Origin of the sequence: Chryseosolibacter histidinae, assembly GCF_018598225.1 — a bacterium.
GTDB lineage: Bacteria > Bacteroidota > Bacteroidia > Cytophagales > Cyclobacteriaceae > Chryseosolibacter > Chryseosolibacter histidini.
Genome location: NZ_JAHESF010000006.1, coordinates 115,344 through 173,014 on the forward strand (window position 1 = coordinate 115,344; position 57,671 = coordinate 173,014).

The 57,671-nt window shown below is 51.8% G+C and carries 41 protein-coding genes (2 of these 41 cut by a window edge); 6 read left to right on the forward strand and 35 right to left on the reverse strand.

What is annotated here, in order from left to right; translation table 11 throughout:
- From treS to KK083_RS08180, 15 genes are all read right to left on the reverse strand, one after another.
- Positions 1–158, reverse strand: partial view of a maltose alpha-D-glucosyltransferase gene (gene treS / locus KK083_RS08115; protein ID WP_254162313.1) — the 5' end (the start) only. The gene continues 3,193 nt to the left of window position 1, outside the view; the window shows 158 of its 3,351 coding nt (coding positions 1–158); it begins with the start codon at positions 156–158; its stop codon lies beyond the left edge, outside the window.
- Between the two features lies 1 nt (position 159).
- Positions 160–2,109, reverse strand: coding sequence for an alpha-1,4-glucan--maltose-1-phosphate maltosyltransferase (locus tag KK083_RS08120; RefSeq protein WP_254162315.1), 1,950 nt, complete (start codon positions 2,107–2,109; stop codon positions 160–162).
- A gap of 18 nt (positions 2,110–2,127) precedes the next feature.
- A complete protein-coding gene (locus KK083_RS08125; protein WP_254162317.1) occupies positions 2,128–3,723 on the reverse strand; it encodes an alpha-amylase family glycosyl hydrolase in 1,596 nt (531 codons plus the stop codon).
- Positions 3,724–3,736: 13 nt separating this feature from the next.
- Positions 3,737–5,536 carry an alpha-amylase family protein gene (locus KK083_RS08130; RefSeq protein WP_254162319.1) on the reverse strand — a complete coding sequence of 600 codons (1,800 nt, stop codon included), beginning with the start codon at positions 5,534–5,536 and terminating at the stop codon, positions 3,737–3,739.
- Between the two features lie 68 nt (positions 5,537–5,604).
- Positions 5,605–5,979 carry a transmembrane 220 family protein gene (locus KK083_RS08135; protein WP_254162321.1) on the reverse strand — a complete coding sequence of 125 codons (375 nt, stop codon included), beginning with the start codon at positions 5,977–5,979 and terminating at the stop codon, positions 5,605–5,607.
- 153 nt (positions 5,980–6,132) lie between these two features.
- Entirely contained in the window at positions 6,133–6,996 is an 864-nt protein-coding gene (locus KK083_RS08140) for a sugar phosphate isomerase/epimerase family protein (protein WP_254162323.1), read from the reverse strand.
- Positions 6,997–7,025: 29 nt separating this feature from the next.
- Positions 7,026–10,334 (reverse strand): ThuA domain-containing protein, encoded by a 3,309-nt coding sequence (locus tag KK083_RS08145; protein ID WP_254162325.1) that lies wholly within the window; start codon positions 10,332–10,334, stop codon positions 7,026–7,028.
- A gap of 22 nt (positions 10,335–10,356) precedes the next feature.
- Positions 10,357–11,076: a 3-keto-disaccharide hydrolase gene (locus KK083_RS08150; protein WP_254162327.1), complete on the reverse strand. Its 720-nt coding sequence runs from the start codon at positions 11,074–11,076 to the stop codon at positions 10,357–10,359.
- A 42-nt stretch (positions 11,077–11,118) separates the two neighbouring features.
- On the reverse strand, positions 11,119–11,544 hold the full coding sequence (locus KK083_RS08155; protein WP_254162330.1) for a c-type cytochrome: 426 nt from the start codon (positions 11,542–11,544) through the stop codon (positions 11,119–11,121).
- A 16-nt stretch (positions 11,545–11,560) separates the two neighbouring features.
- Positions 11,561–12,616: a sugar phosphate isomerase/epimerase family protein gene (locus KK083_RS08160; protein WP_254162332.1), complete on the reverse strand. Its 1,056-nt coding sequence runs from the start codon at positions 12,614–12,616 to the stop codon at positions 11,561–11,563.
- Between the two features lie 62 nt (positions 12,617–12,678).
- Positions 12,679–13,836, reverse strand: a complete 1,158-nt coding sequence (locus KK083_RS08165; protein WP_254162334.1) for a Gfo/Idh/MocA family protein — start codon at positions 13,834–13,836, stop codon at positions 12,679–12,681.
- A 307-nt stretch (positions 13,837–14,143) separates the two neighbouring features.
- Positions 14,144–15,472, reverse strand: coding sequence for a xylose isomerase (gene xylA, locus KK083_RS08170; protein ID WP_254162336.1), 1,329 nt, complete (start codon positions 15,470–15,472; stop codon positions 14,144–14,146).
- Positions 15,473–15,482: 10 nt separating this feature from the next.
- Positions 15,483–15,803, reverse strand: a complete 321-nt coding sequence (locus tag KK083_RS32750) for a type II toxin-antitoxin system RelE/ParE family toxin (protein WP_369074966.1) — start codon at positions 15,801–15,803, stop codon at positions 15,483–15,485.
- Positions 15,796–16,038: a hypothetical protein gene (locus tag KK083_RS08175; protein WP_254162338.1), complete on the reverse strand. Its 243-nt coding sequence runs from the start codon at positions 16,036–16,038 to the stop codon at positions 15,796–15,798. The genes KK083_RS32750 and KK083_RS08175 overlap by 8 nt, the downstream gene beginning before the upstream one ends.
- Positions 16,039–16,164: 126 nt before the next feature.
- Positions 16,165–17,661, reverse strand: coding sequence for a xylulokinase (locus KK083_RS08180; RefSeq protein ID WP_254162340.1), 1,497 nt, complete (start codon positions 17,659–17,661; stop codon positions 16,165–16,167).
- Between the two features lie 96 nt (positions 17,662–17,757).
- On the opposite strand from KK083_RS08180, the gene KK083_RS08185 reads away from it, so the two are divergent.
- Both KK083_RS08185 and KK083_RS08190 read left to right on the forward strand, forming a co-directional pair.
- Positions 17,758–18,453, forward strand: a complete 696-nt coding sequence (locus KK083_RS08185; RefSeq protein WP_254162342.1) for an NUDIX hydrolase — start codon at positions 17,758–17,760, stop codon at positions 18,451–18,453.
- A 155-nt stretch (positions 18,454–18,608) separates the two neighbouring features.
- A complete protein-coding gene (locus KK083_RS08190) occupies positions 18,609–19,832 on the forward strand; it encodes an MFS transporter (protein WP_254162344.1) in 1,224 nt (407 codons plus the stop codon).
- A gap of 86 nt (positions 19,833–19,918) precedes the next feature.
- Here the strand turns inward: KK083_RS08190 and KK083_RS08195 are convergent, their stop codons facing one another.
- Together KK083_RS08195 and KK083_RS08200 are read right to left on the reverse strand one after the other, a co-directional pair.
- Positions 19,919–23,065, reverse strand: a complete 3,147-nt coding sequence (locus KK083_RS08195; RefSeq protein ID WP_254162346.1) for a T9SS type A sorting domain-containing protein — start codon at positions 23,063–23,065, stop codon at positions 19,919–19,921.
- A gap of 339 nt (positions 23,066–23,404) precedes the next feature.
- Positions 23,405–23,758: a winged helix-turn-helix transcriptional regulator gene (locus tag KK083_RS08200; protein WP_254162348.1), complete on the reverse strand. Its 354-nt coding sequence runs from the start codon at positions 23,756–23,758 to the stop codon at positions 23,405–23,407.
- 117 nt (positions 23,759–23,875) lie between these two features.
- Between KK083_RS08200 and KK083_RS08205 the strand changes: the two genes are divergently transcribed.
- Complete coding sequence (locus tag KK083_RS08205; RefSeq protein ID WP_254162350.1) at positions 23,876–24,763, forward strand: NAD(P)H-binding protein; 888 nt, start codon at positions 23,876–23,878, stop codon at positions 24,761–24,763.
- 75 nt (positions 24,764–24,838) lie between these two features.
- Here the strand turns inward: KK083_RS08205 and KK083_RS08210 are convergent, their stop codons facing one another.
- Positions 24,839–25,546, reverse strand: a complete 708-nt coding sequence (locus KK083_RS08210) for a YiaD family glycine zipper/OmpA-like lipoprotein (RefSeq protein WP_254162352.1) — start codon at positions 25,544–25,546, stop codon at positions 24,839–24,841.
- 189 nt (positions 25,547–25,735) lie between these two features.
- On the opposite strand from KK083_RS08210, the gene KK083_RS08215 reads away from it, so the two are divergent.
- A complete protein-coding gene (locus KK083_RS08215) occupies positions 25,736–26,353 on the forward strand; it encodes an SGNH/GDSL hydrolase family protein (RefSeq protein WP_254162354.1) in 618 nt (205 codons plus the stop codon).
- Between the two features lie 333 nt (positions 26,354–26,686).
- On the forward strand, positions 26,687–31,483 hold the full coding sequence (locus KK083_RS08220) for a Kelch repeat-containing protein (RefSeq protein ID WP_254162356.1): 4,797 nt from the start codon (positions 26,687–26,689) through the stop codon (positions 31,481–31,483).
- 214 nt (positions 31,484–31,697) lie between these two features.
- Here KK083_RS08220 and KK083_RS08225 read toward each other — a convergent pair whose 3' ends face one another.
- The 9 genes from KK083_RS08225 to KK083_RS08265 all read right to left on the reverse strand — a co-directional run bounded on the left by KK083_RS08225 (position 31,698) and on the right by KK083_RS08265 (position 41,905).
- Complete coding sequence (locus KK083_RS08225) at positions 31,698–32,570, reverse strand: DUF808 domain-containing protein (RefSeq protein WP_254162358.1); 873 nt, start codon at positions 32,568–32,570, stop codon at positions 31,698–31,700.
- 158 nt (positions 32,571–32,728) lie between these two features.
- Positions 32,729–33,163 carry a hypothetical protein gene (locus tag KK083_RS08230; RefSeq protein ID WP_254162360.1) on the reverse strand — a complete coding sequence of 145 codons (435 nt, stop codon included), beginning with the start codon at positions 33,161–33,163 and terminating at the stop codon, positions 32,729–32,731.
- A gap of 65 nt (positions 33,164–33,228) precedes the next feature.
- A complete protein-coding gene (locus KK083_RS08235; protein ID WP_254162361.1) occupies positions 33,229–35,514 on the reverse strand; it encodes a glycoside hydrolase family 65 protein in 2,286 nt (761 codons plus the stop codon).
- A 42-nt stretch (positions 35,515–35,556) separates the two neighbouring features.
- On the reverse strand, positions 35,557–36,213 hold the full coding sequence (gene pgmB / locus KK083_RS08240; RefSeq protein WP_254162362.1) for a beta-phosphoglucomutase: 657 nt from the start codon (positions 36,211–36,213) through the stop codon (positions 35,557–35,559).
- 129 nt (positions 36,214–36,342) lie between these two features.
- The gene (locus KK083_RS08245) at positions 36,343–37,311 is read right to left on the reverse strand and encodes a carbohydrate kinase family protein (protein WP_254162363.1); all 969 of its coding nucleotides are present in this window, start codon (positions 37,309–37,311) and stop codon (positions 36,343–36,345) included.
- Between the two features lie 88 nt (positions 37,312–37,399).
- Positions 37,400–38,341 (reverse strand): ROK family protein, encoded by a 942-nt coding sequence (locus KK083_RS08250; protein ID WP_254162364.1) that lies wholly within the window; start codon positions 38,339–38,341, stop codon positions 37,400–37,402.
- A complete protein-coding gene (locus tag KK083_RS08255) occupies positions 38,319–39,512 on the reverse strand; it encodes a DUF3179 domain-containing (seleno)protein (protein ID WP_254162366.1) in 1,194 nt (397 codons plus the stop codon). The genes KK083_RS08250 and KK083_RS08255 overlap by 23 nt, the downstream gene beginning before the upstream one ends.
- Positions 39,513–40,263: 751 nt before the next feature.
- Entirely contained in the window at positions 40,264–40,665 is a 402-nt protein-coding gene (locus KK083_RS08260) for a TerB family tellurite resistance protein (RefSeq protein ID WP_254162367.1), read from the reverse strand.
- A gap of 130 nt (positions 40,666–40,795) precedes the next feature.
- A complete protein-coding gene (locus tag KK083_RS08265) occupies positions 40,796–41,905 on the reverse strand; it encodes a serine hydrolase domain-containing protein (RefSeq protein ID WP_254162369.1) in 1,110 nt (369 codons plus the stop codon).
- Between the two features lie 254 nt (positions 41,906–42,159).
- On the opposite strand from KK083_RS08265, the gene KK083_RS08270 reads away from it, so the two are divergent.
- Positions 42,160–43,272 carry a DUF2911 domain-containing protein gene (locus KK083_RS08270; protein WP_254162371.1) on the forward strand — a complete coding sequence of 371 codons (1,113 nt, stop codon included), beginning with the start codon at positions 42,160–42,162 and terminating at the stop codon, positions 43,270–43,272.
- Between the two features lie 152 nt (positions 43,273–43,424).
- On the opposite strand, the gene KK083_RS08275 is transcribed toward KK083_RS08270, so the two are convergent.
- The 8 genes from KK083_RS08275 to KK083_RS08310 form a co-directional block, all read right to left on the reverse strand.
- Positions 43,425–45,827 (reverse strand): ABC transporter permease, encoded by a 2,403-nt coding sequence (locus tag KK083_RS08275; protein WP_254162373.1) that lies wholly within the window; start codon positions 45,825–45,827, stop codon positions 43,425–43,427.
- Positions 45,828–46,167: 340 nt separating this feature from the next.
- Positions 46,168–47,052: an SPL family radical SAM protein gene (locus KK083_RS08280; protein ID WP_254162375.1), complete on the reverse strand. Its 885-nt coding sequence runs from the start codon at positions 47,050–47,052 to the stop codon at positions 46,168–46,170.
- Between the two features lie 180 nt (positions 47,053–47,232).
- The gene (gene glpK / locus KK083_RS08285) at positions 47,233–48,717 is read right to left on the reverse strand and encodes a glycerol kinase GlpK (RefSeq protein WP_254162377.1); all 1,485 of its coding nucleotides are present in this window, start codon (positions 48,715–48,717) and stop codon (positions 47,233–47,235) included.
- A 36-nt stretch (positions 48,718–48,753) separates the two neighbouring features.
- Positions 48,754–50,334 carry an alpha,alpha-trehalase TreF gene (treF, locus tag KK083_RS08290; RefSeq protein WP_254162379.1) on the reverse strand — a complete coding sequence of 527 codons (1,581 nt, stop codon included), beginning with the start codon at positions 50,332–50,334 and terminating at the stop codon, positions 48,754–48,756.
- Positions 50,324–51,670, reverse strand: a complete 1,347-nt coding sequence (locus KK083_RS08295) for a vanadium-dependent haloperoxidase (protein WP_254162381.1) — start codon at positions 51,668–51,670, stop codon at positions 50,324–50,326. The genes treF and KK083_RS08295 overlap by 11 nt, the downstream gene beginning before the upstream one ends.
- Positions 51,671–51,825: 155 nt before the next feature.
- A complete protein-coding gene (locus KK083_RS08300; RefSeq protein ID WP_254162383.1) occupies positions 51,826–53,862 on the reverse strand; it encodes a kojibiose hydrolase in 2,037 nt (678 codons plus the stop codon).
- A gap of 33 nt (positions 53,863–53,895) precedes the next feature.
- Entirely contained in the window at positions 53,896–57,279 is a 3,384-nt protein-coding gene (locus KK083_RS08305) for a VCBS repeat-containing protein (protein ID WP_254162385.1), read from the reverse strand.
- On the reverse strand, positions 57,276–57,671 hold the 3' portion of the coding sequence (locus KK083_RS08310; RefSeq protein WP_254162387.1) for a VCBS repeat-containing protein. Its footprint extends 2,937 nt past the window's final position; the window shows 396 of its 3,333 coding nt (coding positions 2,938–3,333); its start codon lies beyond the right edge, outside the window — the gene reads right to left on this strand; its stop codon occupies positions 57,276–57,278. Before KK083_RS08310 ends, KK083_RS08305 begins: the two co-directional genes overlap by 4 nt.

A 57,671-nucleotide genomic window follows, 5' to 3' on the forward strand; every position in this document is an offset into this window, starting at 1 on the left:
TTGATGCCCAGGTCTTCGAGGTAGTCAAGCTTCTGGATCAGCCCCGGAAAATCGCCGATGCCGTCGTTGTTGCTGTCGAAGAAGGCTCTTACATGTAGCTCGTAGATGATGGCGTCTTTAAACCAGAGCGGGTCTGTACTTTTTAATGGCACACTCATCTTACATGTTGGATTCGTGGATTTCTAATTTAAACAAATGGAAGGGCATTTTATAGGGGTCTATCTCGGTATAATTCCATTCCTGTGTCCACGTATAATGTTCGTCTGTCATCAGGTCGTGAAGCTTCACGTTGATCCTGTCTCCCAGCTTAAGCCGTTCTTTCGGCAGCTGCACATACCCCCACTGGCGGTTGTACGGATCGAGGTTCACCACGGTGAGTATGATACTGGAGAGATCGTCTGTAGCCTTGAGATACGCCAGCAGGTTAGGATTCTCCACATGACAGAACTGGATATTCCAGGTCGACTGCAGGGCCGCGTGTGCCTTTCTGGCCCTGTTCAGGATGCTGATGATATCCGTTAAGCGATTGGTGTGTTTCCAGTCGTATTTTTTGACTTCGTATTTTTCAGAATCGTGATATTCTTCCTTGCCCTGTACGGGAATGTTCTCGCAGAACTCATAAGCCGGTCCGTAGACGCCATAGTTCGAAGAAAGTGTTGCCGCCAGCGCCAGCCTCAGTATAAAGATGTTCTCCCCCTGGTGCTGCAGGTGAAACGGAAGAATGTCTGGTGTGTTGGGCCAGAAGTTGGGCCTGAAATAATTGCGCGACTGGCTGAACACCAGCTCGTTCATATACTCGACGATCTCCTGCTTGCTCACACGCCACGTGAAGTACGTGTATGATTGTGTGAAGCCCACTTTGGCCAGCGAGGCCATCACCTTCGGACGTGTAAAAGCTTCAGACAGGAAGATGATATCCTGGTGTTGTTTGTTGATCTCGGCGATCACCCATTGCCAGAACCGGATCGGTTTGGTGTGCGGGTTGTCGACCCGGAATACCTTTACACCCTGCTCGATCCAGAACAGGAACACAGACTTGAGTTCCTCCCACAGGTTCTGCCAGTCTTCCGATTCGAAGTTGAACGGATAGATGTCCTGGTATTTCTTCGGCGGATTCTCCGCATACTGGATGCTGCCATCGGGTCTTTGTTTGAACCAGTCGGGGTGCTCCTTCACATACGGATGATCTGGCGCGCACTGAAAAGCCACATCCATGGCAATGTCGATGTCCAGCTTCTTCGCTTCGGCGATCAGTTTTTTATAATCGTCCAGCGTGCCCAGCTCGGGATGGATGGCCTTGTGCCCACCTTCGTCACTGCCGATGGCCCAGGGTGACCCAGGTTCGCCGGCCACGGAGCGCACGTTGTTGTTCTTTCCCTTGCGGTTGATCTTGCCGATGGGATGAATGGGTGGCAGGTACAAAATATCGAAGCCCATGGAGGCAACACGCGGCAGCAGCTTCACCACGTCTTTGAAGGTGCCGTGTTTTCCTTCCAGCGATGCGGATCGTGGAAACAGCTCATACCATGCGCTGAAGTTCGCCTTCCGGTGCTCTACCGCTACCTTCAGCTCCTTCTCGTACTGCGTTTCAAACTCGATCAGCGGATGGTGGTGAACGATGTCATGGAATTCCTTGCTTAAAACAAACTCCACCGCATCGGCGTATTGCCCCTTGTTCTCCAGGGTTGCCGCGGCCGGGTTCAGGGCCGGATCTTTGGCCGCCAGCTTTCGCAGGATGATGGCACCCTCCATCAGCTCGATGTGCACATCCACTTTCGCAGCAGCTTTCTTTTTGAAACCATCATACCAGGTTTCGAAATGGTCTATCCAGGCATGGACCGTAAAAATGTAACCCACCTTCTCCTTTACTTCGAACGAAGCATACCAGTCGTCATTGTAACCGGCCTGCATCGGTGTTCGCTGCCAGTTCTTTTCGCCTTCTTTTTTATACAGCAGGTGTGCCCTGATGTGGTCATGCCCGTCGCCAAAAATATCGGCTGTTACGGTCACCAACTCCCCCACTGTACGCTTGGCAGGATAAAGGCCGCCGTCGACCTGTGGTTGTACATTTTCGATAACTACCCTGGATTGTCCTTTTATCTTGCTCATTAATACTGTTCTGTTATGTTAGTCATGCTTCAATATCGCGGTGCTGTAGGCCGGAAGTCTCAGCTCGCCTTCTTCTATGGCAATGCCACCTCCCGCGGTATCGAAGTCTATTTCGTTGAACCGGCTGATGTCGTCATTCAGGCGTACGGTGACCTCCACATCTGAGACATTGTGGAGCACCAGCAATTCACTGTTTTGGTGCTTGCGGATGAAGCTTACCACTTCACCGGGGCCGCGTCCCGAATAGTCGATATCGCCGTAAGTAAGTGCTGCGCTACTATTTCTGTACCGGATAAGCTTCCTGTAAAAGTTGTAGAGTGAAGCGGCGTCATCCTTTTGCCGGCTCAGGGGCACCACAGTTTGGTCTGTGCTGTAGCGCGATAGTTCCCAGGCGGTTTGCATGCTGTCGCCCTTGCCGGTATCCCACACAAATGGTTCGCGTACAAAAGCATCAGGACCAAACTGATCCTGGTACGTGCTGAGCTTGTCGCCGAGCATGCCGATCTCCTCTCCGTAATACACGTAGGGTGTGCCTGGCAGCGTGAAGAGCATGGCCGCGGTCATCTTCGCTTTATTCACGTCACCCTTGAGCTCCGTGAGGATGCGCGTCTGGTCGTGATTTTTAACAAACGTTGCATCGAGGTAATCGGTGGTAACGGACCGGTAGAAGTCGCGGATCTCCTTGTACTTTCTTACCAGGTCGATGGTGTCCCTTCCCGTGGCGGCTACACTGGTGATGGTGTAACCGAGGTCGAAATTAAAGAGCGATGGAAGCCCTTTCAGGTATGGCGCCACTTCTTTTGCGTTCGACCACACTTCACCCACAAGGTAAACATCGGGTTTGATCTTCTCCATCTCTTTTTTGAACCACACCCAGAACGCGTGGTTGTCTTCGGCACGTTCGTCGGGGAAGATGTGCCGCGCAGCATCCATCCTGAAACCGTCAACCTTCACATCGTTGAGCCAGAACCGGGCAATGTCGATGATCTCTTCTTTCACCTTCGGGTTGTCAAGGTTCAGGTCAGGACAAAGGCCGTTGAAATATCCATAGTACTGCTCGCTCAATGTGTCGCCGTTCACGGGGTGCCACTTGCGGATGTTGTCGGAATCGAACGTTTTCGTTTTTTTAAAGAGCTGACCTCGTATGGAGTCCTTTTTGGCCCATACATAATAATTGCGGTAGGGATTATCTTTACCCTTCTTTGCTTCCAGGAACCAGGGATGTTTGTTGCCGGTATGGTTGATCACGAAATCGGTGATCACACGAATGTGGCGCTTGTGTGCTTCGTCAACAAACTTCCTGAAATCTTCCAGCGTGCCGTAGTCGGGATCGATGTTCTTGTAATCGATCACATGGTATTTGTGATAGGTGTCAGACGGCATCACGGGCATGAGCCAGAGACCGTTCACGCCGAGGTCGCTGAAGTAGTCGAGCTTCGCCGTAAGGCCCTTGAAGTCACCTTTGCCATCGCCATCACCGTCGGCGAACGACATCACAAACACTTCGTACTTGACTCCATAAGGCCATTCAACGCCTTGCACACCCTCTCCCGGCCCACAGGCGTTCAGCACCAGCGCTGCGGCAAACAACAGTGAAAGGATTGGTCTTCTCATGGCGTTTGTTGTTCTACTTGATCTTGAATATAAAGCTGCTGTAGGGCTTGAGTCGTACGTCGAAGGTCAGGCTCTTATCGAATCCAACTTCTGCTTCGCGCCACAGCAGGTCGCGGGCAATGTACACCTGGCTCACGTCGAGCCCGATGGCCTCGGCAACGTCTGTGGGGATCTGGACCTTGGTTGTCCTTTCCTTATCGTTGAAGCTTGTAATAACCAGTAGCCTTTCCGTGTCGTGGTGCCTTACAAAAGCGTGTACTTTGTCATCGAAGTTCCCGGTGCTGATGTTGTATGCGGTGAGGTCATGGTAGTCGCCCTGGGTCAGCGCCGGATTTGTGGATGCCAGTGTGAGCACGTCGGTATAGAACTGCCTAAGCTGCCGCTGCTCGAGGCTCAGCAACGCGCCATCGAACCTGCCTCCGTTCACCCACTTCTGGTGTTCGGGCACGCCCCAGTAATCGAAGATGGTGGTGCGGCCATCATCGCCCTGAAAACCTTCCGAGCCTTTGCCGGGCTCTCCCACTTCCTGGCCGAAATAGATCATCACAGGTCCTCGGTCTATGGTGGCGCTGATCACCATGGCCGGTGCCGCTTTCCAGGGATCGCCGGCAAATGCCTTCGAGGCGATGCGCTGCTCGTCGTGGTTCTCCAGGAAATGCAGCATGTGGTGGTTTACCTGCTCAAGTCTCTTCTGCACGGCATGGATGTCCTGCGTCTGGCGTTGACCGTTCAGCAGCAGGCGCAGGGTGTCGTATAACAGAACCTTATCGTAGAGGTAGTCGAACCTGCCGGTCTGAATGTAGTTGGTGTACTGATCGGGATTGTAGATCTCAGCAATGAAGATGATCTCGCCGTTCACAGCCTTTACCTGCGGGATCACCCAGTTCCAGAACTCTACGGGCACCATCTCGGCCATGTCGCAGCGGAAGCCGTCTACTTTTTTGCCTGCCCAGAACAGGAGGATGTCGCGCATCTTATTCCAGGTATCAGGCACGGGGTCAAAATGGGTCTTGCGCCCGTTCTGAATGTCTACGCCATAGTTCAGCTTCACGGTCTCGAACCCCTCGTTGATGCCCGGGCTGGCGGTGAACTGATCGTTGCCCGTAACCTTGGCGGGAGTCTCTTCGAACTTCCGGTCTTTGGTGGGGAAGCCGTAATAAGCCAGGGCGTTGTAACCTTTGGGCACCTGGAACGATTCTCCGGGCAGATAGTAAAAGTTGTTGCTGGCCTTGAACGCCACGGTTTTATCGTCGTCCTCACCCAGGTCTTTGACACCGGCGGGTTTCACGTCAGAGTGATACGCCCGGGCCACGTGGTTGGGCACAAAGTCGATGATGGCTTTTAATCCTTGCTGGTGAGTGCGGTCTAGGAGGCGTTCAAACTCACGCATGCGGTCCGGAACACTCACGGCCAGATCGGGGTCAACATCGTAATAATCCTTGATGGCATAGGGTGAGCCTGCCCTTCCCTTCACAACGTCGGCATCGTCCAGCGGAATGCCAAAGGCCGTATAATCCGTCAGCACGGCATGCTCTATCACACCGGTATACCAGACGTGAGTGATGCCCATGTCCTTGATGGCCTTCAGTGCGGTTTGGTCTATGTCGTTGAATTTACCGACGCCGTTTTCTTCCAGCGTTCCATAGGGTTTGTTTACCGTCACTTTGTTGCCGAAGAGCCGGGTCATCATCTGGTAAATGGTGATCTTTCCTGACGATTGCTGCATGGTTTCAAGGGGTGGGATCTGTTCTTTGGGGGCGGTGCAACATAGGATTAAAAAAGCGGCAACAAGGTAAAGTAAAAAATATCTCATACGTCCTTAAGTTAAAAAAAGAAAAGACAGCTTTAAAGCTGCCTTCGAAAATCGTTTGCGGGAACAGTTTAAACCGCCTTTTTAAGAGTCCACACCCGGATCAGCTGCATCAGCAGCACCGCGATGCAGATCATCAGCCCCAGGAACTCGCGCGCTTCCTCTATGTAGAGGTGCTGCATCTTGGCGATATCATCGAAGAGCACGGAACGGTCAGGCTGGGCCATCCACTCGCGCATACCGGGTAACAGAATAACGGCATACACGACGAAAGCGGCCAGTAAAACGAGCATCACGATCCTGAAGAAGTAGCGGAATGCCGCCATGATGCAGATCACGGCCATGGAGCCATAGATAGCGATCCACAGCACCGGATCAGGATCGTTGATCTGAACAAACGCGAAGGCCAGGAACATGACAGCGAGGATGATGTTTACAATTTTCATCAGGAAGATTGGATGTTGTGCGTATTTTTAACCAGTGCAAATTAGAAATCAATTGCCGATGATCAATGGATGGCCCTAAAAAGATAATGATGCCGGATGATCTCCACCCGACATCATACATCCTGTAAACAAAAACAAAAGCGTTGAGTATTCTTAAAGAATGGTCTTCAAATATTTAATGCTGGCATCCGTGCTGTTGATCGGTTCGCCGGGATACGTCTCCTGCTCAACGTAGAAGTGTTTCATACCCGATTTATCCGCCTTGGCAAAAATACCTTTCCAGTCGATGGTACCGGTTCCGACGTCGGCATTGCGCATGCGGTCGGTCTTGTCCATATCCTTTACGTGCCACTGCTCGAAACGTCCCGGATGTTTTTCGAAATACTGGATAGGATCATAACCTGCGTTCACCACCCAGAAGATGTCCATCTCCATGCCCACCAGCTTGGGATCGAGCTCGGCCAGCATCACATCGTACGGGATCTGGTTATCGAACTTTTCGAACTCAAAAGCGTGATTATGGTAACCGAAGCGCAGGCCGTGCTTGTTACACACCTCACCTGCCTTGTTCAGACTTTCGCAGATGCGTTTGTAGTCGTCAATTGATTTTCGCTCCGTGTCCTGGATGTAGGGCACAACGAGGTACTCCTGCCCGATAGATTTGGCATCCGTCACCGCCTGCTCCCAGTTGTCGGCTTTGGCCAGGTCAAGACCGTAGTGTCCGCTGGTGACCCTCATGCCCAGGCTTTTCACAAAGTCTCCGAACTCGGAAAAAGGCATGCCGTAGATCTTGCCATCGCCATAAGCAAAGGTCTCGAGCTCTTTGTAGCCGAAGCTGGCTACTTTCTGAAGTACACCCTTCGGATCTTTCGTGATGGTATCGCGCAGGGTATACAACTGCAGGCCTACTGAATCTTTGCGTGACTGACATCCGCTGAGGGTTTGCATCAACGCGGGAATGGCCATGAGCCCTGCTGCCGCGGACGCCGATGATTGTATGAACGCTCTTCTTTTCATAAAATTGGTGGTTTAGGCACGTTTCCGATCTATTTGTTATCGAGCTTTGCGCTGCCGAAGAAGAACAGGTTCTTGTCTCCGGCCTGCGCATTCCTGAATACGATGTAAAGGTCGTGCATGCCTTCTGAACCGTCAAGCTTTGTAGCCACGGAAGACATTCCCGGTTTGCTGAACTTCACTTTGCCCAGCAGCTTACCGTCAGGCTGGTCGAGCCTTACTTCGGCTTCTCCACCCACCGTCTGGTCTTCCATAATGAACGCCGAAATGGTAGCGCTCTTCACACCTGTGAGGTCAATGCCCTTGTACGCTGCCCACGATCCGTTCTTCACGTTCTCCAGGCCTGTAGTGCCCTGGTATCGCAGTACCCTTGCAATGTGTAATGCACTGGCCTCCTCGGGCTTCAGCGCAGGACTGCGGAGAATGGCTGCGGCCGATGCAGGGATCGATGGCAGGTTGTTCGAACCTTTGTCGTAATACGTAGCGGTGAGCAGGTACGCGCCGTCGGTTTCTTTACCGGGTGTTACTGTTCCGGCAAGCGGCAGCGACTTGGCGCTCTTCTCCTGGCCCAGCGACATGATGTACTGTACCATTTTACGCGCCTCGTCAACGCTGATCTGCGGGTGTGCCGCCATCTCTGTGGTGCCCCATACACCGGCACCTCCCTTGATGATCTTCGCGGCAAGCTGGTCTACCGCTCCCTCCTGCTTGTCATATTTTTTGGCTATTTCCTTATAAGCGGGACCTGCCGAGCGCTGGTCAATGAGGTGACACGATTTACAATCGCTTCCGTCAATGAGACCTTTGCCAGGAAGCTCCGGTGAAGGAGCCTTCTGATGACCCTGCGCAATGCCGGTCATATCATATCCCTTCAGGTAATCGAAGCTGACCTTCACGTCACTGGCAGTGATCTTTCCGTCGCCGGTACTGCCATCTTCCTTGTCGGCGGCTTCCACGGTATATTTCACCGGAGCGCCCGGGAAGAAGAATGTTTTATTGCCACTGATGAACTGTGCCTTCACCGCAGGCTGCTCGTTGCCGGCAATGATCTGCAGCTGGGCCGAAGCAGTTGCACCATGCTTGTCAGTAACTTTCAGCTCGGGCTTATAAACACCCGGTTTATCGAACGTGACGGAGAAATTCCCATCGGCAGAGGTTTGTGTCTTACCGTCAACAAGCAGTTCATACTTCAGCTCGTCTCCGTCGGGGTCTTTCGTTCCCGCAGACTTGAAGGCTACCGTCAACGGTAATGCGCCATTGAACTTGTCAGCCGAGAGCGCTACAACGGGGGGCCTGTTGCCTCCGTTATAATCGATGCGCACAAGCCGGGCATCCAGGTTCTGGGCAAACCATTTGGTTCCATACTCGATCATGTACAGCTTACCATCGGGACCGAAAGCCATATCGATGATGTTGTTGAACTTCACATCCTCCATAAAGGGCTCGATGTCTTTGATGGCGCCTTCCTTGTCGAGAGTCAGCACAAACATCCAGTTGCGCATCCAGTCATAGATGATCAGCTTGCCATCGAAGTAGTCGGGGAACGCCCCCTCTTTGCCTTTGTAGTTCTCGCTGTAATAAACCGGTCCAGCCATGGCGTTGCGGCCACCCTGTTTCACCATCGGGAAATCCTCAGACTTGGCGTACGGATACCAGATAAAGGCCGGCGACACTGCGGGAAGCTCACGTTTGCCGGTGTTGTTAGGCGATTCGTTGATGGGCTTTTCAGGATCCCAGAGAGGCCCTACCTTCTGCGCCGCAAAATCGTATTTCGCATAAGGATAGTTATTGCCTACAAAGTACGGCCAGCCGAAGAAGCCCGCTTTTTTAGCCTGGTTCAGCTCGTCATATCCCCTGGGGCCACGCAATGAGTCGTTTTCACCGGCATCAGGTCCCACTTCACCCCAGTACAGAAACCCTGTTTTCTGATCGATGGAGATCCTGTATGGATTACGGCATCCCATCACGTAGATCTCGGGCCTGGTCTTGGCTTCACCTTTCGGGAAGAGATTGCCTTCCGGGATGGTGTAGCTGCCATCGGGCTCAACATGAATGCGCAGGATCTTGCCACGCAGGTCGTTGGTGTTGGCGGATGATTTCTGTGCGTCGAAGGGTGAGCGGCCCGGCCTTTCATCAGAAGGACTGAAGCCATTCGATTCAAAAGGACTGGTGTTATCGCCCGTTGAAATGTAAAGGTTGTTGTCAGGTCCGAAGGCCAGCGATCCACCGGTATGGCAGCACGTCTCGCGTTGGGTGGCTACTTCCAGGATCTCTTTTTCTGACGACCTATCAACGCTGTCGTTCTTGAATACAAATCGCGACAGCACGTTGGCAGACCTTTCGGGATGAGAATAGAAGATGTAAAGGAAGTTGTTCTCACTGAACTTCGGATCGGCGGTGAGACCGATCATACCATCTTCGAACTTCGTTCCCACCTTGAATTTATTGACGAGCTTCACTTTGCCATCGGCAGGTGTGTACAACTTCACTTCACCTTTGCGCTGCAGGAATACGATCTTGCCGTCGGGCAGGATGGTCATCTCTGTAGGCTCATCGAGGTTGAAGTCGAGCACAGTTTTATTGAAGCGGTTCTCCTCGGGAACAAGTTTGGAAACGGCCTTGCTGTAGTTCGGCTTGTCGTCGCCCATGGCATACTGGATACCTTGCAGCACGTGGTCGAGGAAAAGCGAGTCTTTGTAACTTTCTTTTGTGTGGCCAAGGCCGGTGTAAAATGAACGTCCGCCTTCAAAAGCGTGGTACCAGGCAATGGGATGGTTCTCACCGTTCTCGCCACCCTGGTAGGTGCTTTCGTCGAGGTTATAGATCACGTTGATATCGGGCGAGATCTTCTTGTAGTTGTACCACTCGTCTGTTCTCGTCCAGTTGTCGGGCAGTGTATTGGGACCGAAAGGCTTCACTTTCCGGACCGTGGCCTCCTGGATCTTGGGGTGGCTTTTAAAGTACGCGCCCACCAGCTTGCCGTACCAGGGCCACTCGTATTCGGTATCCGCGGCAGCGTGAATGCCTACATATCCCCCGCCGGCTTCAATAAACCTTTTGAAGGCTGCCTGCTGAACCGGGTCGAGCACGTTTTGCGTGGTGCTGAGGAAAACAACCGCGCGGTATTTCTTCAGGTTCTCTTCCGTGAACTGGCTGGCATCTTCGGTAGTGTCTGTTTCGAAGTCGTTCTTCTTTCCCAGCTCGATCAGGGCCAGCTTTCCATCTTCTATCGATTCGTGCCGGTAGCCGGCAGTTTTGGAAAATACCAGGATCTTTTTCTTCTCCTTGCTGCAGGAAAGAAGCAGGCAGAACAATATAACGATGGCAACGTAAGCTCTCATAGGTTTGGGTTAGTTAGGGTGATTATTTCAGCACCTTGATCTTGATATTGCGGTACCACACTTTGTCGCCGTGATCTTGCAGCGCGATGTGGCCTTTGGTAGCTTTGCCGAAGTCTGGCATGGTCTTGAACTTGCTGGCGGCTACCATGGCATCCCACTCGGGCGTGTGCATGGTGAACTCCACCACCTTGGTGCCATTGAGCCAGAACTCATATTTGGCTTTGTTAGAAACGATGCGGGCCTGGTTCCACTGGCCTGCGGGTTTTACAGTTTCCTTTTTGCATTTGATGAGATCGTAGAGGTCACCTGCGCGGTGTTTTTCGATCTTGGCATCCGGGTGACAGGTGTTGTCGAGCACCTGCATCTCAGGACCGGTGAAATACGTGGCGCGGTATTTCGGATCTTCCACCACGTTGAAGATGATGCCGCTGTTGCCGCAAGAATCGATCTTCCACTCCAGCGACAGCTCATAGTTCTCGTATTCTTCGTGCGTGATGATATCGCCGCGCTCTTCCCGCTGCGTTACACTTTTATCCAGCGACAGTGTGCCGTCTTCTACTTTCCAGCCTGCACCCAGGTCATTGCTGTTGAAATTTCTCCAGCCTTTGGTGGTCTTGCCGTCGAACAACAGCTTCCATCCATCCTTCTCTTCCTTTTTTGTCAGCGTATTCTGCGCCGTTGTGTCGATGCAACACGTTAAAAGCAGGCTGCAGGCGAGCAGCGAAATTGTCAGGTATCTCATTGGTCTAGATTGTTTAGGTATATTCTAAATGGTGTACGGAGATCAGTCTTTCGGTTTCTCTCCGTCGAGTGACAGCACATACATCGCCATTTTTTCGGCGTCGGCCTGCGACAGGTCGGGGTGCGCTGTCATGGGTATTTCGCCCCATACGCCGCTACCGCCTTTCATGATCTTGCCTGCGAGCAACGCTACGTTGGCCTTGGTGAACTCGTATTTTTTAGCAACGTCAGTGTGCGAAGGGCCTACGATCTTGTTGGTAGGATGATGGCAGGTCTTGCAGTCGCTGGCGTCAACCAAAGCCTGTCCTTGTTTGATCAGGTCATCGGATGAAGGTGTTCCTGAGTCGGCAGTTTCATAATCGTTGTAGCCGTCATCTTCTTTCTTCGTTTCTTCTTTCTTTCCACCGCAGGAGGTCATTGTGCAGGTCGCAAAACCGATAACCAGGATCAGTACAAATAGCTTTTTCATTTTCGTTTTTTAATAATTAAATTAATCCTAACACTCTCTTGTTGAACTTTTGGTCTTTACCGGAAGCAGCGAAATCGTCGAACGCCTTTTCCGTCACCCTGATGATATGGTCTTTAATGAACGGTGCGCCTTCTGCCGCGCCCTGCTCCGGATGTTTGATGCAGCACTCCCACTCCAGCACAGCCCAGCCTTCATAGCCGTATTGCGTCAGCTTGGAGAAGATGGATTGGAAATCAACCTGTCCATCACCCAAAGACCTGAATCTTCCGGGGCGGTCAACCCATCCCTGATAACCACCGTACACCCCTGACTTTCCTGTGGGATTGAACTCGGCATCCTTCACATGGAACATCTTGATGAACTGGTGATAGAAATCGATATACTGAAGATAGTCGAGCTGCTGCAGCACAAAGTGGCTGGGATCGTAGAGGATATTGCAACGTGTATGTTTGCCGGTAGCTTCCCAGAAACGCTCGAAGGTTATGCCATCGTGCAGGTCTTCACCCGGGTGGATCTCGTAACACACGTCCACACCAGCTTTGTCGAACGCGTTCAGGATCGGCAGCCAGCGTTTGGCGAGCTCGGCGAACCCGTCTTCCACCAACCCGGCAGGACGTTGGGGCCATGGGTATACTGTATGCCACATCAGCGCGCCTGAGAAAGTAGCGTGGGCGTTGAGGCCCAGGTTCTTGCTCGCCTTCGCTGCGTTCTTCAGCTGCTGCACCGCCCAGGCTGTTCTCTCCTTGGCATTGCCGCGTACTGATTTGGGAGCAAATCCATCGAACAATTCATTATAGGCAGGATGCACCGCCACAAGCTGCCCCTGTAAATGGGTTGACAGCTCTGTGATCTGAAGTCCTGCAGATTCTACGATGCCTTTCAGCTCGTCGCAGTAGTCTTTGCTTTCGGCGGCCTTTTCGAGGTCGATGCAGCGCGCATCCCAGGTAGGGATCTGCACGCCCACATAACCCAATGAAGCGGCCCATTTACAGATAGTCTTTAAATTATCGAACGGAGCCTGGTCTCCCATGAACTGGGCCAGAAATATCGCAGGACCTTTGATTGTTTTCATCGTCATTTAGATATGAGATTTGAGATATGAGACATGAGATGTGAGACGCTCAACTTTAAACTTTAAACTTTCAAAGGAGTCCACTTCTTGTTCGACGTAGCCGACTTAATGACAGCATCGACAAACGCCATTCCCCGCACGCCGTCCTGGGCATCGGGGAAGTCGTATTTGGCGGGGTCGATGGTTTTGCCGGCTTTATGATCGCGCACACCGCGGGCAAATGCCATGTAGATGTTGGCGAATGCTTCGAGGTATCCTTCGGGGTGACCTGAAGGCGTGCGGGTGTTCTTTTTGGCCGCGTCACACAGATAACCCCAACCGGCACGGATGATCTCCTTGGGCTTGTCGAGCCACTTCACCACCAGTGTGTTCGGCTCTTCCTGTCTCCATTCCAGTCCTCCCTTCTCACCGTAAACGCGGATGTTGAGATTGTTCTCGTCACCGGCGGCCACCTGTGTTGCCAGGAGCACGCCCGAGGCGCCGTTCTCAAACTTCACCAGCATGGAGCTATCGTCATCAAGCTGGCGTCCTTTCACCACGGTATTGAGCAGTGCATTGATCTCCACAATGTCGGAGCCCGAGATATATTCAGCGAGGTTGGCAGCGTGTGTACCGATGTCGCCGATCGCGCCACCTGCACCTGACTTCGAAGGGTCTGTGCGCCAGCTTGCCTGCTTGTTGCCGGTTCCTTCCACAAAAGTGGAAAGCCATCCCTGCGGATATTCCACATATACTTTTCTCACTTTGCCGATCTTGCCGGTCTTCACCATGTTGCGCGCTTCTTTCACCAGCGGATAGCCGGTATAGGTATGCGTCAGCGCCAGCACCAGGCCGGTCTTATCCACAATTTTCTTCAGGGCTTTTGCCTCCGCTACATTGAAAGCGATCGGCTTATCGATGATCACATGGAAACCGTTCTCGAGGGCCATCTTCGCGGGATCGAAATGCACGTGGTTGGGTGTTACGATCGACACAAAGTCCATGCGCTGATCTTCCGGAAGCTGCTTTTCCTTCTCGATCATTTCGGCATAGCTGCCATAGACACGGCTGGGGTCCAGGTACAGCGCTTTGCCAGTTGCTTTAGATTTTTTAGGATCACTGCTGAAAGCGCCGCAGACGAGTTCGATCTCGCCGTCAAGGGCTGCAGCTTTGCGATGAACGGCACCGATGAAAGCATCCAGGCTTCCACCGATCATTCCCATGCGTAGTTTTCTGCTCATGAAGTTTAAAATTAGGATTTGGTTCAGGTTTTAAAAGTTTCAGATTGAAAAATTACGAAATAAAATTACTGAAAACGATTGCGGTTTGGGTTGAATGGGGCTTATTTCATGCGTTAGCACCTCGGGCCTGAAATTCGTGCGAATAGAGCGGCAACGACCGGGTTTCTTAAGAGTCCACGGTCGACAGTCCACAGACCACAGCCAGGTGGTGTGTTAGTCAACGTTACTGCTTTGTCTCTCCTTGAAAGGCTGTATAGTGACGATCACACTGCACGTCCGTGGACCGTGGACTGTCGACTGTGGACTCTTAAATGAACTTGCTGATCAGATTTTCAATGTATTCCTGTTTGCCGCTGATCTGTTTGGGGTCGCCGTTCTTGTGTGCAAGGTTGCGTAAGTCTTCAAGACCGAGCTTGCCTTGCTCGAACTGTTTTCCTTTTCCAGAATCAAAAGAAGCATAACGATCTTTCCGGAGTTTGGTGTACTCACCATTGTCGATCACAGCCTGGGCTATGAGCAGGGCGCGGGCAAAGGTATCCATGCCGCCGATGTGTGCGTAAAAAATATCTTCCAGGTCGGTAGAGTTCCTTCTGGTCTTGGCATCGAAGTTCACGCCACCGGTTTTGAATCCGCCGGCCTCGAGGATCACCAGCATGGACTCGGTGAGCTCATACAGGTTGTTGGGGAACTGGTCTGTATCCCATCCGTTCTGGTAGTCGCCGCGGTTGGCATCGATGCTTCCCAGCATGCCCGCGTCGGCCGCAACCTGCAGCTCGTGCTGGAAGGTGTGGTGGGCCAGTGTGGCGTGGTTTACCTCGATGTTCAGCTTGAAGTCGTCCATGAGATCGAACTGGCGCAGGAACGAGATCACTGTGGCAGAATCGAAATCATATTGATGTTTGGAAGGCTCCATGGGCTTGGGCTCGATGAAGAACGTGCCTTTGAAACCTTGTGCTCTTGCATAATCTTTTGCCATGTGCAGGAACCGCGCCATGTGCTCCTGCTCACGTTTCATGTTGGTGTTGAGCAGCGACATATAACCTTCGCGACCGCCCCAGAAAACGTAATTGGCTCCGCCCAGCGCGATGGTAGCGTCGAGCGCATTCTTCACTTGCGCGCCGGCATAGCTCACCACTTCAAAGTCAGGGTTGGTGGCCGCGCCGTTCATGTAGCGCGGGTGCGAGAAGAGGTTCGCTGTTCCCCACAGCAGCTTCACGCCGGAAGCCTTTTGTTTTTTCTTCGCGTATTCCACAATCTTTTCGAGGCGTGCTTCTGATTCTTTCAGCGTAGGTCCTTCGTCGATCAGGTCGTAGTCGTGGAAGCAATAGAACGGTGCGCCGATCTTGGTGATGAACTCGAAGGCAGCATCCATTTTATCATAACCGCGTTGTACGGCATCGTCACTTTGCAACCAGGGAAAGCTTTTGGTACCAGGACCGAAGGGGTCACCGCCTGTGCCGCAGAACGTGTGCCAGTAAGCGATGGCAAAACGGAAGTGTTCTTCCATGGTCTTCTTCCCTACCTTCTTGGTGGCGTCGTAGAATTTGAAGGCCAACGGGTTGTCTGACTCTTTGCCTTCGTAACGGATCTGGCCTATGCCTTTGAAATACTCCTTATCTCCTAATGTGAGTTTCATGGTTGTGGTTTTATCGGTTTAAGATTTTCTGAGGATTCTGACGTGTGTGAAATACATCGATGATCACAATGATCATTTTACTTTCTATGTACTCGTATATGATTTTATAATTGCCTTCCACCAAATAGCGGCAGTGTAAGCCTCTTTCTGCGAGCAAAATATCCTGCTGTCCGGATTCCGGATGGGACTTGAGTTGATTAGTCCGTGCAAATATCTTTTCGACGAATCTATCTGCTGGATGGGGTGAACCAGCTTCTTCAGAAATGAAATAGTGTATTTCATCGAGGCATCGCAAAGCAAAAGGCGTCCATGTGATTACAATTTCAGCCATTCTTTCTTCTGAAATACTCTATGGCTTCTTCCTGCACGATTAATTTACCTTCACCAATTGCTTTTCTCGATTCCGAAATACGATCAAAATATTCATCTTCTGTCATTGGCTTATAGGGGCGACCTGACTTTGACCTGCCGTAATCCAAGATTTTTCGTATTGCTTCCAATAGGCGAGCGTCATTAACCTGATCGAGCTCTTTCTTTAGTATCTCTTTTTCCGCTTTCAAATCCATAATCAAATACTTATGTTGTAAAATACCATTTTTAGCATGCAATGACAAAGTGGAAATGCACTTGCCAGCTTCTTAGAAGCAGTTCACTTATAGTTGTTATAGTTTTACAAACTTTCATTAGCGGCTTTACAGATATTTCTGAAGCTGCGTCTTCCACTGCGTGTAGGCATGATGATACTGCGCTGCCTTGTTCGTATCGGGCTCTTCAGACTCGATGATCTGCAGGCCGCGGAAAGCTTCTTTAAAGTCCTTGAAGATTCCTGCGCCCACCCCTGCACCCAGCGCTGCGCCCTTCGCACCATCGGTATCGTAAAGCTCAAGCCTCGCGCCGATGGCATTCACGAACGCTTCGCGGAACAAAGGACTTAAAAACATATTGGCGTTGCCGGCCCTGATCACATTGGTCTTCAGTCCCATGCCTTGCAGAATGTCGAAACCATATTTCAGCGCGAACACGATCCCCTCCTGCGCAGCCCTGAAGATGTGGCCCTGGCTGTGGCGGTTGAAGTTCAATCCATGGAAAGATGCTTCTACCGATTTGTTCTCCAGGATACGTTCAGCGCCATTCCCGAAAGGCAGCACGGTAAGCCCTTCGGCCCCGATGGGAACCTTCGACGCCAGCCTGTTCATTTCGGTATAATCGTATGGATCGCTGTGCGATTTGGTGTTTCTGCGAAGCCAGCTGTTGAGAATGCCGGTGCCATTCACGCAAAGTAACACACCGTTGGAAGGCCGTTGTGCGCTGTTATTCACGTGAATAAAAGTGTTTACCCGCGATTTTACATCAAATGCATTTTGATCGGTAACGCTATAGATCACTCCCGATGTGCCTGCAGTGGCTGCTGTTTCTCCGGGGTTGAGCACATTAAGCGAGAACGCATTGTTGGGCTGATCGCCGGAACGGTACGCCACCCTGGTGCCGGCTTTAAGACCCAGCTCGACCGCCGCGTCTTTTTTCACTTCTCCCTGAACGGAGAACACGGGTTTAATAACAGGAACAAGCGCGGGATCGAAGCCGTAGTGCTCCAGCAATTTACCTGATACCGATCTGGATGGATAATCCCAGAACACTCCTTCAGACAACCCTGTATCCGTGGTCACGATCTCACCCGTAAGACGCATGGCAATGTAGTCACCCGGCAGCATGAACTTGTGAACCTTCGAGAATACGGCAGGCTCGTTCTCTTTTACCCAGCGCAGCTTCGATGCTGTGAAATTGCCCGGTGAGTTCAGAAAGTGGCTCAGCGCGTACTCCTCTCCTAACGCTTTCATAGCTTTGTCGCCGATGCTCACGGCGCGGCTGTCGCACCAGATAATGGAAGGCCTCAGCGGCTTGTGGTCCTTGTCCACCAGCACAAGCCCGTGCATTTGATAAGAGATACCGATGGCAGCAATGCGGTCGCCGGTGGTGCCGGCTTTCTGAAGACAGGTCTTGACGCTGATCAGCAGGTGCTTCCACCACAGTTCCGGATCTTGTTCGGCCCAGCCTGGCGCAACAGCGATCATCGCCATTTCTTCGGCGGGCGATTGTGCGGAAGCCGCGGTGAGGCCGGTTTCAGCATCGACCAGAGAAGCTTTGATAGAAGAACTGCCTATGTCTAATCCCAGCAGGAATTGGTTCATGGGTGAGTGAATTTCAAACAATATTATCTACAAATAGTCAATTTGACTATATTTTTTCTATTTTTTTTATATCTTCCATCGCAGAAAGAAACACCTATGCCGTCTGATCTCTTTTCAAGTAGTGTTATTGACGCGGTCTCCATTGACTGCCTGATCTTCGGTTTCCGCGGCAGCGGGCTCGACATTTTGCTGATTAAACATGGTGAAGGCATCAGTAAGGGCAAGTGGGCCCTGCCCGGCGGATGGATCCAGTACAATGAAGATGTGGACGAAGCCGCGGGGCGGTTGTTGAAGTCGCTTACAGGTGTGTCTAATATATATCTCGAGCAGCTCAGGGCGTTTGGCGATGTGAGCCGGTATCCCGAAAAACGTGTGATCACCATTGCGTACTATGCGCTGGTAAATACCGATCACTATGCGCTGAGCGCGGGCTTCACGGCCTCGGATGTGCAGTGGTTCAACGTGCATGAAGTTCCGAAGCTTCCGTATGATCACAACCGCATCCTCGATTTTGGCTTGCGTCAGCTGAAGCACAAGGTTCGGCACGAGCCCATTGGTTTTAACCTGCTGCCCAAGAAGTTTACCCTGCACCAGATCCAGCAACTTTACGAGGCCATCCTGGAGATGCAGCTCGATAAACCGAATTTCCGCCGGAAGTTATTGAATATGAATTTGTTGGTTCCCTGTCATGAGAAACAGAAAGATGTATCGCACCGGGCGGCGAGCCTTTACCGCTTCGATAAAAAGATCTATGATCAGCTGACGGAGAAAGGGCTTTCGTTCGAGCTCTAGAATTTAGAATGTAGAATTAGGAGTTAGCATGTTGAGGTTACGCGATTCTAATGCTAAATTCTAAATTCCATATTCTGCCTCCGAAGAGGCTTGCAGGAGAAAAAATTTAGGCTCATATTCACTTTGACAATAAGCAAATCAAAACCTGAACCACTATGAATGACGCAAACAGTAAAAGGCTTTTTTACGGCAGTTGTTTCGCCCTGATCACAACTGCTTTTTCTTTTAGTATCCGTGCTGGTATTCTGGCGCAGCTTGGAACTACCTTCAACCTTTCGGCGACGCAGCTCGGCTTCATCAACCAGATGTGGTTCCTGGGGTTCCCCATCTCCATGGTGCTGGGCGGTATTTTCTATGGCAGCATCGGCCCCAAGAAGATCATGATCGTGGCCTTCTTCGCGCACATGATCGGTATTCTTCTTACGATCTACTCCGGAGGATATACAGGCCTGCTGATCTCCACCCTGTTCATTGGCATTGGTAATGGTTGTACGGAAGCTGCCTGTAACCCGATGATCGCCACGGCTTACAGCGGCAAACTGATGAACACACTGCTCAACCGTTTTCACATGTGGTTCCCCGGAGGTATCTTCCTCGGCAGCCTCATCTCCTTCGGCATGACAAAACTCGAGCTGGGCTGGGAAGCGCAGATCTGGGTGATCATGATCCCTACTTTGATCTACGCATATCTTTTCTACGGACAATCTTTCCCCGAACCGAAAGGAGACGCTGCTTCGCTCTCCTCGAACCTGTCGGCGATGATCACACCGTTGTTCCTTTTTATCTGTGTCTGTATGACACTTACAGCGATCTCCGAATTCGGACCTACACAATGGGCACAGTTGATCCTGGCAAAAAGTGGTGCTGAACCGATGGTGATCCTGGCCATTATCTTCGGACTGATGGCGATCGGCCGGTACTTCGGCGGAGAGTTTGTACACAAGTTCGACCAGACCGGCGTGCTCCTGGGCGCAGCCATATTTACAACCCTGGGCGTGTTCCTGTTGAGTACACAGACCGGTCCTATGGCTTACGTAGCAGCGGTTGTGTTTGCGATGGGCGTGTGCTATTTCTGGCCCAACATGATCGGATTGACTGCAGAGAAAGTTCCGTCGAGCGGTGCTATCGGGATGTCCATCGTAGGCGCATTCGGTATGTTCTCGAGCGCCATCTGGCAACCGATCATCGGCGGATGGATCGACAAATCAAAAGAGCAGGCTTCCACCACCGGATTGCAGGGTGATGCACTCGAGCTGGCGGCAGGTCAGGCTACCTTATCGAAGATGATCATGTTCCCCGTGATCTTGATCGTGCTCTTTGCCATCCTGCTTTTCTGGATCAGGAGCAGGAAAGCCAATTCAGTTGCTGTTAATGCCTGATCACAACGCAGAACAAGGCTAACAAAATAAAGAAGCCGCCTCTTTACATGGGGCGGCTTCTTTCGTTACAGACAGATCTATGCCGATCAGTCTTTGGCAAACCTGAATTTGTAAATACCTTTTTTAGCGTTGATGATCAGAACGTACAATCCCTGCTGGAGATCGTGCACATCAAAGACGATCGCATCCCGGTCTGCCCTTGACGCAATGTTCATCCCGCGTCCATCGGCGGCAACTACCCTGGCGGGAGCAGTAAACAAATCGTTGTCCTGTGTGGAGATGATCAGCACATCTTTCGCAGGATTGGGATATGCCTGCGAGAATATATCCGCAGTCTGCTCGACACCCGTGATAGGGTTTTCGGGTTCAGGAGTTCCTGGCACGGTTACCAGGTTGGAATAGGCATGGAACGAATCATAGGTACCTTTTACTGCCTTGACGCGGTATTGATACGTCTTATTCTTTGCGGCGCCATTGTCTGTGTAACTGGTGGCGTTGGCGGCGAGCGTTGCGAGGGTGGTATAATCCGCTTCGGAAGATTCCTTGCGCTGGATCACATATCCTGTTTCGATGGATGACCTGTCTTCCCACGTTAAGGCCATCGGCGAAGTTGCCGATACAGTTGTATTGATGACACCCGGTGTTTTTATCATCAACACTTTTGCCGTGTCGGAATACAACGTAGCGGTGGGGTAAGACATCCGCGTCCCTTTGATGCGATAGTGGTAAAAGCCTTCACTGCTCATGGTAGCGGTGTACGACGTTGCTGCCGTGGATTGAGGAAACGCTGTGAAAGCGGATACCGGCGTATTCAATTCCGCGGAAGTAGCCCGCTCAACAACGTACACGGCCGCCGGGGTGAGGGCCGTCCATTGGATATTGACACTGGTCTCGCTGCTCTTCGTTGCTCCTGACACGGTCGGGTATTCAATGGCCGCGGCCACTGACTTGCCTTGAGACACGCCTTCCGTGAATTTGGTCCTGATGCGGTACGTGTAGAATGTACCTTTCACTACGTTAACATCCGTATAGGTAAGCTGGCCGGCATTTAAATTGGCGATGGTGGTAAAATCCTGAGGTGTAGCTTGCGGATCAGCAGACTGCGCCCGTTCCAGCACATAACCTGTTTCGTCATCGGCGTTGTCTTTCCAGGTAAGCACGATCTTGTTCCTGAGGATCTCGGCACTTGCTTCCGCGAGCTTGGGCGATACGGGGCTGTATTCCCAGAGGTCGGCCGCGTTTCCGGAATAACCCGAACCCAGCCCGGCGTAGCCTTTATTGTCAATAACAAAGGCACTGGTGTATTGATACGAGACACTGGGGTAAGGTTCCTTCATTGACCAGGTGTTATTTGACGGATCATAAACCTGTGTCACATATCCGCTTGAGCCGCCAACGACATAGGCTTTATTGTTGATCACAAAATTTGACGCCGTATAAGCAGAGAATTTCAGGTCTGCTTTCTTTGTCCATGTGCCTGTTGCTCCCGCTGAAGGATCAAAAGCATAAAGCTCTGTGCCCATATAAACGTAGCCGGTATTGTTAATGGCAAAGCCCGAGCCATTGCCTGTTTTGGGGAAGTCCGCCACCTGCCTCCAGGTATTCTGGACGGGATCGTATTCGTAAAAGTCGGCATAACTATTCGGGCTGGAGAATCCGAGGCCTACGTATGCTTTGCCATTGAGCACGAATGCCGCAGCATAAGCTCTCTTTACGCCAGGGAATTCGGCAATGGGAGACCACGTGTTGGTGGCAGGATCATACACATAAAAATCTTTCGTGTAGGTGAAAGACGGGGAGCGATAAAAACCGAGGCCCACATAAGCTTTGCCGTTGATCACAAATTCGACAGAAGCCTCGCGTCCTCCGCCGGGGAAGTCTGCCTTACGCTCCCAGGTATTCCTGGCGGGGTCATACTCCCAGAAATCATTTTGGGCAGTGGAATTATCATAGCCCAATCCAAAATAACCTTTCTGCCCGATCGAAAATCCAATGGCATCGACCCTGACCTTGGCTCCGATACCGGGATAGGATGCTTTCTTTTCCCAGTCGCCGAGTTTATTGACCGACGCCGTAACCGCGCCTGTGTTGACATACGCCGATACATCGCCGTTATTCCTGATACCCCGCACACGATAGTAATAAGTTACGCCTGTCGTTACCGTGTTGTCGGCAAACAAGGTCGATCCGCCGGGGACTTTCCCAACTTCCTGAAACCCGGAGCCGCTGGAGAGCGAACGTTCAATGGAGAACTGATCTTCGTTGCCGCGGTCTTCCCAGTAAACGTTGATCTGATTTTCCTTCACCCCCACCGCGTAAGCGTTAGCAGGTCTGGTGATAGGGTAATCATACGTTACCTCGTATTTGAAGAGGAACGGTGTCAGTGGATTGTTGCTGGGGATCGAGATCTCGTACGCGATCCGTGTATCCACGGCCGAGCTGAAGGAAATTTCAAAGGTAGTGCTGCCACCTGCGTTTACGGTAGCGGCAGGCTGAGCAGAAACGGTTACGCCTGTGCCGGTGGCTGTCACCGTACCGATGTTCAGTACGGCGGGGCCACCGTTCTTGATGGTGAAGGTTTTGGTTCCCACAACGTTAAGCCCCATGGTGCCGCCACCGATGGTGGTATTACCAAGGCCACTGGTGATCTGGCTTGTTTCGGAATACCATACCGTCATCGAAGGTGTCGGAAACTGTTCAAAAGTTATCGTCATTCTCAGGTCGGCCGTAGTAAGCTGCGCCAGCGTTCCCGTATTGTTCCTGATCATCTGCCCTCCGTCATAAGGACCTGGAGCAGTGGAGGATGCGGATTCAAGTCCTACGTCTTCCCTGAACAAGGCATAGTAGGTCGTGTTCTTGTCGAGCTCCACGTTGTTGAAATTGTAAACTGTATAAGGGAAGTCATCGGTCTTCGAGATGCTTTCCGCCACCACTGTTCCGGACGTCCCATCCGTCAATGTAGTTGCGTTGGAAGGCATCGCGCTGTAGATGTACATTTTGCTCGCTTCGGATACGGCATCGATGTGATAAACAACACGGAACGACTTGAGTATTACTTTATTACTTGCGCCGGTAGACCCGCTGCCCGCGCCCAGGGAAGAAGGCCGGAAGGACTGGCCCCGTGTGGGAACGGCGGGATTGCCGGTGGAGTTTTGTACGACAGTAAAGGTTTGTGCCCATCCCGCTATGGAGAGGCCAGCGAAGAGCACGGTTACCAGGAACTTATTCATCATTTGGTTTCAGAGTTAAACGGCAAATTTACCAGGCTGCCGACGGTAAATCAGGGGAAATGCACGCAAACATTACATTTGGAATAGCCATGGGGTTGCATCATGGCGCAACGTCAGGGGTAGGTCATAATCCGTTTTTGCCCTGCCTACATCGTATGCATGAATAGTTCTTAGTTGGCTTCAAGCCAGCGGATGGATAATAACAAGCACAATCGCATTGTGAAAAATACCTCGCCCGCGATCAGCTTATCAAAAAAGATGGGCGCATGAATGCCTGTTAGCGCCTTTGTTTTTTTTGCTCACGCGCAGAGAACACACCCTGAAGTGGCGCTTGTCGAACTCTCAACGGCCAGTGGCCACGTCGCTTTGTATGTTAAAAAGATGTTCGTTGCCCCAATCTCTCATCTGGCTTATGACCGGTTCGAGCGATCTTCCTTTCGCCGTTAAGAAATACTCTACCCTTGGCGGGATCTCGGGATAGATCCTGCGCTCGATGATCCCGTCGTTTTCCAGCTCGCGAAGCTGCGAGGTCAGCATCTGTTTGCTGATGTCTTTCAGCATCATGCCCATCTTCCCAAACCGGTTGATATCATTGAATATCAGGTACAGGATCAGGATCTTCCACTTGCCTCCAATCACCTGCATGGTCGCTGTCACAGGACAGTTCTGAACATTTCCGAGTGCAACCTTATCCATAACTATTTGATTATCAATAATAGTATGATTTTAAAGACTAGATCAGTAAATTATAACTACATACAAAATAAAGACCAAGTGATTAGAATTGCAAGACAAATGCAAAACAAATCAGCTATGAAAACTTATGTTATCACCGGATCCATCGGTCACATCAGCAGGCCTATTGTCGAGGGATTGATAAAGGCAGGCAAGGAAGTAAGCGTTATCACGAGCTCCAGCGAGCGCGTGGCGGAAATTGAAAAGTTAGGTGCAAAGGCCATTGTTGGCAACGTACAGGATAGTGGTTTTGTAAGATCAGCGTTCAAGGGTGCTGACGTGGTCTACACGATGATCCCCCCGATCTGGCAAACCGATAACTGGCGCAAGTCAATGAATGAGGTAGCCAAAAATTATACTGACGCCATTGTTGCCAACAACATCCGTTATGTGGTTAACCTGAGCAGCATGGGCGCTCATGTTGGCAATGGTATGGGGCCTGTGGATGGCCTGTATGACTTCGAACAGATGCTCAACAAGATCGAGCGGCTCAACGTGCGGCATCTGCGTCCCTCCTATTTCTACTACAATTTTCTCTCACAGGTTGGTCTGATCAAGCAGGCTGGGTTTATGGGCGCGAATTATGGCGATGAGAACGAGAAGATCTTCCTGGTGCATACCCGCGACATTGCCGCGGCCGCCCTCGAAGAGCTGCTGAACCTGAGCTTCCAGGGTTCCAGCGCGCGATATATTTTCGGCGATGAACGCTCGGGAAAAGAAGTGGCGCAGGTTTTGGGCAAAGCCATTGGCAAAGACCTGAACTGGGTTGTGTTCACTGATCAGCAACAAAAAGAAGGATTGCTGCAGGCAGGTCTTTCTGAGACCCATGCCCGGAATTTTACCGATATGGGCAGGGCCATACGCGAAGGTGTGATGCAGGCCGATGCCAGGGAACACAAACCTGCTCAGGCAAAGACCAAGCTTGAGGATTTTGCCAGCGAGTTTGCGCAGGCCTATCGTCAATAGAATCATAAAAAAAGAGGGCGGTCTTTTATGGGACAGCCCTCTTTGTCTTATTGTGTGCCTGATCAGGAAACGCTTTTACTTGTTTTCGGAGGCGGAAACTTCGCCCAGCTCACCTTTCTCTGCTTTCTTCTTCAGTTTGTCATTGGCGAAGATGGCCACTTCTACCCTGCGGTTCTGCTGACGGCCGTAGTCTGTATTGTTATCACCTACAGGCTGGTCGGGGCCGTAACCTTCGTTGGTGATCCGTTTGCTGGCAACACCGAGCGACTCGAGGTATTTTGAAACTGATGCTGCACGGTCTTCCGAAAGCTTCATGTTATGCTCGCGCGAACCGGTGATGTCGGTATGGCCTTCGATCAGGATGTTGGTGTCCTTGTATTTGTTCAATGTCTCGGCGAGGTCTTTCAGGTTGGTCATCGACCCTGCGCTCAGCTGCGAAGAGTTTACGGGAAACTGGATACCTTCGCGGAAGGTGATCTTGATACCTTCGCCCACACGTTCGATCTCCGCTCCTTCGAGGTCTTTGCGCAGCTCTTCAGCCTGCTTGTCCATGTAGCGGCCGATGCCGTAACCGGCTGCACCGCCAACCACTGCGCCCAGAATCGCTCCCATGGCCGTATTACCAGCAGCTTTACCGATGGCCGCGCCTGCAGCGGCACCACCTGCAGCGCCAATATAAGTTCCTTTCTGCGATTTGCTCATGTTTTTACAAGCGCCCAGCAGCAAACAAATCGCCAGCAGTACGCTCATAATTTTACCTGTACGGTTTGATATTTTTTTCATAACACAATATTTTGTTTCAGAATGATTTTAAAAAACTATGCCGGGCTTAAATGCAAAAAATGCAGAACGCAAAGGCCCTCTGCGACCTCTCTGCGCCTTCCGCGGTTATGCATTTCTTTGCATTTACCGTATTTTTAAAATATGAAAATCTGTTGCTTATTGCTGCTTCTATCCCTTACCCCTGCCCTTATGGCTCAAACGACCGGTTCTCAAACCAATAGAAAATTTCTTGCGCTGGGAGACTCGTACACCATCGGTGAAAGTGTAGCGGAGCATGAGCGGTGGCCTCTGCAGTTGGCTGAAGCCTTGAGAAAAAAAGGAGTTGCCATTGCCGCGCCCCACATCATCGCCACTACGGGCTGGCGAACGGATGATCTCAAACGTGCCATTCTTGCCGCTAATCCCGCGCACGATCAGGGACTGGTATCGCTGCTCATCGGCGTCAACAACCAGTACCAGGGAAAAAGCGCTGTCAGCTATGCGCCGGAATTTGAAGAGCTCCTGAACATGGCCATCGCCTTTGCGGGGAACGATAAGTCTAAAGTGTTTGTGGTCTCCATTCCCGACTATGGCTACACACCTTTCGGAAAAGAAAAGCAGGAGTCTATCAGCAAAGCGATCGATGAATTCAATGCCGTGAACCGGTCGATCACGGAAAAGTATGGTGTGCAATATTTTTACATTACCGATATCTCCAGGAAAGGTTTTGACGATCCCGCATTGGTTGCTCAAGACGGACTGCATCCCTCCGGCAAAATGTATGCGGAGTGGGTCAAGCTCATCGCGCAGGGTTTGACATTCCCGTAGCGCAACCTCGGTCACCATGCCAATCTTCTTTCAAGCCAAGGATATTGCAAACGTTTCCGGATTTTGCATCGTGCACGGGATATATCTTCGACATTCGAATTTTTTTTGTTCAATATTCGACACTCACTCTTCATACAACCCGCAAGCCTATGCGGCGCTCTGCCACAACATTCTGTGTAAGGTCCACACCACAAGCCTGTTAGTAATACAGGTACTGATAAAGGAGTATAACCTCAGAGGGTAATATTGGCTATGCAATAGCGGAAATGGAACTACTGGTTGTCTGTAGTTTGCCGGCTTGATTTATACCCATTTGCAAACCAGAGAACTCCAATGAGAAAGTTTTATCTTTTGTTTTTTACTGTGCTTCTTTATCAGGCGTGTTTAGGTCAGTCTGTGGATGCGACATTTCAGGGCGCGGTCACTTACACAGTCCCCCCTGATAATGCAATATACCTTCCTGATGGAAAGTACATTATATGGAACGACGAATATGCGTCGTTTATAAAAGTGAACGGGCAGACAAAGCGGGGAATTGTACGCTTTAATGCTGACGGCACCATTGACAATACTTTTCAATCGGGCGCCGGAGTAGTGGGCAATGGTACCGTTACGAGTGTTGCCAGACAAAGCGATGGCAAATTGATCGTTGTCGGAAAATTCTCTTCTTATAATGGCCAGGCGGTGAGCAGTCATGTTATCCGTTTGAATGCTGACGGAACGATCGACAACACTTTCAATCCCGTCATTAAGTTCAATGACTTCGGAGACACCAAAAAAGCTTATGTACAGCCTGATGGTAAGATCCTTGTTACAGGGCCCATGATCACCATTGGCGGGGCCGATGATTTTGAACGGCTCATACGTCTTAACGCAGACGGAACCCGTGATCAGACTTTTCAGGCCGAGAACAACTTCTCCGGCATCAACTCACTCGCTTTTCAGTCAGATGGAAAGTTCATCATGGCGGGCACATTCACTACCGTAGGGACCACCACAGTGAACAGGATAGCCCGGTTCAACACCAATGGAACGCTTGATAACACTTTCAACACCGGAACGGGGTTTGATGCTGTGATCTATGAAGTTAAGGTGACTTCTACCGGGCGGGTGCTTGTGGCAGGATCTTTCACCACTTTTAACGGAACTGCCATGAAATACCTGGTGGCGCTGACCAGCACCGGATCCGTAGACGGCGCCTTCACACAAAACGGTACACCCAACGCGCCGGTCCAGGGCCTCGCCTTGCAGAGCGACGGGAAGATCCTGATCGCAGGACAGCTCTCATCACTTAATGGAACCGCCGTAAACAAATTGGCCCGCTTACAGGTTAACGGCGCAGTGGATGCCACTTTCGCCACCAACATCGGTACCGGCCCCAATAGTGGAACGTTCCTGACCTTTGCAACCGTGAATGCCGAGGACGACATTTTGATCCTGGGATACTCTTCCTTCACAGCCTTCAACGGCCAGAGCCGAAGCAGCATTGCCTTGCTGGAAAGTACCGGCGTATTGAAGGGTACATCAGCGGCGCTTACGCTCGAGGCAGCGGCGAGCGTCGATAAGATTGTGCGCCAGGGAAGCCAGATCCTCGTTGCCCACTCAGGCACTATGGCGAACGGGCTTGTATCACCTGGCTTTGAGCGAATGAATGCAGATGGCACACTGGATGCCACCTTCCGCTCGGGTCTTCAGGTTGACGATAATGTCCTCGCGATCTTCATCGACGCTAATGGGAATATTATCATCGGAGGTAATTTCACCACGTACAAAGGTGTATCGGCTGGGCGCATCGCCCGGCTTAATGCCAGTGGAACAATCGACAACACATTTCGAACCAATACCGGCACCGGCTTCAACAGTCTGGTCTACGCCATTGCTCAGCAAGGTGACGGCAAGCTTATCGTGGGTGGCTCATTCGGGGCTTTCAACGGGGTAACCAGGCGCAACCTGGTACGTCTTAACACCGATGGTACCATCGACAATACCTTTAATGCGGCCAACGGGTTTACCGGCGGCGTAGTGCGGGAGATCAAGATCCAGTCAGACGGGAAGATCCTCGTTGGCGGTGAGTTCACTTCATTTGCAGGCAACACCATCAAATCGCTTGTTCGATTGAACATCGACGGCACGTTAGACAATACCTTTGCCATCGGTACAGGCTTTGAGCGCGAAGCCGGCGCTGCCAGCGGTATCTATGCCATCCATGTAATTGACAATGGACAAATTCTGGTGGGCGGATCATTCGACAGAGTGAACGGTTCAAATGCGGGCCAGTATTATGTAAGACTTAACAGCAACGGTACGCTTGATACCCGACTGAGTGGCACAGGGTTTTTCATTGTCGACACTTTCTTTAAACTCGACAACGGAAAGATCCTGATCGCGGAACGAGAATACGGCCTGAGCCTGCTCAACAGTGACGGCACAGTCGATCCGTCTTTTACGCCGGTGCCGCTGAATGGAATTTCATCGAGTATAACAACTGTAGGTGATAATATTTACTGGGGAGGCACCATGAGTCTGGTTGATGGAGTGCCGGTTTCAGGTATTGCAAAAGTCAAAATGCCCGCACCCCCTGTCAAACCTTCTAATGTCAATTTTACCGTGGCAAATATGAACCAGGTGAATATCTCCTGGGCCGACAACGCAACGGATGAGACCGGTTATGAAGTTGACCGGTCTGTAGGCAATAATCAAAGCTATACCCGCATTGCCACACTGGCTGCGAACACCACGCAGTATGCAGACAATACAACGGAAGCCGACAAGACCTACTATTACAGGGTGCGTGCCAAAGGTCGCAATACTTACTATTATTCTGACTATACCGCAGACAGGGCTGTTGCTTACGGCGAAGGTGGTACCTGGATGCTGAAGCAGGAGTTCAGCGGTCCAGCCCGTACAGATGCCGTTGCCTTTGGATTAGGACAAAAAGGTTATGTGGGTACAGGCCTTACAGGAGCGTATGCCCTTGACATGAGGGCGTATGATCCGTCAACCGATACCTGGACGACAGCAGCTGCCTTCGGTGGCTCCATTCGCGCGGAGGCCCTGAGCTTTGTCATTGGTACCAAAGCGTATGTGGGCCTGGGCGAAGATGGATTTGGCCCTGACAAGAAAAAGGATCTCTGGGAGTACAACGATCAGACCAACGCATGGACCCAGCGCGCGGATTTCCCCGGCACCATCCGAAGAAATGCCATAGCATTTGTGGTGAATGGAAAAGCTTATGTAGGTGGTGGTATTGATGACACCGGAAGGAAAAATGATTTTTATGAATATGATCCTGCCACCAATACTTGGTCATCGGTTGCAGCCTTTCCCGGAGAAGCACGTGAAGGTGCCGTGGCTTTCAGCATCGGTGGTGATGGTTATGTAGGTACTGGAAGGACCGCTGCCGGAAGAACAAAAGATCTCTGGAAATATACCGCGGCCACCAACACATGGACGCGGGTGGCTGATTTTCCCGGTCTCGCCCGCGAGGAAGCCGTTGCCTTTGTGATCGATGGTAAAGCTTATGTCGGTACCGGTGACTCAGGAAAAGATGAAAAAGATTTTTACCGCTATGATGCTGCCACCGATGCATGGACAAAGGTTGTTTCATTTGGCGGCTCGGCGCGCGCTTATGCCACCAGCTTTACCGTTGGAACCAAAGGTTACGTAGCCACAGGCTTTGACGGCAGCAACCTGAAAGATGTATGGGAATTCGCAGCCATGACCATCCAGCCCACACCTTCAGCGCCTTCCGCGTTGACCGCCACGACGGTATCAAGCACAACGATCGATCTGAGCTGGACAGATAACACAACGAATGAGACCGGTTTTGTGCTGGAGCGCTCAAAAACGGATGAGAGCAACTACACCGTCATTGCAACGCTTAACGCAAACATTGTCTCCTATTCTGATAACAGCCTGACAGCCAACACCAGATATTATTACAGGATAAAGGCGATCACGGCCGCAGCCGGCGCTTCCCCTTATGCGGCAGCCGTCAATGCCACCACTTTGAACGTGCCACCACAGGCGCCGACAAACCTTGCAGCCACAGCGATCTCTCATACGCAGATTCGCCTGACCTGGACTGACCTGGTAACAAATGAGGCACAGTTCGTGATCGAGCGCGCACCTACTGAGACGGGCGACTTCGTGGAAGTGGGAACTGTGCAGGCCAACGTCACGTCGTTTTACAACAACGATCTTGCAAGCACCACCACTTATTTCTATCGGGTGAAGGCGAAAAACAACGGAGGCAGCTCTGCCTATACGGCCACTGCGTCTGCCACTACGCTGGTTTCACCGGTAGCCGCTCCCAGCAACCTGACGGCTACGGCCCTGATCGGCCCGCCGATGAAAGTAAGGCTCGAATGGATAGACAATGCTGATAATGAAACCGGATTCCACTTGCAACGCGCGGTCAAGGGTACTGAAAACTACTTTGTCATTGCGACTCTGGCTGCCAACACCACCAGCTACGATGATGCCACAATAACCGAAGCGGCGTCGTATACCTACCGTGTGAGGTCGCTTAAAGGTGCTGATTATTCAAGTTTCACCGCGCCCGTCTCCGTAACTACGCCTCGCACGATCCCCTCAGCCCCCTCACAGCTTACGGCGGTGCTGGATGAGAACATGACGATCGCTCACCTGCAATGGGTGCGCAATTCATCAAACGAAGACGGCTTTGTGATCGAACGCTCGATCAATGGTGGCCCTTTCACGGAGCTCGCCACTGTAACAACACTGGTATATGAAGACAAAGATCTCACTAAGTCACTGACTGTGAGCTACCGGGTATACGCCTACAATACGTCTGGAAAGTCTGCAGCATCCAATACCGCTTCGCTGGTGACTACCGGCATCGAAGAAGACGCGTGGCATCATACGCTGGCCATCTATCCCAACCCTGTAAAGGACGCTCTGACCATCGAGATCAGCAATGCTTACAGGGGCGATGTGCAGTTCTCGTGGTACAACCTGCAGGGCCAGGTGATCAAGTCTTACACCAAAACAAAGACAACCCAGACAGAAAGCTATGTTGTCAACGCCAGGGAGTTCAATGCAGGTGTGCTGATGTTGAAGGTCACCATGGGCAATCGTACGATGACCCGGAAGGTAGTGGTACAATAACAGATTTGAGATATGAGATTTTAGATGTGAGACTTGAGACGGTGGATATTTCAATACCGTTAAAAAGGTAAAAAAGAAAAGGGTGCTTTAGAGCATCCTTTTTTTGCTGTCGTTTGGTAGTTATGAGGATCAGGAGTCTATTTTTCAGCGGGCCAATCACTCATATGAAATTGCCAGGGAACTGGCTATCCGGTAACTGGCAACTGGTAACCAGCTACTGAGCGCGCTTGAATAACGAAAACACCTTTTTACCTGCTGTCACTACTCCTACCGCGAGCAGTCCTGCGATGAAACCGGCGGCAAATTCTCTTGCCAGCAATGGCCAGTGTGATAAAATGTGATGGAGATATTCAATGTTGTGAATGAAAATGCCTCCGGAAACCAGCACGAGAGCGATGGTGCCGACAACGCCTAAAACTTTGATGACCACCGGTAGCGACTTCACCAGCAGATGCCCCAGTGCCGATAGCAATCCACGGTCGTCAGAACGTTTGATGAGTTTATAGCCGGCATCGTCCATTCTCACGATCAGCGCCACGAGGCCATACACGCCAACGGTTGCCAGGATAGAGACCACGGCGACTGTTATGATCTGGATGGGAAGGCTTTTATCCAAAACAGCCCCCAGTGCAATGATCACGATCTCCAGGGAAAGGATAAAATCAGTAGTGATGGCAGACCTGATCTTCTCTTTTTCAGACTCACTATTGTGTTCTTCATTCTGCTCGATAACCTCATGGCCCTTTTTTGAGCGGTGAAAAAGGAATTCGATGATCTTTTCAACGCCTTCGTAAGCCAGGTAGCCCCCTCCCAGCACCAGGGCCGCTATGATGGCTATCGGAAAAAATGCATTCAGCAGCAGTGCGATGGGAACAATGATAAGCTTATTGATGAAGGAGCCCTTCGAGATCGCCCACAGCACCGGTAATTCGCGTGAAGCCAGAAAGCCTGTTGCTTTTTCAGCGTTCACGGCCAGATCGTCGCCTAATATTCCTGCCGTTTTTTGTGTTGCTACTTTGCTTGCGGTGGCAACGTCATCCATCAATGCCGCCACATCATCTAAAACTGAAAAGAAACCAGATGCCATATTCTCTCTTGCCGAACACCAACTCCCTCATCTAATTGTATGCCCCGATGAGCGAGTGTGGAGCCGTCCTTTAACCTATTTTGTTATGTCAGCAAACTAAGGAATTTGTGAAGAGACGGCAAAATATGGCGGCAGGTTTTACAACTCTACCGGGAATGTTACCTATCAGAACAATCTGGGGCAAAGTCAGTTAATAACGCGCGATCTAAAACCTGTAACAACTCGCTAACATCTTTGTCAGATGATTTATAGCCACCACTTTTGTTAACATAGTCAAAGGCGCCTACTATATACAGTAAGAAGCATTTTTTGTCGTTGTTTGAATCATCACCGTCTGCACAGTATTTGATATCATACTTAAGGTGTTGTCCATTCTCCTGGTATGTTAGTGAAGCCCAATAGCAGGCATCACCTTTTTCTCCTTTAACAGTATCTGTGTTTTCCAATGACCAACCATTGGAAGCGTTGATCCGCGCAGTTAATTTCTCTTCAAAAGACGCTTGGGAAGTAGCAAAATGATATTCCTTAATGCTCGGAAAAGTTGAGCTTATGCCGATGACGAAATAGAGCATGTACCCCACTACAACGATCACGGGTATTATTACCAAAAGCCGAGGCAGTTTCATTAAAATTTTTACTAAGACTGTCCGTCGCCTCTCTACTTCAGCATCACCTTCTCATCTTTCAGCCAGATCTCCATGGGGTCGCCTGATTCGAGCCTGGTCTCGGTGCCGTCTTTGCTCACTTTTATTTTGACCACCCGGCCTCTGAACTCGAGCCTGAAAGAGTATGATTTCCATTGTTCGGGGATGAACGGACTGAAGCAGAGCTTTCCATCTTTTACGCGCATGCCGCCGAACCCTTTTACGAGGCTCATCCACGTGCCTGCCATGCTGGTGGTGTGGCATCCGTCTTCGGTGTCGTTGTTGTAGTCGTCGAGGTCAAGCCGCGCGGTACGCAGGTACATTTCGTAAGCTTTCTGCTTGTAGCCCAGCCGTGAGGCGAGAATGGCATGCACGCAAGGTGACAAAGATGATTCGTGCACGGTCATGGGTTCATAGAAGTCGAAATTCTTTCGCAGCGTCTCGGGTGAGTATTTGTCTTCGAAAAAGTACAACCCCTGTAACACATCAGCCTGCTTGATGAAACACGAGCGCAGGATCCTGTCCCACGACCATTTCTGGTTCAGGGGACGGTCTTCTTTCTTCAGCTCGCTCACGCTCATCAGCTCTTTGTCGAGGAAACCGTCCTGCTGCAAAAAGAGGCCACGGGTAGTGTCTTCGGGGTAATACATTTTTTCAATAATGTCTTTCCACTTCGCCACTTCGGTCTTCTCATCGAAGCTTGTACGTTTCAGTATCTCGCTGAACCTGCTTTCGTCATCTTTCTTCACAAAGCTGAGCGCGTGTTGCGTGTACTCGAGTGTCCACGTCGCGAAGGTGTTGGTGTACCAGTTGTTGTTGACGTTGTTCTCGTATTCGTTGGGGCCTGTCACCCCGAGCATCACATACTTGTTCTTATGTGACGACCAGTTGACACGTTGCGCCCAGAACCTGGAGATGGCGATGAGCACCTCGAGGCCATATTCAGTAAGGTACTTTTCGTCTCCCGTGTAACGGATGTAATCGAAGATGGCGTAGGCGATGGCGCCATTGCGATGGATCTCCTCGAAGGTGATCTCCCACTCATTGTGGCACTCCTCTCCATTCATGGTCACCATGGGGTAAAGGGCAGCGCCGCCGGTGAATCCAAGCTTCTGCCCATTCTCGATGGCCTTCTGCAGATGTTTGTAACGATAGACCAGCAGGTTCCTGGCCACTTTCTGCTCCGCGGTTGCCATGTAAAAAGGCAGGCAGTAGGCTTCGGTATCCCAGTATGTGCTTCCGCCGTATTTTTCTCCCGTAAAACCTTTAGGTCCGATGTTGAGCCTTTCATCTTCACCCGTATAGGTCTGCGTGAGCTGGAAGATGTTGAAACGGATGCCTTGCTGGGCAGCGATATCGCCTTCGATGGTGATGTCGCACGCTTCCCACTTGTGCGCCCATACGTTTGAATGTTCCTCGAACAATTTCTCAAAACCTTTGTTGTAAGCTTCGTCCAGCACCTTGCTGCAGTTTGCTACGAGGGATGCCTTCGCGTGGTTCTCAGATGAGAGAATGGCCGCGTATTTGTAAATGACGTTCTCCTTACCTTCTTCCAGGTTGAGCTGGATCACGTTGCCGGCAAATTTCTCGCGCTGCTCGAGGTTGATCCTTTCGGGCTGCGCTTTTTTTCCGTCGGTCTCGATGGCATAACGCATGCCGGTGGTCACGTGGAATAAGGTCTTTTTGGTCTGCGCGGTAACGATGGCTTTTCCTTCGGAGGCTTCCTTGTAGACCTCTTCCCAGAACTTTTCGTCGTAGTTGGAATCTTTGTTCACTACGTCTGCATCGACGTATACCGAGATCACCGCTTTGGCGGAAAAGTTCAATGCTGTGATGGCGTAACGGATGGCACCGATCTCGCCGTGGGCCATGCTGCAGAAGCGCCGTGAGTCGACACGCACTTTCTTGCCATCAGGAAACGTGGCTGCAAAGCTCCGCGAAAGCAGGCCTGTTTTCATATCGAGCACGCGTCTGAAGTCTTCGGTCTTGCATTTGGCGAGGTCGAGCTTCTGGTTGTCAATGCTGATGTGGATGCCGATCCAGTTCGGGGCGTTCAGTACTTTTGCAAAATATTCCGGGTATCCATTCTTCCACCACCCCACGCGCGTTTTGTCGGGATAATATACGCCGGCCACGTAGCTGCCCCGCAATGTTTCGCCTGAGTATTCCTCTTCGAAATTGGCACGCTGGCCCATGCGCCCGTTGCCGATGCTGAAAACACTTTCGGAGATCTTGTTATAATGGGGATCGAACCCCTCTTCAATGATCCGCCATTCGTGGTGCTTGAGGTAGTTTTTCATACGAACTGTAAACTTGAAACTTTAAACCTGAAACTTGAAACCTTAAACCTGAAACTCTTCCAAAGCCGAGATCTTAAATTCTCCGGTCTTTGATATTACCTTGTTAGCCTTGTGCAGCTGCTCCGACGAGCCAACGCCCACACACTTCATGCCCGCGGCCAGCGCTGCCTCCACTCCTGCTTCGGCATCTTCGAACACCACACAGTCTTTCGGCTCAACGCCAAGCTTATGCGCAGCCAGCAGAAAGATCTCGGGATGGGGTTTGGAGTGCGTGATCATGGTGCCATCCACTACGGCATCGAACTCGTTCTGGATATGAAGGAGCTGGATCACGGTTTTGGCATTTTTGCTCGCAGACGCCAGCCCGATTTTTATTCCCTTGCCTTTCAACTCATGGATCAGCTGCTTTACACCGGGAAAGATCTCTTCGGGTGCCATCCGTTCGACGTAATCTACAAACCAGCTGTTCTTGCGATTGGCCATCTTTTCTTTTTCATGATCGCTGAGCGTAATACCGCCCAGTGACAGAATGATCTCCAGCGAGCGCATACGGCTCACACCTTTCAGCCGCTCGTTCTGCTGCTCCGTAAGATCGACGCCCAACTCTTTGGCCAACCTCTTCCACGCCAGAAAATGATAATGGGCCGTATCAACTATTACACCATCCAGGTCAAAAATAACCGCCTTAACAGGATTCACAGGATTTTTACCAGGATTAATTGGATTTTCGGGATTCACAACTGGTTAGTTTAAAGTTTGAAGTCTAAGGTTGAAAGTTGGGAGCACTAACTTTAAACGTTAAACCTTTAACTTGAAATTTTTCGAGCTTCAAAAATACGTTTCCTGGATTAGTTTGTTTGTTTCTTCGAGGGACTTAAATACTGCAAACGTTTTCCCTTGCGTTCTGAGGGCTCCTAGGGCATTGCCATAGCGAACGGCCTGGATGTAATCTTTCGGGTCTTGCAGCAGCCCAAAACCGATGCCGCCTGCAAACGAATCGCCACAGCCGGTAGTATCGATCACCTGCGCAACCTTGACCGCCGGCACCATCTGCTCTACCAGCTTACCGCGCTGGCGGAAGTACACCATACATCCCCTTGAGTCCATGGTGATGTACACACATTTCACACCCTGGTCCAGGCAATGGCTGGCGAACTCGCGCATCTCGGCTTCGCTGATCTCTGTGGAGAAATCCTGGCGCTCGTATTCTTTCTTGAACCATGAGGCTTGCGCTTCTTCGATGTTCATTTTCAACACGTCGATGTAGGGAAGCCACTGATCGCGGTCTACCCAGAATTTGCGCATGCGCTCGCCATTGAAAAGACAGGCGGTGGTAGGTCCGTGTGCGTCAAAGATGATCACACTGTTGCGGCTTTTTTTCTTCAGGAACTTCAGGGTATCGAGGGAGATCTCATAATCGCTGATGGGTATGAACACGAACACATCGCAGCCGATGAGCGGCTCCACATCTTCCGGAAGGATGGGATCCATAAAACCGGTCTGCCGTTCAAGGCGGTTGTTCACGTCAACAAACCTCAGGCTGATGATATCGCCCTGGTCGTTCTTTGACGTGACCTGGCTGAGGTCCACGCCCTGGTATCCCTTGAAGACCTCTGTAACGTTATCGAGGTCTACCCGGCGCACATGCGAGACAGGGAATATTTCAATCCGGTCGCCGGCCATTACGGACAAGGCGATCACCGGGTGAGTAACACATCCCCATTTCTGGATCAGGTCGCCCTGGTGGGTAACGATATGATCGCGGGGAATAGGGCCAACAATTGCGATTCGTTTCATGTGTTATGATGTTTGATTTTATAAAAAACACATGGAATATCCAATACGATACAGATGCACTCAGTGTGTGGATATTTCATAACCTGGCTTAAGAATTGACAAGGAACGCGGCGCCGAAAACACCTGCGCTGTCGCCCAGCGAAGGCCTGATGATGCGGGTCTCGAGCCTGTTGTTGAACACATATTTGGCCACGGCATCGCGGCCACGGTCATACAACAGATCGATGTTGCCTACGCCACCGCCGATCACCACCACATCCGGATCGAGTATGTTGATGACCACGCTGAGCCCAAGCCCGAAGTATTCGATCAGCCTGAGCATGGTCTTCTGCGCGGTTGGGTCTACTTTCGACTCGGCCAGCGCCACAATATCTTTCAGCGGTTTTTTATTACCGGTCTCGCTGAAGTAGTAACGCTCGAGTGCCGGCCCGGAGATCACTTTCTCCACGCATCCCGACTTGCCGCAGTAGCAAGGTCCTCCCGATTCATGCAAAAAGTTATGCCCCCACTCTCCGGCGATGCCCTGCAGCCCGATGATGGCTTTTCCATCGATCACGATGCCGCCCCCCACACCGGTGCCCATGATCACGCCAAATACCACCCGCGCTTCGGGGAACTGTTCTTTGACAGCGCCCATCAGTGTTTCGGCCAGCGCAAAACAGTCGGCGTCATTCGCCATCTCCAGCTTCACATCCAGCGCCTTCTCCAGATCTTTTTTGAGGGGCTTCCCGTTCAGGGCTACCGTGTTGCAGTTCTTCATGGTGCCGAGCTTCGGATCGAGCACGCCGGGTGTGGCAATACCTACCCGCGCCGGTTTCAAACCTGCCTCCTTCTGCATCATGTCAAACAGTTTTTTCGCCTGCTCCAGAATGTGATCATAACCCTGCTCCGCTTCCGTTGGCACCCTGTCGCGGAATAACACTTCAGGGTTTTTAGCCGAGCGCAAAATGATCCCCTCTATTTTTGTGCCTCCCAGGTCGATACCCCAGAGGCTCTTCTCGTCAACCTTATTTTTTTTCTGCTTGCTCATGGTATTGTGTTGTCTGCGGTCTGAAGGTTTTCCACGAGTGCCAGAACTCCTGGTATGATTGTATACTTTTGAGCTGCTTTCCTGCCAGCGGGCCTTCCGTGCTCAGTCCCTGCCAGTTCCAGTACGATCCTGTGGGCAGGTCTTTGAGCTGTTGCCGTGCGGGGTCCCAGCCAAACTGAAGGGTGTCACGGTTCCATACAAAGAATGAGGCGCTGTCAGCAGCCACGGCCACCACCAGCGGTGTTTCGTTCAGCGTATCGTTGATCACCTTCTGCCGCAGCAGGTCGTTCCAGTCGTAAGCCCGCGCCTGCATGCCCAGCTGAACACCTACAACCCACGACTTGTCTTTCCACGAAAGTGAGTCTCTTTTCTCCAATCCGCTTTCGATCGTTCCTTCGTCAAACTCCTTGAGATCGGCGTACGCCATGTTGAAGGTGGTATCGGGCTGCATGATCAGGGAGCCGGGATGAAGCTCGAGCCATGCCTGCAGCGTCATCTGTGATGAAGGGATCTCAGTGAGGAAATTTCCTTTCTGCGGGCCTGCAACAGCCTCCCCATTCACCTGCCGCCACCAGCTTCCGGTGCTGGCATCTTCGAACATGGCGTTGAAGTGATCCATGCCCACGAGGCGGAACGTTTCGGTATTATTTCCCACGGCCGGGCTATACACTCTGCCCGTTCTGCATACCGTGCAATAGGTGACCATAACCGGTACGTTGCCTACGGTGTCTCTCACCTGGTGGTGATAGCCGATCACTTCTATGGGATAAGCTTTGGCGGCACCATCGATGCTCACCCCCAGCACCAGGTCACGGGGTGCGATCTTGTTTGAAGCAGAATCGGCAAAGACCTTGTTCTCAGGCTGATAGAACATCTTATCGGCAAGAAAGCGGAAGTTGAACATGTAAAAAACGTAGATGTACACCACCAACCCGAGGCCGGCGAGTACCTTGGCCTGTGTGCGGCCCGTCCAGAAAAAAGTGATGGTAGGAAAAAGGATAATGAGCCACCCGATGAACCTGAAATAGAAGATGTTGTTATGCAGGAAATAGGCAATGTCTATGGTTACAGATCGCTGGCTGCCGGGAAAAGGCATAATAAAGTAGACCCTGAGGATCTCAATTGCCAGGAGTATGATGAGGCCTGCGATGAATTGTGCTGTTTTAAGCATTTACTGGTGAACGGTTTATTGGGTCTTAAAATACGTAATAGACGGGAGATTTGAGACATAAAATGGTTGCCGGTTACCAGTTGCCAGTTACCGGTTTCGTGCGGTGTTGAATTTCACACCTGTGCTTCGTGGCAAGAGGCCTCGACAATACCCGATGGTGAAAACTGTACCTGCTCAACCGGTAGCTGGCAACTGGGAGCAAAAAACTTCAACGAAGGAAAAGTTTATTTGAGTTAAAAATGTTAACTTATTAGTAGATAAAGAGGATTCTCCGTAACGGTACTGAACTCAAATACCAAGTTAACGGTATGGTATTGCCGCTTCGTTCCTTCTACTTTTCGGAAGTTTTACCGGGTTGCCTTCCCTCTCACCACGGTATATATAACAGCAGTAGATTGAAAGTTTTAGGTTAATGTTTACCCCGTCTCGCTGAGTTCTGCAGATGATCATCTTCGCGATGATTATCTGCCAGCTCAGTGTATCAACGGAGGTTCACCCAACGATACCTTTTCAAATCGGTCTATAGGTAAAAAGTGGCTTAATTGGTTTTGGCGGAGTCTCTCAGACCGAAGACTCCGCTTTTCTTTTTGAACAGTCCACAGACGACGGTCCACAGTCCACAGTTAGAATAGTGCTGATTTAAAGTTTAAGGTTTAAAGTCTAAGGTTGCGAGCGCAAATTCAAAGCTGATTCCATATAAGTGTGGGCGGAATTGCCGTGGACTGTCGACCGTGGACCGTGGACTCTTAAATTAGCTCATATACTTCCTGAAGATCGCCATGATCTCTGAAGGCAGGGCGTTGATGGCACCTTTGGCGATCACATGGTCGATGATCTCCGAGACGGCGTTGGGGTGAAGGCCCATTTTTACACCGAGGTTGAAACAATACTTCTTCTCGGCTTCACTGACAGAATTGTCGATCATGATGATAATGGCAAGCCGGTGGAATACCGAAAACAGCTTGTACTCCTTGTCGGGCAGCTCCAGCTCCGGCTCGCTCCCGCTGAAATGTTTGATCTCTTCCGGATTCACCCCCAGGTGCTCGGCCACTTTGTTGATGTAGGTCATTTCCAGGGTGCTGAGCTCGTTGTCGGCACACGCCAGGTGATACAATGCTTTTAAATGTGAGATCTTTTGCTGATGGGTATCCATTAGGGGGTTGTTGTTTTAATGCGTAAAGGTGCAAATTAATAGAATATAGAATTTAGGAGTTAGAATTTAGAATCCAAACTTCGATACACGGCTCATTCCAAATGCTAAATTCTATATTCTAAATTCTAATTTAATGTCCGGCCACAAGCTGTTCAATGACGTTGACGATCTCTCCATACCGAGGATGTGCATTGTTGCAAAGCACGATCACCGTTCTGTTCTGGTCGAGGTAACGCACGATCTTTGTCTTGTAGCCGGGGTTGTCACCGGTGTGCATTACTACGGCGCCGCTACCGGTATCTTCGCCGATCATCCAGCCGAACCCGTAAGCGGAAGACTTTCCACTATTGAGGGTCGCGGCACTAAAGGCCTGCTGTAGGGTTTCCTCTTTCACCAACTTTTCAGAATACAGTGCCTGATCCCACTTCAGCAGGTCAGCCGCCGTGGAGCTTACCCTTCCAGGGCCCTTGCGGTTTCCAAGCCAGATGGCGTAGTTGAAGGCAGGGAATGAGTCGGCCGGGACATAACGCTGTTTTTCAGCAACATAGAGGTGTCCCCAGGCCATGTTCGGAAGGGCCTGTTTTTCTGCTTTGGTGCGGATGCCTGTGCTGCTCATGGCCAGGGGCGTAAAGATGCGCTCGTGACAGAACGCGATGAAATCTTTGCCGGACGTCTTTTCAGCGATGCTTGCCAGCAGCATATACCCCGTGTTGCTGTACTCGTACTTGTCACCAGGTTCAAAATGTTTTGCTGGCCTGTACAGTTTCAGGTATTCGATATTATCGTCGTTGCCCGCTACTTTGGTCTTGTCCCAGTGCTGGTCCATCACCGCCTGGTAGTCGGGCAGCCCTGACGTATGGTTGAGCAGGTGCCGGATGGTAATGCCCGGGTAAGGCAGTCCGGGGATGTATTTTTCGATGGCATCGTCATATTGAAGCTTGCCTTCTTCCTGCAGCATCATGATGGTCATGGCCGTGAACTGTTTGGAGACGGAGGCCAGCTCAAAGATGGAGGCGGTATCGAGCGGCTCCTGGGTTTCAAAATTCCTGAAGCCGAACGCCTTATGGTAAACGGGCACACCCTTTCGGGCCACCAATACCACGCCGCTGAAATCGGGGGTTGCCTTGAAAACCGAGTCAAGCTTCGTCTCCAGTATGGCATCAGATACCAGATCGAATTTTTGTTGGCAGGATAGGAATGCTACGAAACACAGGAAGAACAGTAAGCGAAGGGCGCGCATGTAGAAGGTTTAAGGTTAAAGGTTTAAGGTTTAAAGTCTAAGGTTAAAAGTTTAAAGTTCAAGGTTTAAGGTTCAAAATTTAGAGGTTGGTGGCGCAAATTCAAAGCTGGTTCTTGATGAACGGAAGCGGAATTGCTGTGGACTGTCGACTGTGGACTGTGGACGATGCTTGAACAAACTTGCACAGGTTTGAAAAGGATGCTGCAGAACCTGTATTCCATCTTTGAGTTACGCAGTAACAAATCCACACAACTATGAAAAAAAAATTGATCACAGCAGCCATAGCGCTTGCGGTCTTCGGTAGCTCACACATTGTGCAGGCACAGATCACGTGGCCTCCGGGCGTGAACAAGAAAGCTTCCGTTTCTGAACGGATCGGTGTCACCTGGGTGAAGATCGATTACAACCGCCCTGCCGTGAATGGCCGCGAAGGCAAGATCTGGGGCAGCGTTGTGCACTATGGGTTTGCCGACCTGCATTATGGCACTACCAAAACCGCTCCCTGGCGGGCTGGCGCCGATGAGAACACCACCATGGAGTTCAGCACCGAAGTAATGGTAGAAGACAAGCTGCTGCCGGCAGGCAAGTACGGTTTCTTCATCGCCATGGGCCAGGACAAAGCCACGCTCGTGTTTTCAAAGGTAAGCACCGCCTGGGGCAGCTTTTATTACGACAGCAAAGACGATGCCCTGCGGGTAGACGTGCCGGTGCTGAAGCTGAACGAAAGTGTGGAGCGCCTGAAATACGAGTTCAGCGACCAGACCGAGAACAGCGCCGTAGTCTCCATGCAATGGGAAAAAGTAAAGATCCCCTTCAAGGTCTCCGTTGATCTGAAAAAGGAAATGGTGGCCTCTTTCAGAAGGGAGTTCAACTCCGGCATCTTCTACCGCTACTGGCAGAACATGCAGATGGCTGCCAACTATTGCCTCATCAACGACGTGAACCTGGAAGAAGCGCTGGGATGGGCCGACCGCTCCATCAATACCTACTTTGGGGAAGCGAACTTCCTGACGCTCTCCACGCAGGCAGGACTGCTTGAAAAGCTCGGCAAAAAGGCGGCGGCTGATTCAGTGATGAAGAAGGCATTACCGATGGCCACCCTGTTGCAGCTCAACAGTTACGGCCGCACGTTGGTACGCCAGAAGAAATACAAAGAAGCGTTTGAGATCTACAAGCTGAACTATGATAAAAATCCCGATGATATTTACACCCGCATCGGCATGGTGATCGGCTACGCGGGAGTTGGGAACACAAAAGAGGCGTTGAAATACGCTGAGAAAGCCATGGCGTTGGCCGATGACTCCAATACGAAGTCGTACATCGAGAAGATGGTAGCGGATGTGAAAGCGGGGAAACCGGTTAATTAGTTGCCGGCTTGCCAGTTGCGAGAAAGTTGCCAGTTGCCTGTTACCAGTTGCCGGTTTCGTGCGGTGTTGTATAGCAGGATCGTTTATCGAAGCACAAAAGTGAAAATGGAGACGAGCCTAAACTGGCTATCCGGTAACCGGCAACTGGCAACCTACTCACACTTCAACGTTTCAGCAGGGTTGGTCCTGGAGGCCTTCATGGATTGGAAGACTACGGTGGCGTAGCTGATCAGGAGACCGGTGAGACCGCCGCCGGCAAAGATCCAGATGCTCAACGCGGTGCGGTAAGCAAAGCCCGAAAGCCAGTGCTCGGCTACAAACCATGAAACAGGAATGGCGATGAGCATGGCAATGAGCACAAGCCGGGTGAACTGTTTATTGAGCATCACCACAATATTGGTAACGGTGGCGCCCAGCACCTTGCGGATGCCGATCTCTTTTGTACGCTGATCAGCGGTGTAGGCGGCGAGACCAAACAATCCCATACACGAGATCAGGATGGCCAGCACCGTGAAGAACCCGATGGCTTTGCCGAGCACTTGTTCCTTCTCCAGCAGCTGGCCGAAGTTCTCGTCGAGGAAGTGGTACTGGAAAGTTTCACCAGGAACCTGAGCTTTCCAATGAGCTTCCGCCGCGTTCAGCACTGTTTTGATGGCCGCAGCGTTCACTTTGAGTGCGAGCTGCGAATGAGCCATGCGCCCTTTTACCGGGTTCCTAATAAGCATGATGGCTGCGGGGGCAATGGTAGTTCGCAGCGACTCCCAATGGAAATTGCGTACCACGCCGATCACGCGTACGCCTTTGTTCACTTCCGCCCCTATCGGGTTACCCATAATGGCGAGCGCATCAACGGCGGCCTCATTTAATATCACTGATGCGGTATCGGATGCCAGGTCTTTGTCAAAATCCCTTCCCTGAACAAGTTTGAATCCCATAGCGTCGAGGTAATGGTGATCGCCAAGGTACGTATGGATGCCAATGGCGTCGGGCATCACTGAAGTTTGGTAAGTATAGAATGCTAGTATCGACTTGCTTCCCGGCTCGCCCGCATGCAGGCTTGCCGTCTCCACGCCCGGCAGCGACATCATTTTTTCCCTGAACGTAACAGCAGCGGAGCGCTCCATCACCGACAGGTTATCGATGGTCACCACATTATCCGGCCTGAAACCGAGGTCTTTGGTTGAAATGAATGTGAGCTGGCGCAGGATGATGGTGGTGCAGATGATGAGGGTGATGGAAATGGCGAACTGGAAAATGACGAGCGAATTTCTGAAACCCTGCGACCGTGATACCTGGAGGTTGCCCTTCAACACTTTCACCGGCTGGAACGCGGTGAGGTAGAACGCCGGATAAATGCCCGCCATCACACCCACCATGGCCGCGAACACGAAGACACCGGGTACACTCCACGCGCTGCGCCACAAGCTGATGGACAGGGGCTGCCCCGTGATCCAATAAAAAGCGAACATGAACAGCTCGGCAAAGCCCAGGGCCAGCACCGCCGAAAAGAGACTCACCACTACAGATTCAAGCAGGAACTGAACGATCAGCCTGCCACGTGATGTTCCCAACGATTTGCGGATGCCTACCTCCTTTGCCCTGCGCGTAGCCCTGGCGGTAGCCAGATTGATAAAGTTCACAGCAGCCAGCACCAGGATGAATACAGCCACCACCGCGAAGATGTACAGGTTCGTTTCATTACCCCCTGCCGAAAGCTCCAGGTTCGCTTTGGAATGCAGGTAGATATCCGGTAACGGCACCACCGAGAACCGTACCGAGTTCTCATCCACCAGGTACTGCTCGAACGACATCCCCTCCTTCTTTGCCTCTGAGGAAGGATAAACCACCTTTGCAATGATCCTGTCAAGGGCAGCTGTGAGATCTGTGCCCGGCACATTCTCGCGCAGCAGCACATAGGTGTATACCGAGGCAGACTGCCAGTATCGCGTGTCGGAATACTCCTGCGGACGCGATACCCAGATGGACGTTTTCATATGCGAGTTCTGGTCGCTGTCCCTGACGATGGCCATCACCACGTGCGGCACTTTCTCCTTCCCTACTTCGATGATCTTGCCCATGGCCGACGAATCCCTGAAGTACTTCCTGGCAGCACTTTCCGTCAGCACAATGGAGGCCGGTTTCAACACTGCAGCCGCAGCATTCCCTTCTTTAAAATTGTAGTCGAAAACTTTGAAGAAAGTTGTGTCGATATAAAAGACCTGTTCGTCAAACACATTTTCGCCGACGCGCAGCTTCTCGGTAGGATTGCGTTGAAAGGCTGTGAACGTTTCGATGCCCTCAAATTCTTTGGGAAGGTACTCCAGCAGGCGCTCGGGGCCGTTGGCAAACTGGCCCACCGTGAGAAACGAAACACCGATCCGGTAAATGCGGTCAGCATGTTTGAAGTGACGATCATGATTCCACTCGCCGTACACATACAGAAAGATCACAAGGCTGCACGCCACACCCACGGCCAGCCCGAAGATGTTGATGAATGAATACAGGTATTGCTTGTACAGGTTGCGAAGAGCGATGATGAAGTAGTTCCTGAGCATGGGTTTTTACTGGTTTGCGTTCTGAAAGTCAAACACGGTGCCAATATACTAACATATTGTTTTACAGCAGATTCGGTTGCGGGACATCGAATGGCGTGTATCGTTATTGATACAGTGTGATCTTCGTTAATGATACAGAGGTTGCCGGTTGCCAGGTGGCCGGTTTGTGTGGTGTTTATGGTCAAGGCGGTCTTTCAAAGAATTGCACATGCAGTCTCAATGCCTCGGGAGATACCGCCCGGAACCTTAAAATTTGAAACACAAACTGTATGTCTTGACTCATCCAACCGGCAACCGGCGACTGGTAACTGGCAATCAGTAACCGGTAACCGTGTCCCAACTAAACGATCGATCGCCTGATGCCATGCCTGTTGCAGATCCGGTCTGCTCTTTCATTCAGATCTCTCAGGTATGATTCTGGTGGCGCATAGAAGATCCGGTAGAGCTTTTTGTACTCGGGTATAAGTTCCGGGAACTTCCTTTCCAGGAATTTACGATAGAGCATTTTGCTGTCGGCGGGTCCTGAGCCGAATAAAGTGAGACCACCGATCAGGATGTAGTCCGCGCCGTAAGCTTTGGCAGCTTTCACCATCTGCTCCAGTTGTTCGTCGGTGTCGGATATGAAGGGCAGCGTTGGGATGCAGTTCATGCCCACGAGGAATCCCGCTTCCTTGCATTTCTTCATCGTCTCCAGCCGCGCCTGTGGCAATGGCGCGCCGGGCTCGAGCGTTGCAGCGATGCCTGGGTCAAGGGTTGAAAACGAAAATGAGATCACAACACCACGGTTCAGCCTGCCACTAAGATCGGGTGCATGGATGGCTTGCTTGTCGATCTCCTTTAAGATGTCGAGGTCACGGACGATGAGCTCAGACCGGGTGATCATCAGCACGGGGAACCGATGTTTGAGAATGAGCTCGAGGAATCCCTGCGTCATCTTATACTGTTCTTCCGCGCGGATATACGGATCGGTAGCCGAGGCAAGGGCGATGATGCCATACTGGTCTTTTTTCACACGGAAGGCCAGCTGCCGGTCAAGCACTTCCCTGCCGTTGATCTTCACGGCAAGACCTTCGGCCATGTTCTCTCCATACTTGCTCCCCCTGATATAACAATACTGGCAATTGAAGCTGCAGCCCTCGTAAGGATTGAGTGTGTAGTCATCGAGAAACCAGGAGTCGCGTTTCTTCTTTTTGTTCAGGATGGACTTTACTAAGATCTCGCGCATTTTCGAAAGGTAGTAAAAGTCCACGGTCCACAGACCACGGTCCACGGCAGGTTGGTGCGATCTTCACTTGACTGCCTACGATTCACGGGATCCTTCGCTCGCACATGCCTTCGCGCAGGTCACCGCTCAGGATACCGGTTGCGGGCGGCTGTGGACAGTGGACCGTCGACTGTGGACTCTTTACTCAACCCAATTCATGGTTCGCTTCACGGCTTTCTGCCATCCTTTATAGAGGCGCGAGCGTTGTGATTCATCCATCTGTGGTTTGAAGCATTTCTGGATCTTTCTGGTTTTGGCGATGTCTTCTTTCTTCCAGAGGCCGATGCGGATGGCGGCGAGATAAGCAGCGCCCATGGCGGTGGATTCGATCACCTCGGGGCGGTCTACTTCTGTGCCCAGGATATCGGACTGGAACTGCATGAGCACGTTGTTGGCACTGGCACCTCCATCTACCTTCAGGCTCGCCAGCTTGATGCCGGCATCTTCCTGCATGGCGTTCAGGATGTCTTTGGTCTGGTAGGCCAGCGACTCGAGCGTAGCCTTGATGATGTGATCTTTCCCGGTGTCGCGGGTGAGCCCGAAGATGGCCCCGCGGGCATACATATCCCAGTAAGGGGCACCCAATCCTGCGAAAGCAGGAACCACATACACTTCATTTGACCCGAGCGCTTTGGTAGCAAAATACTCCGAGTCTTTCGACTGGTCTATCAGGTGAAGGCTGTCGCGCAGCCACTGCACTGCTGCCCCTGCGATGAACACACTTCCTTCCAGCGCGTACTCTACTTTTCCATCCAATCCCCACGCGATGGTGGTGATGAGCCCGTTCTTGGAGCGCTGAATGCTGGTGCCCGTGTTCATCAGCATAAAACATCCTGTGCCATAAGTGTTCTTGGCCATGCCTGGCTCGAAGCATGCCTGCCCGAAGAGCGCAGCCTGCTGATCTCCCGCCACACCCGTGATGGGGATCACACTCTTTTCTACCTGGAGATCGCCGAAGTGATGGGCCGATGGTTTTACTTCCGGCAGCATGGATGCAGGGATGGTTAATTCCTGTAAGAGTTTCTGATCCCACCGCAGCTCACGGATGTTGAAGAGCATGGTACGCGAAGCGTTCGTGTAATCGGTGACGTGTGCCTTGCCGCCGGTCATGTTCCAGATGAGCCAGGTATCCACCGTACCAAAAGCGAGCTCGCCTTTTTCAGCCCTGGCCCTCGCGCCAGGTACATTGTCGAGGATCCACTTTACTTTGGTGGCGGAGAAATAAGAATCGATCACCAGGCCGGTGTTGTGGCGCACGTATTCTTCCAGTCCCCTGCTCTTCAGCTCCTCGCAGATCGAAGCTGTGCGTTTGTCTTGCCACACGATAGCGTTGTAAACAGGATCACCGGTCTTGCGGTCCCATACGATGGTGGTCTCGCGCTGGTTGGTGATGCCGATCGCCTTCACCGACGCCGCGCTCACCTGGTGATCTTTCATCACTTTGTACAGGGTGCCGAGCTGTGTAGACAGGATCTCTTTCGGATCGTGCTCCACCCATCCGGAATGTGGAAAGATCTGCCGGAACTCCTGCTGCGCAATTCCTTTGATCTCGCCCTGCTGATTGAACAGTACGGTGCGTGAGCTGGTGGTTCCCTGGTCGATGGCAAGGATATAAGATGAATCCATAGTTATAGAGGTAAACGAATTGGCATTGAAAAGTAGTTAACGAGGCGAGAGATTGTACCGGGTCTCGTGTTTGAAAGCAATGGCCACACCGTTGGTCCATCCGAAGCCGTCCTGGTTGGGATATTCTCCGCCTCCTGCGATCAGGGTCGTATCCATCACGTTGTATTTCTCCATCATCTTGCCGGTAGCCTCGTACACCCGGGTATTCTGTCGCAGCCACCGCCGGCGGATCTCATTGGCTAGTCCGTCGAGCTGATAGTTCTTCAGCGCCCTGTAGGTGATCCATTGCAGCGGTGCCCATCCGTTGGGCGCATCCCACTGCTGATCGGTATCCGTGAGTGTTGTTACGAGTCCGCCTTGTTTCAGAAAATCGCGTTCGATGACCAGCGCTGCTTTTTCAGCGATGTCTTTCTGGCCGATCTGGAAGAACAGGGGGAACATGCCGGCCAGCGATCTGACCTCCGTTCTATTGCCCGCAACAAAATCGTAATCGTAGAAATATTCCTTCGCCGGATCCCAGCAAAATGTGAGGATGGCTCTTCGACGAAGGTCGGCGGCTTTATTGTACCTGGCAGCTTCTGCAGCATTGCCTCGCAGCGTGTAACCTTTGGCAATCATTTTTTCGAGGTGCGCCAGCAGGCTGTTGAGATCCACGGGAATTATATCCGTGGTGTGAATGGTAATGAGACTCCTGCCATCCCTGAACCAGCGGCTGCTGAAATCCCAACCTGACTCGGCAGCGGAGCGCAGATCACGGTAAAGTTTTGTTTGGTCACCCTGGTACTGCTGGGCCAGGGCATGATCTTCTTTGTAGGATTCCGGTCGCGGTGTGTCGCCCTTGTCATAGTAACGGTTCATCACGGTACCGTTCGGCATCATCACCACGTGCTGCGCTGCATCGCCCGGGTCTTTGACTGAGTCGATGCCGGCCATCCAGAAGCGATACTCTTTCACCATGGCATCCAGGTAATGGTCTGCGGCCAGCGAATCATATTCCTCCAGCTCCTTCACGATCAGCGAAAAGAATGGCGGCTGCGAGCGCGTGAGGTAATAGTTCCTGTTGCCGTTGGGAATAAAACCGATGGTATCGATGAGGTAGGCGAAGTTCTTCACCATACTCTGGATGAGATCGTAACGCTTCTGTGCCTTCAGTCCGAGGATGGTGAAGTAGCTGTCCCAATAATATACTTCTGAAAATCTTCCCCCAGGCACAACGTAATCATTGGGCAACGGTATCAGCGACGACCTCGGATCTTTATCGTCAGCTTTTCGTGTAAGCACGGGCCACAGACGTGTGAGGTGCTCTTCCATGGCCAGCGTGGTATCTGTGGCGAACGTAGACTTGGGCCTCACAGGCATATCAAAGTTCTGGCGCACAAATGCCTGCAGGTCGAAGTCGGGCTGGTCCTTCGCGTCGTCATAATCATCGACGATCTCGGCCAGTGGTCTCTTGGGCGTACAATCGACAAAGGTTTTGGAATCGGGGAATACGGCCTTCAGCTGAACATCCCTGAAAAGCGCAGAGCTATAAAAATCGGTCGAGGCTTTCTCCCCTTCACGACAGGTGGTGAAAAGCAGCATCGCGGCAGCTATGGCGGTAAAGGTTTTAATGCGCATCCGCCAGCTCTTTTCTCCTGGTCTTCAATTTCCGAACGATGTAGTTGCCCAGGGCACGTCCTTCGAGCATACCGTTCTGCACTGCGGGGCGATAGTGAATGCCACCGTACATGCGGCTGATGGCGGCTTCTTCAGCAGCCTGCTCGAACGATTTGAAGCTTCTGACGCTCAGGCCGAACTCGATCTCTGTGGAATCGGTGAACGCAAAATTCTCGCCGAAGAGCGATGTGAGGGTGATGGCCGATGCACCGGAGATCACACTGTGACCGCTCGTATATTCAGGGAACGGCGGCGTCTGCAGCAGCGGTGTCCAGTCTTCGTCGATGTATTGGTTGATGTACGTCTCAGGCCTGATCACGCGGCTCCTGTATTTTTCATCCCAGCAGCTGATGAAACCATCCACCAGTGAAATGGCTACCAGGGCATACGCTTCGGTGGCTTGTACATAGCTGGCATTTACTTGTTTGCAGGCCACGCGGGTAATGTTCATCCAGTGTCCGCCGGGCGAGATCTTCTTGGTGGCAAACATCACGTGCCCTTTCACATTCATCACAAACGGATTACAATCCCAGAAGGAAGCGATCTGACGTTGCTCGTCGGTGAGGCCCTTGCCCATCTGGTATACTTCGTCGGCCTCTTTGAAGAACTGGCTCTTGCGGTCGATGGAGAAAGACGTGGGGGGCGCGGGCATGAACTGGCGCGCCGAGTCGATGGCAAAAGGCCTGATCTTGTTCCAGTGGGGCTCAACGGCATCCATATAGGCCGGTGGCGTGGGCTTCCAGGTGGCGGGGCTGTCTTCTATCGAGTATTTGGGGAACGATCTGCTTTGCTTGTAGTTGTCTTTTCCAGACCAGGCGATCACATGGTCTGCAACGGCGGTACCATACGCCACGGAACGTTCGAACACATCTTTGGGAATGCCCGCGTCCTTGAACTCCTGCATCATGTTGTTATAGAACGCGTCCATCTTGTCTTCAGAGAAGACCAGTGTGCGACCCACCTTCAGAATGGCCTGTGCGGTGGCCAGCGGAAAACAATATTGCTGCCCCGCTTCCGGCTGCGGTACCCCTTCAAGACCATTGACCTGCCCTGCAAGGCTGGCGTATTTGGCATCTCCATGAATGGCCACCTCATATCCCGCGATGCTCATGTAAGCATAAATGCGGGAAGCAACGGGCGGAGAAAAGATATCATGCACGATCACATCGGTTACCTGCTTCACGGCGCGGTGAACAAATTCTGGGTCGTGTGCTTTTGTCTCCCAGTTCACTTTCTCGGTAGACGCGCACGAGAAAGCGAAGAAAGACAAGACGAGGAACTTCACAGTATTCTTCATAGGTCAGTTGTTTAGAAGTCCATGGTCGATGGTCCATGGTCCATAGCAGCCTGTGCACGCTCACTTGAAGATACACCGCATGCCATGGACTATCGACTATGGTCTATGGACTTCTTATTTCAAATATATGAAATCGGGCGGATCATTAAAGCCGCTCATTTCACCCTTAGGTCTTTATTGTCAGCGCCAACGCCGCGGATGAGCAAGCCCTTCCATTGACCAGGCAGTGTTGTTTTTAGTTGAACGATGCCCTGGTCTGTGATCTTCAGGCCTGCGAAGCCGGAGAGCACAGCCTGCAGCATACCACCGGCGCCGGTGGCAAAATAAGGGTTGGTGCCTCCGGCAGTTTCAGCGAGCACACCAAAGGGGGCAACCCCATTCTGGCGGTAGCTCTTCACAAACAGTTCGTATGCTTTTCCAGGATTGCCCAGCCTGGAATAAAGGGTCGACAGCACTGAATTGCCCATCGCCGGCCCGTTCGCCGACATTCTGGGCTCATAATACTTCAGGTCCTTTTCCAGCTGGGCGCGGTCCGTAATGATGTCGAGCGGATACGCCAGCAGGTTGACGTCGGCCTGCTTGATGTCTTCGCCTTTGTAGGTGGCATTCTCTTGCGTAGTGCCATCCGGGAACCGGAGGATGGGAATATTGCCGGCAACATGTTCCCAGTCTGCGTCTGGCGCGATGCCGAGCTCTTTGGCAGCCTGGGTTGCATAGCGCAGTACGGTGATGGCCATACCATTGGTGAAGGCGTTATTGTCGATGTTCTCCTGCCACTCGTTGGCGCCGATCACGTTGTTGATCTCATAACGTCCGGGGCCTTTGCGCTCCACGCGGCTGGCCCAGAAATCGGCTACATCTTTCAGCACCGGATAACCGCGGTCCCGCAGCCATTGTTTGTCGTGGGTGACCTGGTAATATTTCCAGAAGGCCCAGCCCACACATCCCGTGATGTGATGCTGAAACGGTCCTGTGAGCGCCCAGACCGGTGTATCTTCGGTGCCTTCGGCTGAAGATTCCCAGGGGAACATGGCACCTTTGTAGCCATGAGAGAAGGCGTTTTTCCTGGCGGCATCCAGGCGCTGGAACCGGTACTCCAGCAGCGACCTGGCCATGCCGGGCTGAAGCATCAGCAACGGTGGATACATCCACAATTCCGTGTCCCAGAATACGTGGCCATTGTAACCCAGTCCGGAGAGTCCCATGGGTGAAAGGCTGTGGGCTGTACCTTCTCGGGCAAAGGCGTACAGGTGATACAATGCAAAGCGCACATCTTTCTGCGCTTGCAGGTCGCCGTCGATAATGATGTCGCCTGTCTGCCACAGCTTCTCCCACTCGGCTTCGTGGCGCTGCAGGAGTCTTTCTGTGCCTTCCAGCTTGGCGAAGATGGTGAGTCGCTCCGCCTCGTTCAGCGGATCGTTGAAATCTCCTGTAGACGTTGCCGACGCCACCACACTGAAACGGTACGTCTCTCCTGCCCTGAGCGATTTGCTGAACTTCATCAGGTGCATGTTATAGTCCCAGTCTTCATGAATGAGGTCTGGCTCCTGGCCGTGTGCCTCCGTGAAGATGATGCTGTTGCTGACAGCCACGGTATGCCTGCCGGTTGGACTTTTGGCCACAGACGTGAGCAACGGGATGACCACATGCGGGCGGTCTATCTCGCTGTACAGGTTCCTGACGTCGGTGAGGTGGTCAGGCGCCTCGATCACACTCATGGGCGTAACCTTTACATCCTTGTTGGCTTTGATCTCAACGATGGCCAGCGCCGTGTAGGGCAGGTGCCGCAGGGCCATGATGGTATGCTTCACGCTCACTTTGTCCCCCACCTCGAACGTGGTGGTGAGCGCCGCTTTTTTCAGGTCGAGTGCCTGGCGGTAGTTGGCAATGTCACGCCGGCCAATGCGCTGCCCATCCACCTCGAGGTTCATGTTGATGTGGTTGAAGGTTTTCAGGATGTTGGAAACACGACCGCGCTGGTAATAGTCATACACGCCGTTGAGCACCACATCCTTTACTTTCATTGGCTCCGGTGATGAAACCAGGCCGATCATACCGTTGGCAACAGTGACGCCGTAATAATTGGCGGGATCGATCTGTGCGGCCTCGATCAGCCAGGAGTCTGTTTGCTGTGCCCGGATGCTGGTGCTCACTGCTATTAGCAGGAAGAGGAATGAATTGCGTGCGATCATGGTAATCAGTAATCAGTAATCGGTATTCAGTAATCAGTGATTGGCAATCGGTGCATTCAACCGGTTACCGGTTACCGAATACCGATCACCGGTTCTGAATGCTTCAATGGTGTTGTTGTTGCGGATGGCCAGGCAATACGGCTTTTTACCTATAGTGATCTCGCGGAAGCTCCGTACCTCACCGGTTACAGAGAAGCCCGACTGCACGGCAGGTATTGCTGTAAAATGCCCGTGTCCATTGCCTTTCATAAAGAGTCCGTAGCTGGCGTCGTTCCTTCCCATCTGGATGTTGACGGGATAAAAATTTCCGGCCAGCAGCAGGTCCGTGTTTCCATCACCATCAAAGTCGTCAGTGAGGATGGCATTCACCGTTGAGAGCTGTGCGGCCTTCGGCAAGGGCCTCACGCTGAATTTGCCATTGCCCAGGTTCTCTACCAGTGATGATTGAAAAGTATAGGCTGCATACTGCTCGGCATGGCTCAGCTGCTCATCGGTGAACATGTCGTGTAGCGTGGCCGATGCGTATTTGCTGTACGACAGGTATTTTTTCTTCAGCGAAGGCATCTGCTTGGTCATCTCATCGCGCGTAGCAAACGGATACTCCTTGCCCTTGAAGAAATACGTGAGGACCTGATCGATGCTGTCATTCTTGTCCATGTCGGCAGCATACATCCGCACCGGGGATTCGGGTGAAGTTTTGAGCTTGGAATTAAGCCCGAGGTTGCCGGCCACCAGGTCCAGGTCTCCGTCATTGTCAAAATCCACGGCCCTGATCACGTTCCACCAGCCATTGGTCTTTTCCAGTCCCGAGCCTTCTGCCAGTGGTGCAAGCCTGCCCTTGTTGTTGATCAGCACGGTGACGGGGCTCCACTCTGCCGCGATGACCAGGTCCTGCACTTTGTCATTGTTGAGATCGGCCCATATGGCGTTTTTTACAAAACCGAACTTCTTCAGCACGGGAGCAACGGCCTCGGTGGCATCCGTAAAATTGCCTTTGCCATCGTTGAGTAGAATGTAGCTATCGGGTTTGATGCCGTACTGCCAGGGGATTGAACGCGCCCCCAGGAACATATCCAGGTCGCCATCGGCATCCACATCAGCAATGCTTACACAGGCGCCGTTGAGAAAGACCTCCGCCATACCTGTTGACCTTGTGAAGTTGCCCTTGCCATCGTTCAGATAAAGTCGCGGTTGCCTGTTGGGCGATCTGCGGGCAAACTCGTTCCCGCCGCTGACCACCACAAGGTCCTGATCGCCATCGCCATCGGCATCGAAGAATTCTGCTGCGGTATCTTCGTGAATGCTGTCTTTGGCGATCTCAGGTTGTTTCAGTTCCTGGAATTTTCCTGTTGCTGTCTGCAGGTAGAGATGGCCTTCTTTCCATTTGGCACCTCCGGCAAAAAGATCTTCACGCCCATCGCCATTCACATCGGCAACCGCCGCGCCAGGCCCCTCAGCCGACATCATATGCGGTATCAGCGCCTCGCGGTTGAACTCCACGAAGTTGTTCTCCTTATGACGGTAGTTGATGGAGAGCTCATCGGTAGCTTTGGTAAAAAACGGAGCTGTTTGATGAAAGACGGAAAAATCAAAAGCACCACTCGCATTCTGCTGATCAAGTACCAGTTGCTGGTCTGCTTTCACCTGTTTGATTCGCTCAAAGGTCCCATCGTTCCAGACAACGATCAGCGAGTCGGCGTGATCGCTGGCCCCCAGCCCGAACGTGAGCCGGTAGTCTACGGAGCTCTGGAAACCCCGCGTAGGCATACACTCCTGCACCTGCATCTTTCCATCGTTGTACAGGAATATCCTTGCACCGATGCCAAACAGATTGCCGGTTTTACCTTTCAGCGATATCTGCAGGTAATGATTACCGGGCGATCCGTTGTTCTTCTCTTTCGAAACCGTGAGGTTCTCATAGAGGAAGGCTTCGTCTTCGATGTTATTGACCACCAGGTCGAGATCGCCGTCGTTATCCAGGTCTGCGTAGGCTGCGCCCTGCGAATACGAAGGTGTATCGAAGCCCCAGTCGGCCGATCTGTCGGTAAAAGTGGAGTCTCCGTTATTGGTGAAGAGATAGTTGTTGATCTTGAGCCGCGGCATCATTTCGGTGTACTTCAGCTCGCGCGCTCCAACATCCTCCATCCTGATCAGGTGCTGGATCGAGTCAGACGACATGAAGTTTACGTAGTCCAGGTCATTGGAGCGCTTATAGATACCGTTGGAAACAAAAAGATCCTTATTGCCATCGAGATCGAAATCCGCAAAGAAAGTTGCCCAGCTCCAGTCGGTGGCATATACGCCTGCCATCAGGGCTATCTCGCTAAACGTTCCGTTCCGGTTGTTCAGCTGCAGCGTGTTCCTGGCAAACTGGTGGTTGTACCCGAAGCCGATCTTGAAATGGTAAACGTCATAACTGTCTTCGGCCATGGCAGACTTGAGGATCCTGGGATCTTCCGGCAGCATATCCATGGCGATCAGGTCGGGGAAGGCGTCATTGTTGAAATCGGCGAGGTCAACACCCATGGTATAACGGCTCGTATGGCTCATCTCCTGCTCGAGCACTTCTTTAAAAGTGCCGTTGCGCTGGTTGATGTACAGGTAATCATTTTCATGGAAGTCGTTGCCTACGTAGACATCGGGCCAGCCGTCGAGGTCAACGTCGCTCACGGCAACGCCGAGGCCATAGCCCAGCGCGCTGCTGTAAATGCCTGAGCCCTGTGTTACGTCGAGAAACCTGCCGTTGTCGTTGCGCAGCAGCTTGTCTCCTGCCAGCGGGTGCGATGCCTGGCGCATGCTGGATCTTCCGTAAGTGCCATTGTCATGCACGGAATGGTTGAGCATGAACATGTCCAGGTCTCCATCGCGATCGTAATCAAAAAATGCGGCCTGGGTGGAAAAGCCCACCAGGTCAAGCCCGTATTCCATAGCCCTGTCTGCAAATCTCGGGATGCCGTTTTCGTCGTTGCCTTCGTTGATGAGGAGCTGGTTCTGACCTTTGTAGATTCGAAAGTCGCCCAGGTAGCTCACATAAATGTCGAGCTTTCCATCGTTGTTCACATCGGCCATGGTAACGCCTGTAGCCCATCCTTTGAATCCTTCCGCGCCGGCGGCTTCGGTAACATCTTTAAACTTGAGGTTGCCCTGATTCAGGTAGAGCTTGTCGGGCTCCTGGTTGGAAGTAAAGAACACATCGAGCAGTCCATCACCATTCACATCTCCTACCGCAACCCCGCCGCCGTTAAAATAATAAGGGTAATTGGAGATATTGAAATCAACGGTCTCTGTGAGCACATTGCGAAAATGGATACCGGACTCTGATGAAGGCACCCGGCGGAATTTCTTGTCACTTTTGCGTCCGCATGACGCCGTCAGCAGGGCAACGGCGATCATCCAGTATAACGAATACCTTTTCATTTTTTGTATTTGTAAAACACTACGGAATCGTTGTTCCGCACAAATGCGATTGTTGCCGCGTTACGGCTCTTCACACTGGCGATGTGCCGCACTTCTCCCTTGATGCTGATGCCGGAACGGTTGGACGGAAGCGGATCGAATGTACCCTTTCCATCTCCCAGCAGCAGCAGCCCATGAAGTGCATCATACCGCCCTACTTCAGGTTTCACGGCAAACAGGTTCCCACCCAGCAGGATGTCGGCATGGCTGTCGCCATTTACATCTTCAACGGCGATGGCGTACACCGGCGAAACCTGTGCTTCAATGGGCAGCGGTTTCAGCTGAAAGCCCTTACCCCCATCGTTGATCAGGATGGCCGTGCGGGGCTCATTGAACTTCAGCACTGTGGCGCG

What these genes read in the sequence shown, in the direction of transcription:
- KK083_RS08205 (WP_254162350.1), top strand. Translation starts at nt 23,876, where the DNA reads ATGAAAACTTATGTTATCACCGGATCCATCGGTCACATCAGCAGGCCT.
- KK083_RS08215 (WP_254162354.1), top strand. Translation starts at nt 25,736, where the DNA reads ATGGCTCAAACGACCGGTTCTCAAACCAATAGAAAATTTCTTGCGCTG.
- glpK (WP_254162377.1), bottom strand. Translation starts at nt 48,717, where the DNA reads ATGGATTCATCTTATATCCTTGCCATCGACCAGGGAACCACCAGCTCA.
- xylA (WP_254162336.1), bottom strand. Translation starts at nt 15,472, where the DNA reads ATGAAACTCACATTAGGAGATAAGGAGTATTTCAAAGGCATAGGCCAG.
- treF (WP_254162379.1), bottom strand. Translation starts at nt 50,334, where the DNA reads ATGCGCATTAAAACCTTTACCGCCATAGCTGCCGCGATGCTGCTTTTC.
- KK083_RS32750 (WP_369074966.1), bottom strand. Translation starts at nt 15,803, where the DNA reads ATGGCTGAAATTGTAATCACATGGACGCCTTTTGCTTTGCGATGCCTC.
- KK083_RS08190 (WP_254162344.1), top strand. Translation starts at nt 18,609, where the DNA reads ATGAATGACGCAAACAGTAAAAGGCTTTTTTACGGCAGTTGTTTCGCC.
- KK083_RS08250 (WP_254162364.1), bottom strand. Translation starts at nt 38,341, where the DNA reads ATGAGCAAGCAGAAAAAAAATAAGGTTGACGAGAAGAGCCTCTGGGGT.
- KK083_RS08130 (WP_254162319.1), bottom strand. Translation starts at nt 5,536, where the DNA reads ATGAGATATTTTTTACTTTACCTTGTTGCCGCTTTTTTAATCCTATGT.
- KK083_RS08185 (WP_254162342.1), top strand. Translation starts at nt 17,758, where the DNA reads ATGCCGTCTGATCTCTTTTCAAGTAGTGTTATTGACGCGGTCTCCATT.
- KK083_RS08175 (WP_254162338.1), bottom strand. Translation starts at nt 16,038, where the DNA reads ATGGATTTGAAAGCGGAAAAAGAGATACTAAAGAAAGAGCTCGATCAG.
- KK083_RS08210 (WP_254162352.1), bottom strand. Translation starts at nt 25,546, where the DNA reads ATGAAAAAAATATCAAACCGTACAGGTAAAATTATGAGCGTACTGCTG.
- KK083_RS08245 (WP_254162363.1), bottom strand. Translation starts at nt 37,311, where the DNA reads ATGAAACGAATCGCAATTGTTGGCCCTATTCCCCGCGATCATATCGTT.
- KK083_RS08155 (WP_254162330.1), bottom strand. Translation starts at nt 11,544, where the DNA reads ATGAAAAAGCTATTTGTACTGATCCTGGTTATCGGTTTTGCGACCTGC.
- KK083_RS08200 (WP_254162348.1), bottom strand. Translation starts at nt 23,758, where the DNA reads ATGGATAAGGTTGCACTCGGAAATGTTCAGAACTGTCCTGTGACAGCG.
- KK083_RS08255 (WP_254162366.1), bottom strand. Translation starts at nt 39,512, where the DNA reads ATGCTTAAAACAGCACAATTCATCGCAGGCCTCATCATACTCCTGGCA.
- KK083_RS08295 (WP_254162381.1), bottom strand. Translation starts at nt 51,670, where the DNA reads ATGAAGAATACTGTGAAGTTCCTCGTCTTGTCTTTCTTCGCTTTCTCG.
- KK083_RS08160 (WP_254162332.1), bottom strand. Translation starts at nt 12,616, where the DNA reads ATGAAAACAATCAAAGGTCCTGCGATATTTCTGGCCCAGTTCATGGGA.
- KK083_RS08145 (WP_254162325.1), bottom strand. Translation starts at nt 10,334, where the DNA reads ATGAGAGCTTACGTTGCCATCGTTATATTGTTCTGCCTGCTTCTTTCC.
- KK083_RS08195 (WP_254162346.1), bottom strand. Translation starts at nt 23,065, where the DNA reads ATGATGAATAAGTTCCTGGTAACCGTGCTCTTCGCTGGCCTCTCCATA.
- KK083_RS08275 (WP_254162373.1), bottom strand. Translation starts at nt 45,827, where the DNA reads ATGCTCAGGAACTACTTCATCATCGCTCTTCGCAACCTGTACAAGCAA.
- KK083_RS08125 (WP_254162317.1), bottom strand. Translation starts at nt 3,723, where the DNA reads ATGAGAAGACCAATCCTTTCACTGTTGTTTGCCGCAGCGCTGGTGCTG.
- KK083_RS08225 (WP_254162358.1), bottom strand. Translation starts at nt 32,570, where the DNA reads ATGGCATCTGGTTTCTTTTCAGTTTTAGATGATGTGGCGGCATTGATG.
- KK083_RS08280 (WP_254162375.1), bottom strand. Translation starts at nt 47,052, where the DNA reads ATGCGCGAGATCTTAGTAAAGTCCATCCTGAACAAAAAGAAGAAACGC.
- KK083_RS08150 (WP_254162327.1), bottom strand. Translation starts at nt 11,076, where the DNA reads ATGAGATACCTGACAATTTCGCTGCTCGCCTGCAGCCTGCTTTTAACG.
- KK083_RS08140 (WP_254162323.1), bottom strand. Translation starts at nt 6,996, where the DNA reads ATGAAAAGAAGAGCGTTCATACAATCATCGGCGTCCGCGGCAGCAGGG.
- KK083_RS08260 (WP_254162367.1), bottom strand. Translation starts at nt 40,665, where the DNA reads ATGGATACCCATCAGCAAAAGATCTCACATTTAAAAGCATTGTATCAC.
- KK083_RS08120 (WP_254162315.1), bottom strand. Translation starts at nt 2,109, where the DNA reads ATGAGCAAGATAAAAGGACAATCCAGGGTAGTTATCGAAAATGTACAA.
- KK083_RS08135 (WP_254162321.1), bottom strand. Translation starts at nt 5,979, where the DNA reads ATGAAAATTGTAAACATCATCCTCGCTGTCATGTTCCTGGCCTTCGCG.
- KK083_RS08265 (WP_254162369.1), bottom strand. Translation starts at nt 41,905, where the DNA reads ATGCGCGCCCTTCGCTTACTGTTCTTCCTGTGTTTCGTAGCATTCCTA.
- KK083_RS08305 (WP_254162385.1), bottom strand. Translation starts at nt 57,279, where the DNA reads ATGAAAAGGTATTCGTTATACTGGATGATCGCCGTTGCCCTGCTGACG.
- KK083_RS08180 (WP_254162340.1), bottom strand. Translation starts at nt 17,661, where the DNA reads ATGAACCAATTCCTGCTGGGATTAGACATAGGCAGTTCTTCTATCAAA.
- KK083_RS08220 (WP_254162356.1), top strand. Translation starts at nt 26,687, where the DNA reads ATGAGAAAGTTTTATCTTTTGTTTTTTACTGTGCTTCTTTATCAGGCG.
- KK083_RS08165 (WP_254162334.1), bottom strand. Translation starts at nt 13,836, where the DNA reads ATGAGCAGAAAACTACGCATGGGAATGATCGGTGGAAGCCTGGATGCT.
- KK083_RS08300 (WP_254162383.1), bottom strand. Translation starts at nt 53,862, where the DNA reads ATGATCGCACGCAATTCATTCCTCTTCCTGCTAATAGCAGTGAGCACC.
- KK083_RS08270 (WP_254162371.1), top strand. Translation starts at nt 42,160, where the DNA reads ATGAAAAAAAAATTGATCACAGCAGCCATAGCGCTTGCGGTCTTCGGT.
- KK083_RS08235 (WP_254162361.1), bottom strand. Translation starts at nt 35,514, where the DNA reads ATGAAAAACTACCTCAAGCACCACGAATGGCGGATCATTGAAGAGGGG.